Origin of the sequence: Sorangium sp. So ce117, assembly GCF_051524395.1 — a bacterium.
GTDB classification, from domain to species: domain Bacteria; phylum Myxococcota_A; class Polyangia; order Polyangiales; family Polyangiaceae; genus Sorangium; species Sorangium cellulosum_B.
The window spans coordinates 1,557,132-1,613,865 of the sequence record NZ_CP150309.1; the positions used below are offsets into that span (position 1 = coordinate 1,557,132).

Annotated in this window: 48 protein-coding genes (2 of these 48 only partly in view); 32 read left to right on the forward strand and 16 right to left on the reverse strand. The window is 71.9% G+C overall.

What is annotated here, in order from left to right:
- Both WMF46_RS05760 and WMF46_RS05765 read right to left on the reverse strand, forming a co-directional pair.
- Window positions 1-264, reverse strand: the beginning of a protein-coding gene (locus WMF46_RS05760) for an MFS transporter (protein ID WP_437987862.1). The gene continues 1,023 nt to the left of window position 1, outside the view; only the first 264 of its 1,287 coding nucleotides appear in the window; it begins with the start codon at window positions 262-264; its stop codon lies off the left edge, out of view.
- A gap of 316 nt (window positions 265-580) precedes the next feature.
- Window positions 581-1,072, reverse strand: coding sequence for an N-acetyltransferase family protein (locus tag WMF46_RS05765; RefSeq protein WP_437984671.1), 492 nt, complete (start codon window positions 1,070-1,072; stop codon window positions 581-583).
- A gap of 45 nt (window positions 1,073-1,117) precedes the next feature.
- On the opposite strand from WMF46_RS05765, the gene WMF46_RS05770 reads away from it, so the two are divergent.
- A complete protein-coding gene (locus WMF46_RS05770; RefSeq protein ID WP_437984672.1) occupies window positions 1,118-1,804 on the forward strand; it encodes a YqiA/YcfP family alpha/beta fold hydrolase in 687 nt (228 codons plus the stop codon).
- 227 nt (window positions 1,805-2,031) lie between these two features.
- Complete coding sequence (locus WMF46_RS05775; RefSeq protein ID WP_437984673.1) at window positions 2,032-2,826, forward strand: alpha/beta fold hydrolase; 795 nt, start codon at window positions 2,032-2,034, stop codon at window positions 2,824-2,826.
- A 25-nt stretch (window positions 2,827-2,851) separates the two neighbouring features.
- Here WMF46_RS05775 and WMF46_RS05780 read toward each other — a convergent pair whose 3' ends face one another.
- The gene (locus tag WMF46_RS05780; RefSeq protein ID WP_437984674.1) at window positions 2,852-4,651 is read right to left on the reverse strand and encodes a serine/threonine protein kinase; all 1,800 of its coding nucleotides are present in this window, start codon (window positions 4,649-4,651) and stop codon (window positions 2,852-2,854) included.
- A 242-nt stretch (window positions 4,652-4,893) separates the two neighbouring features.
- Here WMF46_RS05780 and WMF46_RS05785 point away from each other — a divergent pair, with 242 nt between their 5' ends.
- Window positions 4,894-5,652, forward strand: a complete 759-nt coding sequence (locus tag WMF46_RS05785) for a type IV pili methyl-accepting chemotaxis transducer N-terminal domain-containing protein (RefSeq protein ID WP_437984675.1) — start codon at window positions 4,894-4,896, stop codon at window positions 5,650-5,652.
- A gap of 75 nt (window positions 5,653-5,727) precedes the next feature.
- Here the strand turns inward: WMF46_RS05785 and WMF46_RS05790 are convergent, their stop codons facing one another.
- Window positions 5,728-7,299: a hypothetical protein gene (locus WMF46_RS05790; protein WP_437984676.1), complete on the reverse strand. Its 1,572-nt coding sequence runs from the start codon at window positions 7,297-7,299 to the stop codon at window positions 5,728-5,730.
- A gap of 11 nt (window positions 7,300-7,310) precedes the next feature.
- A complete protein-coding gene (locus WMF46_RS05795; protein ID WP_437984677.1) occupies window positions 7,311-9,077 on the reverse strand; it encodes a hypothetical protein in 1,767 nt (588 codons plus the stop codon).
- 238 nt (window positions 9,078-9,315) lie between these two features.
- On the opposite strand from WMF46_RS05795, the gene WMF46_RS05800 reads away from it, so the two are divergent.
- On the forward strand, window positions 9,316-9,849 hold the full coding sequence (locus tag WMF46_RS05800) for a hypothetical protein (protein WP_437984678.1): 534 nt from the start codon (window positions 9,316-9,318) through the stop codon (window positions 9,847-9,849).
- A 77-nt stretch (window positions 9,850-9,926) separates the two neighbouring features.
- Here the strand turns inward: WMF46_RS05800 and WMF46_RS05805 are convergent, their stop codons facing one another.
- Window positions 9,927-10,541 (reverse strand): hypothetical protein, encoded by a 615-nt coding sequence (locus WMF46_RS05805; protein ID WP_437984679.1) that lies wholly within the window; start codon window positions 10,539-10,541, stop codon window positions 9,927-9,929.
- 175 nt (window positions 10,542-10,716) lie between these two features.
- Between WMF46_RS05805 and WMF46_RS05810 the strand changes: the two genes are divergently transcribed.
- Window positions 10,717-12,159, forward strand: a complete 1,443-nt coding sequence (locus WMF46_RS05810; RefSeq protein WP_437984680.1) for a protein kinase domain-containing protein — start codon at window positions 10,717-10,719, stop codon at window positions 12,157-12,159.
- Between the two features lie 65 nt (window positions 12,160-12,224).
- On the forward strand, window positions 12,225-13,304 hold the full coding sequence (locus WMF46_RS05815) for a PEGA domain-containing protein (RefSeq protein ID WP_437984681.1): 1,080 nt from the start codon (window positions 12,225-12,227) through the stop codon (window positions 13,302-13,304).
- 78 nt (window positions 13,305-13,382) lie between these two features.
- On the opposite strand, the gene WMF46_RS05820 is transcribed toward WMF46_RS05815, so the two are convergent.
- Together WMF46_RS05820 and WMF46_RS05825 are read right to left on the reverse strand one after the other, a co-directional pair.
- Window positions 13,383-14,765, reverse strand: a complete 1,383-nt coding sequence (locus WMF46_RS05820) for a DUF1552 domain-containing protein (RefSeq protein WP_437984682.1) — start codon at window positions 14,763-14,765, stop codon at window positions 13,383-13,385.
- Window positions 14,765-16,498 carry a DUF1592 domain-containing protein gene (locus tag WMF46_RS05825; RefSeq protein WP_437984683.1) on the reverse strand — a complete coding sequence of 578 codons (1,734 nt, stop codon included), beginning with the start codon at window positions 16,496-16,498 and terminating at the stop codon, window positions 14,765-14,767. The genes WMF46_RS05820 and WMF46_RS05825 overlap by 1 nt, the downstream gene beginning before the upstream one ends.
- A 278-nt stretch (window positions 16,499-16,776) precedes the next feature.
- On the opposite strand from WMF46_RS05825, the gene WMF46_RS05830 reads away from it, so the two are divergent.
- From WMF46_RS05830 to WMF46_RS05840, 3 genes are all read left to right on the forward strand, one after another.
- Entirely contained in the window at window positions 16,777-17,709 is a 933-nt protein-coding gene (locus WMF46_RS05830) for a hypothetical protein (protein ID WP_437984684.1), read from the forward strand.
- A 28-nt stretch (window positions 17,710-17,737) separates the two neighbouring features.
- Window positions 17,738-19,732: an SBBP repeat-containing protein gene (locus tag WMF46_RS05835; protein ID WP_437984685.1), complete on the forward strand. Its 1,995-nt coding sequence runs from the start codon at window positions 17,738-17,740 to the stop codon at window positions 19,730-19,732.
- A 285-nt stretch (window positions 19,733-20,017) separates the two neighbouring features.
- Entirely contained in the window at window positions 20,018-21,340 is a 1,323-nt protein-coding gene (locus tag WMF46_RS05840) for a glycosyltransferase family 4 protein (RefSeq protein ID WP_437984686.1), read from the forward strand.
- A 25-nt stretch (window positions 21,341-21,365) separates the two neighbouring features.
- Here the strand turns inward: WMF46_RS05840 and WMF46_RS05845 are convergent, their stop codons facing one another.
- Window positions 21,366-22,874, reverse strand: a complete 1,509-nt coding sequence (locus WMF46_RS05845) for a serine/threonine-protein kinase (RefSeq protein WP_437984687.1) — start codon at window positions 22,872-22,874, stop codon at window positions 21,366-21,368.
- A 390-nt stretch (window positions 22,875-23,264) separates the two neighbouring features.
- Between WMF46_RS05845 and WMF46_RS05850 the strand changes: the two genes are divergently transcribed.
- The 8 genes from WMF46_RS05850 (at window position 23,265) to WMF46_RS05885 (ending at window position 33,882) form a co-directional block, all read left to right on the forward strand.
- Complete coding sequence (locus tag WMF46_RS05850) at window positions 23,265-23,414, forward strand: hypothetical protein (protein ID WP_437984688.1); 150 nt, start codon at window positions 23,265-23,267, stop codon at window positions 23,412-23,414.
- Between the two features lie 6 nt (window positions 23,415-23,420).
- The gene (locus tag WMF46_RS05855; RefSeq protein ID WP_437984689.1) at window positions 23,421-24,416 is read left to right on the forward strand and encodes a glycosyltransferase family protein; all 996 of its coding nucleotides are present in this window, start codon (window positions 23,421-23,423) and stop codon (window positions 24,414-24,416) included.
- Between the two features lie 265 nt (window positions 24,417-24,681).
- Window positions 24,682-26,265 carry a glycosyltransferase family 4 protein gene (locus tag WMF46_RS05860; protein WP_437984690.1) on the forward strand — a complete coding sequence of 528 codons (1,584 nt, stop codon included), beginning with the start codon at window positions 24,682-24,684 and terminating at the stop codon, window positions 26,263-26,265.
- A gap of 90 nt (window positions 26,266-26,355) precedes the next feature.
- Window positions 26,356-28,989: an MMPL family transporter gene (locus tag WMF46_RS05865; protein WP_437984691.1), complete on the forward strand. Its 2,634-nt coding sequence runs from the start codon at window positions 26,356-26,358 to the stop codon at window positions 28,987-28,989.
- Window positions 28,986-30,164: a glycosyltransferase family 4 protein gene (locus tag WMF46_RS05870; RefSeq protein ID WP_437984692.1), complete on the forward strand. Its 1,179-nt coding sequence runs from the start codon at window positions 28,986-28,988 to the stop codon at window positions 30,162-30,164. The genes WMF46_RS05865 and WMF46_RS05870 overlap by 4 nt, the downstream gene beginning before the upstream one ends.
- A gap of 4 nt (window positions 30,165-30,168) precedes the next feature.
- Window positions 30,169-31,518: a glycosyltransferase gene (locus WMF46_RS05875; protein ID WP_437984693.1), complete on the forward strand. Its 1,350-nt coding sequence runs from the start codon at window positions 30,169-30,171 to the stop codon at window positions 31,516-31,518.
- A gap of 126 nt (window positions 31,519-31,644) precedes the next feature.
- Window positions 31,645-33,093 carry a GuaB1 family IMP dehydrogenase-related protein gene (locus WMF46_RS05880; protein ID WP_437984694.1) on the forward strand — a complete coding sequence of 483 codons (1,449 nt, stop codon included), beginning with the start codon at window positions 31,645-31,647 and terminating at the stop codon, window positions 33,091-33,093.
- Between the two features lie 150 nt (window positions 33,094-33,243).
- Window positions 33,244-33,882 carry a lysophospholipid acyltransferase family protein gene (locus WMF46_RS05885; RefSeq protein WP_437984695.1) on the forward strand — a complete coding sequence of 213 codons (639 nt, stop codon included), beginning with the start codon at window positions 33,244-33,246 and terminating at the stop codon, window positions 33,880-33,882.
- Window positions 33,883-33,933: 51 nt separating this feature from the next.
- Here WMF46_RS05885 and WMF46_RS05890 read toward each other — a convergent pair whose 3' ends face one another.
- On the reverse strand, window positions 33,934-34,308 hold the full coding sequence (locus WMF46_RS05890) for a hypothetical protein (RefSeq protein WP_437550045.1): 375 nt from the start codon (window positions 34,306-34,308) through the stop codon (window positions 33,934-33,936).
- A gap of 400 nt (window positions 34,309-34,708) precedes the next feature.
- Here WMF46_RS05890 and WMF46_RS05895 point away from each other — a divergent pair, with 400 nt between their 5' ends.
- From WMF46_RS05895 to WMF46_RS05930, 8 genes are all read left to right on the forward strand, one after another.
- Window positions 34,709-35,143, forward strand: coding sequence for a hypothetical protein (locus tag WMF46_RS05895; protein ID WP_437984696.1), 435 nt, complete (start codon window positions 34,709-34,711; stop codon window positions 35,141-35,143).
- 260 nt (window positions 35,144-35,403) lie between these two features.
- On the forward strand, window positions 35,404-36,633 hold the full coding sequence (locus tag WMF46_RS05900) for a glycosyltransferase family 4 protein (protein WP_437984697.1): 1,230 nt from the start codon (window positions 35,404-35,406) through the stop codon (window positions 36,631-36,633).
- A gap of 133 nt (window positions 36,634-36,766) precedes the next feature.
- Window positions 36,767-37,762, forward strand: a complete 996-nt coding sequence (locus WMF46_RS05905) for an NAD-dependent epimerase/dehydratase family protein (protein ID WP_437984698.1) — start codon at window positions 36,767-36,769, stop codon at window positions 37,760-37,762.
- A gap of 4 nt (window positions 37,763-37,766) precedes the next feature.
- On the forward strand, window positions 37,767-38,927 hold the full coding sequence (locus WMF46_RS05910; RefSeq protein WP_437984699.1) for a glycosyltransferase family 4 protein: 1,161 nt from the start codon (window positions 37,767-37,769) through the stop codon (window positions 38,925-38,927).
- Between the two features lie 313 nt (window positions 38,928-39,240).
- Window positions 39,241-41,343, forward strand: a complete 2,103-nt coding sequence (locus WMF46_RS05915) for a DUF4215 domain-containing protein (protein WP_437984700.1) — start codon at window positions 39,241-39,243, stop codon at window positions 41,341-41,343.
- A gap of 169 nt (window positions 41,344-41,512) precedes the next feature.
- Entirely contained in the window at window positions 41,513-42,265 is a 753-nt protein-coding gene (locus tag WMF46_RS05920; protein WP_437984701.1) for a ribonuclease HI, read from the forward strand.
- Window positions 42,266-42,339: 74 nt separating this feature from the next.
- Complete coding sequence (locus tag WMF46_RS05925) at window positions 42,340-43,356, forward strand: peptidylprolyl isomerase (protein WP_437984702.1); 1,017 nt, start codon at window positions 42,340-42,342, stop codon at window positions 43,354-43,356.
- Complete coding sequence (locus tag WMF46_RS05930; RefSeq protein WP_437984703.1) at window positions 43,308-43,823, forward strand: YkgJ family cysteine cluster protein; 516 nt, start codon at window positions 43,308-43,310, stop codon at window positions 43,821-43,823. Before WMF46_RS05925 ends, WMF46_RS05930 begins: the two co-directional genes overlap by 49 nt.
- A gap of 18 nt (window positions 43,824-43,841) precedes the next feature.
- Here the strand turns inward: WMF46_RS05930 and WMF46_RS05935 are convergent, their stop codons facing one another.
- Together WMF46_RS05935 and gpmI are read right to left on the reverse strand one after the other, a co-directional pair.
- Window positions 43,842-45,323, reverse strand: coding sequence for a serine/threonine protein kinase (locus WMF46_RS05935; RefSeq protein ID WP_437984704.1), 1,482 nt, complete (start codon window positions 45,321-45,323; stop codon window positions 43,842-43,844).
- Complete coding sequence (gene gpmI, locus WMF46_RS05940; protein WP_437984705.1) at window positions 45,324-46,955, reverse strand: 2,3-bisphosphoglycerate-independent phosphoglycerate mutase; 1,632 nt, start codon at window positions 46,953-46,955, stop codon at window positions 45,324-45,326.
- A gap of 102 nt (window positions 46,956-47,057) precedes the next feature.
- Here gpmI and WMF46_RS05945 point away from each other — a divergent pair, with 102 nt between their 5' ends.
- From WMF46_RS05945 to WMF46_RS05960, 4 genes are all read left to right on the forward strand, one after another.
- Entirely contained in the window at window positions 47,058-47,624 is a 567-nt protein-coding gene (locus WMF46_RS05945; RefSeq protein ID WP_437550064.1) for a Uma2 family endonuclease, read from the forward strand.
- A 738-nt stretch (window positions 47,625-48,362) separates the two neighbouring features.
- On the forward strand, window positions 48,363-48,911 hold the full coding sequence (locus tag WMF46_RS05950; RefSeq protein ID WP_437984706.1) for a hypothetical protein: 549 nt from the start codon (window positions 48,363-48,365) through the stop codon (window positions 48,909-48,911).
- Entirely contained in the window at window positions 48,908-49,870 is a 963-nt protein-coding gene (locus tag WMF46_RS05955; protein ID WP_437984707.1) for an HTTM domain-containing protein, read from the forward strand. Before WMF46_RS05950 ends, WMF46_RS05955 begins: the two co-directional genes overlap by 4 nt.
- A gap of 59 nt (window positions 49,871-49,929) precedes the next feature.
- Window positions 49,930-50,400, forward strand: a complete 471-nt coding sequence (locus tag WMF46_RS05960) for an NUDIX domain-containing protein (protein WP_437984708.1) — start codon at window positions 49,930-49,932, stop codon at window positions 50,398-50,400.
- Between the two features lie 52 nt (window positions 50,401-50,452).
- Here the strand turns inward: WMF46_RS05960 and WMF46_RS05965 are convergent, their stop codons facing one another.
- Complete coding sequence (locus WMF46_RS05965; RefSeq protein ID WP_437550071.1) at window positions 50,453-50,926, reverse strand: N-acetyltransferase family protein; 474 nt, start codon at window positions 50,924-50,926, stop codon at window positions 50,453-50,455.
- 289 nt (window positions 50,927-51,215) lie between these two features.
- Between WMF46_RS05965 and WMF46_RS05970 the strand changes: the two genes are divergently transcribed.
- On the forward strand, window positions 51,216-52,391 hold the full coding sequence (locus WMF46_RS05970) for a hypothetical protein (RefSeq protein ID WP_437984709.1): 1,176 nt from the start codon (window positions 51,216-51,218) through the stop codon (window positions 52,389-52,391).
- A gap of 114 nt (window positions 52,392-52,505) precedes the next feature.
- Here the strand turns inward: WMF46_RS05970 and mdh are convergent, their stop codons facing one another.
- Window positions 52,506-53,447, reverse strand: coding sequence for a malate dehydrogenase (mdh, locus tag WMF46_RS05975; protein ID WP_437984710.1), 942 nt, complete (start codon window positions 53,445-53,447; stop codon window positions 52,506-52,508).
- 128 nt (window positions 53,448-53,575) lie between these two features.
- On the opposite strand from mdh, the gene WMF46_RS05980 reads away from it, so the two are divergent.
- Window positions 53,576-54,538, forward strand: a complete 963-nt coding sequence (locus WMF46_RS05980; protein ID WP_437984711.1) for a phosphoribosylaminoimidazolesuccinocarboxamide synthase — start codon at window positions 53,576-53,578, stop codon at window positions 54,536-54,538.
- A gap of 87 nt (window positions 54,539-54,625) precedes the next feature.
- Window positions 54,626-54,874, forward strand: coding sequence for a phosphoribosylformylglycinamidine synthase subunit PurS (gene purS, locus WMF46_RS05985; RefSeq protein ID WP_437532982.1), 249 nt, complete (start codon window positions 54,626-54,628; stop codon window positions 54,872-54,874).
- Window positions 54,875-54,904: 30 nt separating this feature from the next.
- Here purS and WMF46_RS05990 read toward each other — a convergent pair whose 3' ends face one another.
- Both WMF46_RS05990 and WMF46_RS05995 read right to left on the reverse strand, forming a co-directional pair.
- Window positions 54,905-55,837 (reverse strand): hypothetical protein, encoded by a 933-nt coding sequence (locus WMF46_RS05990; RefSeq protein WP_437984712.1) that lies wholly within the window; start codon window positions 55,835-55,837, stop codon window positions 54,905-54,907.
- A 140-nt stretch (window positions 55,838-55,977) separates the two neighbouring features.
- A protein-coding gene (locus WMF46_RS05995; RefSeq protein ID WP_437984713.1) for a hypothetical protein crosses the window boundary here: on the reverse strand, window positions 55,978-56,734 show its 3' portion. 158 nt of this gene lie beyond the right edge of the window; the window shows 757 of its 915 coding nt (coding positions 159-915); the start codon falls outside the window, past its right edge; the stop codon is at window positions 55,978-55,980.

Sequence of the window (56,734 nt, forward strand, 5' to 3'; positions counted from 1 at the left end):
GGCGAGGCCGACCGTGATGATGCGGCGCCGGTCGAACCGATCCGCCGCCTGGCCGGCGAAGAGGATCAGCGCGAAGAAGGGCGCGAACTGAGCGAGGCCGATGAGGCCCAGATCGAAGACATCGCCGGTCAGCGCGTAGACCTGCCAGCCGATCGCGACGCTCTGCATCTGCACCGCGACCGCGGAGAGCAGCCTGGCCGCGAGGTAGAACGCGAAGCTCCGGTGGCGCAGCACGCCGAGCCCGGTGAGGTTGTTGGAAGACATCTCGGCGCCTGCGGCGACCCCGGTGGGGCGTTGTGGACTCTCGCTCATGCACGATGAGCACTAGGGCATGTCGCGACCGAGTCCAGGAGTCGCGCCGCCGGTATCAGCACACGCGGCGTGTGGGATGGGCGATCCGCAATTCGCCATGAACCGCAACATCCGTACCACGATCCCCGCGCTCGCGGTGGTCGTCTGGACGGCGCGCCTCGGGCGCGATCAGGCCGGGAGCGCGCCGAGGGGGCGCGGACGCTGCTGCTCCAGCAGCAGCCGGTGGTGCTCGGCTGCGCCGCCACGAGCAATGCCCGTGGCGAGCGCGTCAGCCCTGCGCGAGCCGGGTGAGCGCCTCGCCGGTGAGGCGGTGGACGGTCCACTCGTCCATCGGCTTGGCGCCGAGCTTCCGGTAAAAGCCGAGCGCCGGCTCGTTCCAGTCGAGCACGGACCACTCGAAGCGCCCGCAGCCGCGCTCCACCGCGAGCTTCGCGAGGTGCACGAGCAGGGCCTTGCCGTGGCCTCCTCCGCGGTGCTCCGGGAGCACGAAGAGGTCTTCGAGGTAGATCCCGGGCTTGCCGAGGAAGGTGGAGAAGCTCTGGAAGAAGAGGGCGAATCCCACCGGGATCCCCTCCGCTTCGGCCAGGACGACCTCGGCTGCCGGCCTCGGGCCGAAGAGGTGCGCTTCGAGCTCTCTCTCGTCGAAGGTGACCTCGTGCGCGAGCCGCTCGTACTCGGCGAGCATCCGGATGAGGCGGGCGATGGTGGGGATGTCGGCGGCGGTGGCGGGGCGGATCATGGCGTCTCTCCGGCGCGTCATACCGCATCGTCGCGCCGCGGTGGAGGGCGTAGGCTCCCCGCCTGTATGACCATGACGACGCCGCCCTCCGCCGCCGGTCCGCGCTGGCTGTACCTGCACGGCTTCGCCTCGGGCCCGAGCTCGACCAAGGGCGTGCGGATCGGCGCGCACTTCGAGCAGCGCGGGGTGGCCCTCGCGCGGCTCGACCTGCGGGTGCCCTCGTTCGAGCGCTTGCGCCTGAGCGCGATGATCGGCGCCGTGAAGCAGGCGATCGGCGGAGAGCGCGAGCGGGCGGTGGTGATGGGATCGAGCCTCGGTGGCCTCACCGCGTGCCGCGTCGCCGAGGAGGACGCGCGGGTGTGCGCGCTGGTGCTGCTCGCGCCCGCGTTCCGGATCATGGAGCGATGGCGGCTGCGGCTGGGCGAGGAGGGCTTCCGGGCGTGGGAGGAGCGCGGGTGGCTCGAGGTCGACGACTACGCGGAGAAGAAGCGAGCCCGGGTGGACTTCGGCTTCGCCGTCGACGCGGCCGAGGTGGATGAGCGCTCGGGGGGCTGGCCGGACGTGCGCGTACCCACGCTGATCGTCCACGGCCGGAGCGACGAGGTTGTGGACATCGAGCTCTCGCGGACGTTCGCCGCAGGGAAGCGGCATGTCCGGCTCATCGAGGTGGACGACGGCCACGAGCTCGTCGCCTCGATCCCGCGCATCCTCCGCGAGGCGGACGAGTTCCTGCGTCACTTCCTCGCCGGCTGACGAACACGCGTTGTCGCCAGGACCGCGAACGCTGAGCGTCTGTTCAGCGTATCCAGCGCGATCCGCGAGCTACGTGAGCCCTGCGTGAACCGCCGGCTGGCCGTCCCCTCACCAGCCGATTGGCATTCTATGCGAAAAGAGCACAGCTATCAAGAGCGAAGCGCGCCGCTTACAGATCGTGGGCGACCGGCCGCGGATCGGCCGCGGTCGAGCGATCGGAGGAGCGAATGGCGACAGCGACGGCCACCGGGCGCACCGCGCCCGTCAACGACATCGAGATGTACTACGAGCTCCGCGGCGAAGGGCCGCCGCTCGTGCTGCTCCACGGCTTCACCGGAGCGGGCGGGGACTGGGCTCACGTATTCGACCTCGCGGAGCTCGGGTGTGGACACACGGTCATCACCCCCGACCTGCGCGGCCACGGCCGCTCGACCAACCCGGCGGGCTCGCTGACGATCCGTCAGTGCGCCTCCGACGTGTTCGCCCTGCTCGACCACCTGGAGGTGAAGGCGTTCCGGGCCATCGGCCTCAGCTTCGGCGCCAAGTGCCTCCTGCACCTGGCCACGCAGCAGCCGGACCGCGTCGAGTCGATGGTCCTCGTGTCCGCGACACCGTACTTCCCCGAGCAGGCCAGGGCGATCATGCGCCTCGTCTCCGACGAGGGCCGCTCCGAGGAGGAGTGGCGGGACATGAGGAGCCGCCACGAGCTCGGCGACGCGCAGATCCGAGCGCTGTGGAATCAGCCGCGCCGCTTCGCGGCCAGCCACGACGACATGAGCTTCACGCCCCCCCACCTGTCGACCATCACGGCGCGCACGATGATCGTGAGCGGCGACCGCGATCCGCTCTACCCGGCCGAGATCGCCCTGGAGATGTACCGCGCCATCCCGCGCTCCTGCCTGTGGATCCTGCCGAACGGCGGACACGGCCCCATCTTCGGCGAGTGGAGGGAGCCGTTCGCCCGCGCGGCGCTCGCGTTCCTGCGCGATGATCCGGGCGAGCTGCAAATGATCCGGCCATAACGAGGGAGACGCACGGCGCGCGGCGTCACTGCGCGCCCTCGGCGCGCTCCTCCACCGGCGCTTGCGCGCCGAGCTTCGGAAGCCGGACGCTCAGCGTCTTCATCTCTCCCGGCTCCACGTTGACCATCAGCGTCTTGGAGGCATGCCCAGAGGCGGACAGCACGAGGCGGTGTCCCTCGCCCACCGTGAGCCCCTCGATCCTGGTGCGATTGCCCTTCCAGAGCTTCCCGTCGACGACGACGTTGGCCGGCGGATCGACCCAGAGCACCACCGTCGCCGTGAGCCTGTCCAGCTCGGCCACGATCTCCTTGAAGCGCGCCTCGTCGCTCAGCTTCACGGCCGTGCGGTACGGCTTGTATCCGTCTCTCGTGAGCTTGATGTGGAGCTCACGCCCGAGCGGGAGCCCGTGAAGCTTGGCCGGCGTGGCGACGGGGTGACGCTCGCCGTTCACCCATAACGTGCAGCCCTCGGGCTTGCTCGTGATCTCCAGCGATCCCTTCGCCTCGACCGGCGCGGGCGGCTCCTGACGGCTCGCCTGGGCGTCGTGGACCATCGTCATGAACTCGGCGTGCCGCTCCGAGAGCTGCCCCTGCATGTAGAGGAACCCAGGCACGAGCGCGAGCGCGCTGGCGGCCGGGATGAACGCCGCAACACCTCCCTTGCCCGCGAGCGGCGGCGGGCTGCTCAGGGTCGCCGGGCTCGTGCTCGTCGGGACGCCGCTCTGGGAGACTGTCGCGCCGCCGCTCATCTCCAGCGACCAGCGCTGCTGCTGCGCCGCGATCACGTCGATGAGCTGCCTGACGCCGAGGAGCGCCTCCTTGTGGCGAGCGAGCTTGTCCCGGAAGAGCGACTCCATCCATGCCGTGAGGCCCATCGGCGAGGCGGGGATGCGCTCGTCACGGATGAGCTCCTCGATCGCGGCGTGCATCTCGCGGGCAGACTGGTAACGATCCTCGCGCCGCTTCTCGAGCGCGCGCAGGACGATCTTCTCCAGCCCCTTCGGGTAGCCGGGCTTGATCGCGCTCGGGAGGGGGTACTCCGAGCCGTGGATCTGGAGGAGCGTCCGCATCTGGGTACCGCCCTTGAACAGGCGTCTGCCCGTCGTCATCTCGAACAGGACCACGCCGGCGGCGAAGATGTCCGCGCGATGGTCGATGCGATCCCCCGCCACGTGCTCCGGGGCCATGTAGGCGAACTTGCCCATCAGCACGTTCTCTCTCTGCTCTTCGACGTCGCCTAGCTCGCTCCGCGCGATGCCGAAGTCGACGATCTTCACGTCGCCCGTGTAACTCACGACCACATTGCGCGGCGAGATGTCCCTGTGGACGATGCCGAGCGGCGTACCGTCGAGGCCGCGCTTGTCGTGGATGTACGCGAGCCCCGCGCAGACGCCGAGGATGATGCTGAGCGCGTGCTCGAGCGGGATCCCCGCCGGATCGCGCTCCGCCGCCTCGCGCACGATCGAGCCGACGTCCTCGCCGTGGATGTGCTCCATCGCGATGAAATACGTCCTGTCCACCTGCCCGGCGTCGAACGTCTGGACGATGTTGGGATGCGAGAGCGTCGCCGCGATGCGCGCTTCGTGGAGCAGCATGTCGATGAGCGACGGATCCTGGTTCATCGAGGGCAGGATGCGCTTGATCACCACGAGCTTCTCGAAGCCGAAGGACGAGCGATGCAGCGCGAGGAAGATCTCCGCCATGCCCCCCGCCGAGAGCTTCGACAGGAGCGTGTATTTGCCGAACTGTTTCGGCAAGAGCTCAGGTGCGTTTCCGGCCGCGCTCGGCGGCGCGCCGCCCGCGGCCAACGCGGTACGCTCTTGCATGAGACATTCTCCTGGTTCCAGTGGACGCTGCTGCAAGGCCAGCGCAAAGGGGCCTCACGAGGAGCGCTCTCATGCGAGTCTTATCATGGAGCGGTCATGAAATGTCAGCTTATTTGAGCGCGTCTGCCTGAAACGGCGGAGCGCGGGGCAGCGCGCGCAAAGCACTCTTCGGAAACATGAGCGATACACGTTCGTTCCGATGCTCGGGTAGTGTCTCCCTCCTCGCCCATGGAGAGAGAACAATGGCGCAGGTTTCCTCTGAGCTCCTGGCACCGACCCGCCGGTTGACGCGCCTGTACGTCAGCGCGCTCGGCGCCGTGGCGCTCCTGTCGGTCGTGGCGCAGCTCCTCGTGCAGCACGCGTTGAACCAGCAGACGAGCGACGCGCACGTCGTCAACGTGGCCGGGCGCCAGCGAATGCTCAGCCAGCGGCTCAGCAAGGCCGCGCTCACGTTCCAGGTGACGACCGACCCCGCCGAGCGCAAGGGCCGCGCCGACGAGCTGGCGCAGGTGATGGCGCTCTGGGAGCGGTCGCATCGCGCGCTCCAGCACGGCGATCCGGCGATGGGCTTGCCGGGGAAGAACACGCCGGAGGTGACCCGCATGTTCCAGGCGATCGAGCCGCTGCACCAGAGCATGCTCCGGGACGGGAAGGATCTGCTCGCCGCGGTCGGCGCCGGCGGGGAAAAGCCGGTGGAGGCGGCCGCCATCCAGCCGATCGTCGGCGCGATCCTCGCCGCGGAGCCGGGCTTCCTGAGCGGGATGGACCGGGTCGTCTCGCAGTATGCTCAGGAGGCGACCGCGCGGATCGAGCGGCTCCGCCTCGTCGAGCTGATCCTGCTGTGTGTGACCCTGGGGGTCCTCTTCCTCGAAGGGCTCTATATCTTCCGCCCGGCGGTGCGCGAGATCCGGAAGACGATCAGCCACCTCGTCCAGGCCAGGGGGCACCTCGACAACACGGTCCAGGCGCTCCGGGCGATCGCTGGTATCGGACAGCCGTGACGCACATCGGCTCTCCGTGACCGCCTGTCCGACCCCCACCGCCGCCGAGCGGCGATCAGAGGGCGAAGGGGGCGGTCACAGCCAGCCGCAGCCGCCGTCGAAGTCGAGGGGGGGCGTGGGCTCCGTGGACGACTGCGATGCACGACAGGCGTCCTCGATGTTCTGTCGCAACATCAGCATCAGGTTGTTGTCGTCCTGGATGTCGGTGTCCGAGTACTTCCCGAGCCACGCCCCGATCGGCGGCTTCATCATCTCGATGACCCCGAGCGAGCGCCGGCAGTCGCCCGCCTGGTAGAAGTCGAGCGCGCCGCGCAGCGCCAGGTACATGTTGAGCATCATGTACGGCTTGCCCGAGCCGCCGTCGGAGATGTTCCACCACCTCGAGTCGGGGTTCTGCCCGGGAGGCAGCGCGTTGAGCAGCGTGGTGTCGACGTCCTGCGCGGCTCCGTCCTTCGCCGAGGTCCAGCCTGCCGTCACCTGGAAGGCGGCCTTGTCCGGCCCGATGTCGTCGGCGAGGGACGCGTCGGCGAGGAGCTCCACGAACAGACCACCACCGCCGCCGCGGCGGCTGCCGCCCACGTCGGTCGCGCCGTCGCGCTGGCCGATGAACAGCGCCGGCATCTCCAGGGCCGCCCCCGCGGCGCTGGCGGTCGCCCGCTTCGTCCCGTAGATGCGCCCCACCTTGTAGCCGGCGGACGGGGTCACCTCCAGGCTGAAGTCCGTTGCCAGCGGGAAGAGCGTGGTCTTCCCCTCCTCCGAGAGCAAACCGCCGAGGTCGCCCGGGCTCAGCGCGTAGGCGTACGTGCCCGCGCCCATCGAGCCCAGCGCCGACGGGATCTTCACAAGGAAGCTCTCGCCCACGCCGATCACGCCGAACGCCGTGCCGTTCTCCACCAGCGCCTCGCCCAGACCGAGGATGCGGTCGGGGTCGGTGATACCGCTGGTCGCGTGCCCGCTCGTCAGCAGGAGCACGCGGTGCGCGCCCTCGAAGCCGGCCGCGTCGCCCTCCTCGAACGCGTTCTCGGCGGCGGCGATCCCCTCGTAGAGGCCGACGAGCTCGCCGGCGCCGTCGCCGAGGCGCTCGTCGGCGACGAGGCGCGTGAGCTCCGCGGACCCCGGCGCTGCGAGGAAGGCGCGGCGCTCGACCCTCTCGCCATAGCGGATGACGCTGACGCGGTCCTCGGGACGGAGGCTTTCGAGCAGCCCTCCCATCCCCGCGTCCAGCGCGCTCTCATCGATCTCGGCGAAGCGGCTGTTCTCGACGGCGATCGCCAGGTGAACCGGCGGCCTGTCCAGCGTCGAAGGGGCGACCCCGGTGTTCATCGCGACGAAGGCCATTGTCCAGTTCCCCCCGTTGAAGCGCGGCGCCACAGCGAGGAACGGGTGAACGCAGACGTCCTTGCCGCAGTCGGCGTCGGGCAGGTCGATCGCGTGCTCGGCGAAGAACCCGACCGGATCCAGCGTGTCGAGCGTGGGCACCTTCCCCGCCTTCACGATCGCGCGGAACTGGGAGATGTCCTGCGCCCCGCCCTGGGCCACGTTGACCGAGCCTGCGGGGACGCCGCTGCCCTCGCCGACGTTGTCGGTGCCGCAACCGACGGCGGCGGCGCAGAGACCGAGTGAGACCAGCTTCATCTTCGACGACATATGGCTTCTCCTCATTCGTAAGCAATCAACAGGTCCGCGGACGCCGTGGGCGTCTGGTAGCCCGCGTCGCACTCGTCACGCCCGGCGAGCACGCGCTCGGCGCGGCCGACCCGCACGCGGAAGTTGGGCCCTTCGAGGGCGTCTCCGGGGCTCAGCAGGGTCTTCTCGCCGCCGCTCTGCACCGCCACGACCGCGTCGGTGACGTAGGCTCCGCAGCTCAGCCGGTCGCCCTCGCACGCGGTCGCCTCGATCGAGGCAGCGAGGCCATCGAGCTGGAGCTCGACGACGTTGGGATAGACCTCGAGCCGCTTCGCCGAGTCGATGGCCGAGACCTCGAGGTGGTCGCCCTCGTCGGACCATTGCACCGTTTCTCCCGCCGAGAACGGGAAGTCTTCGATCGGAATGCACAGGTAGTGAGTCAGAGAGGTGAAGCTCGGGTCCGGCTCGCCGCCGGTGCCCATTCCACCTTCGCCGCCGGTGCCCATTCCACCCTCGCCGCCAGCGCCACCGACGTCGGCTCCGCCAGCACCCGCGCCGCCAGCGCCACTGCCGCCGGCGCCGCCGGCACCCGCGCCGCCAGCACCCGCGCCGCCGGCACCACCGACGTCGGCTCCGCCAGCACCCGCGCCGCCAGCACCCGCGCCGCCTGCGCCGCCCGCGTCATCGCCGGGACCGAGGCGCCGGTAGTTCATGGTCAATTCGATGCAGCCGTCCGACAGTGCATCGATGTGCGCGATCTCGCCGACCACCTGCTTCGACCAGGGGCCGGCCCACTGGAAGGACGATTGAGGCACGCCAGCGCACGCCGAGGGGGCGACGCTCGTCTGCAGCGCGCCCGTCTTCACCTGTCCGGGCGCCACCATCGTGTCCGGCTTCAGCGCGACGCGCCCCGCCACCGTCTCCGCGTCCTTCCAGAAATCGCTGTCGTCGTTCACCTTCTGCGGAATCATGACGGTTTGCAGATCGGACCACCATGCCATCACAGGCCGCAGTCCATCCGTCTCGAGAAGCACCACCTCGCAACGCCCTTCCGAGGTCGGCGCCGTCTCCTCGAAGTTGCCTGCGGCGCGGTGGGCCTCGGTCCGGTTGAGCGGGAGCGTGTCCTGCGGGTCCAGCCGGTACGTGATCCCGAGGTTGAACGCGCTCGGCCCGAACATGCGTGTCGGATCGCCGGAGGTGACGGCGGAGCAATCGAGCGACGCGTCCACCCAGCGCACGCGAACGTCCACGGTCCCGGGGGTGGCATTGATGAGATAGGCGTCCGTGAAATAACCCTCGGGTGCGGGGGTGCCGGTCGCGACGCAGGCGACGGCGGACGCCCCCAGGATCGCGCGCTCGAGCACCCAGGCGGTGCGTGAGCCTTCCTCGGCGCTCCGGGCCGAGAGCTCCCGGCTGGAAGGCGCGCGCGCCGAGAGGCGCCATGCCGGGACGAGGACCACGAGCGCGGCCAGGTCCGTCGGATCTTGCCAGATTCGCCACGTGATCCCCGCGAGCCCCACGAGCCCCACGAGGAACTGCGCGGCAGCGGCCGAGAGCTTGATCGCCGCGAACGGCGCGACCACGGCCGCGAACGCCAGCGCTCGCCCGCGCGAGGTGCGCGCGTCCACGAGCGCCGCTGCGAGGACGGGGGCGACCACGAGGCCGGCGAGGTCGCTGAGCTTGCCGGTGAGGGCGCCTGGCAAGAGCCCGGCGCCTTTCAGGAGGTGGTCGTTGACCACCAGGAGCGCCAGGGCGCCAAGGAAGAGGGGGTGGCGGAGGACCGCGAATCGAGACGACACAGATTGTCGTGACCGCGACACCAACGTCAGAGCCTCTGCGGGGCGGCCGGCGTTTCGCCGTGATGAGTTCAGCATCGCCGCGAGCCGATAGCAGCGCGCGTGCCAGTCGGACGCGCTTTGCTCGCCGAGGTTGCTCCGGACCCGGCGTGCTACAGCTCGCCCTCGCCCTCGCGCCTCTGCGAGCCGGCGTCTCTCCTGTCCGGCTCGTCCCGGCTTTTTTCGGAGCTCTGCGCGCGCGATGCGATCCTATCTTTTACCGTCCACCTTCTCTTTTCTCGCGTCCCTCTCCGGGTGTGGCCCTGTCGACAGTGAGCCGTCGATCCCCGGAGAAGCCAGCGATTGTCCCACGCTGTTCGGCGAGGACTTCACCGAGACCCGCGCCGTCGACATCGGCGACGCGTCGTCCGGGACGTTCGTGCCCTACGCCGACGGCGCCAGCGTGCGACTGATCCTCGGCAATCAAGGCTCGATGATGATCACGCCCTGGGTCCAGGTGGAGGCTCTGCCCGGCGACGCGGAGGAGACGTGCCATGTGGTGCGCCTCGCGAACGAGTTCGAGGGCCCGCTCGCCAGCGATCCCGAGGGGATCGCCGCCGCGCAGTTCAACATCCAGTTCATCAAGACCGGCTCTTTCCTGGTCTCGGACGGCGCGCTCTACCACCCTTTCGCGTGGGACCGCGAGACCCTCGAAGGTGAGAAGCTCGGGCTCACGGTGACCGTGCGCGGCGATGGATACGAGGGCACGAAGAGCGTGAGCATCGCGCTGGAGTGAAGAACCCTGCCCATCCAGCCGCTGCTCACATCGAGCATGCGATGGCAGGTCCGGTCCAGCGCGACAGGTGAGCGGCGCTACCGCGCGGCGCACCGGGGCGCGACGTAGCGGCCGTTCGGGTCCTCGTCGACGAACACGGGACCCACGTCGGAGAGCTCGAAGCTGACCGATCTCGGGTCGATCGCCGTGATGGTGAGCCTGCCGAAGCCCGTGTTGCCGCCGCCGCTGACGGCCCCCGTGCTGCTGCAGTCCGCGCGAGAGGACGTCCCGAAGATCGTGAGATCCCCGCTCGCCGTGTCCACCTCGCCCACGGCGAGCATCGACTCGGGCATGGTGAGCTCGAGGTCCCACCAGTCGCTGCAGGGATCGTACGTGGGGTTCGCGTCGGGATCGCTGCAGGACAGGGCCAGGGTGGCGATACGGAAGGTCACGGTCGAGTCGCCGAAGACGATCGCGCTCACCGCGCGCCCACCGCCGCCTGGGGTCGTCGGCGACGGCGCGACCGAGCTCGTCGTCGAGATCGGGCCATCCGGGCCATCCGGGCTGCCCTGGCCGCTCGTGTTGCCCTGGCCGCTCGTGCTGCCCTGGCCGCTCGTGCTGCCCGCGCCGCCGGCCCCGTCTCCTCCGCCGTCCATGATCACCGCGCCGCCGCACGCGCTTTGGACGAGCAGCGCGAGCGAGCCTACCGCCATTGAGATACATCGAGGTGAGCGCTTCATCGTCGCATCGTATCGCCCTCCGGCCGCGATCGCAGACGAGGGCACGCCTCCGTCGATGGACCGGCCGGGGGGCACCTGTGCTACCGTCGACCACAGCAGGCTCGGATGGCGGCGCGCCCCGTGGCCGGGCGTGAAGCACGGAGCTCCCATGAAGCCACCTGTCGTCGAAGGAGACGTCATCGCCGGCAAGTACCGGGTCGATCGCGTCGTGGGCCGAGGCGGCATGGGCATCGTGGTCGCGGCGAGCCACCTGTTCCTCCCGCAGCGTGTCGCGATCAAGCTCCTTCTCAGCACGGAGAGCCCGGCGCTCGTGCAGCGGTTTCTCCGCGAGGCGCGCGCGGTGGTCCGCCTCAAGGGCGAGCACGTCGTGCGGGTGTTCGACGTCGGCGAGCTCGGCTCGGGCATCCCGTACATCGTGATGGAGTACCTGGAGGGCGAAGATCTCTCCGATGTGCTCCGCGCCCGCGGCACGCTCAGCGTCGTGGACGCGGCCGACTACGTCCTGCAGGCCTGCCTGGCGATGGCCGAGGCGCACGCCGCGGGCATCGTGCACCGCGATCTCAAGCCGGCGAACCTCTTCCTCTCGACGACGCCCGGCGGGGCGACGCTGATCAAGGTCCTCGACTTCGGGATCTCGAAGGAGGTGCCGGGCAGCACCGAGGGCGTCGGCGTGTCGTTGACGCAGACGCGGGAGATGCTCGGCTCGCCCAATTACATGTCCCCGGAGCAGATGCGGTCGTCGCGCTCGGTCGACGCCCGCTCCGACGTGTGGGCGCTCGGCGCGCTGCTCTACCGCCTCCTGGTAGGGCAGCCGCCGTTCGATGCCCCGGCGCTCGCCGAGCTCGTGCTGCAGGTCGCGAGCGCCGAGCCGATCCCGCCCACCGCGCTCAGGAGCGACATCCCACCGGGGCTCGAGGCCGCGATCCTCCATTGCCTCCAGAAGGATCCGGCCCGGCGGCCGCAGACCGTGGCCGACCTGGCGCGCGCGCTGGTGCCCTTCGCGACGGCGGGCGGGCAGGAGCGGGCGGAGCGCGCCGCGCGGATCCTCGGGGCGGCGGCGCCGCCGACCGGTTCGGTGCCGCCGCCGCGGCTCGTGACGGCCAGCGGTCCTCCGAGTGCCCCGTCCGGCGCGATGGCGAGCCTCCTTCCCACGACGCAGGGGTTCACGCGAACGTCCGCGCGGCCCGGGTCGCGCAGGATCCTCGGGGCGGCGCTCGGGGCGGTCGTGATCGCCGTGCTCGCGCTCGCCCTCTGGGGCGCGGTCGCGTTGCCCGGCAGAGCGCCGGAGGCGGCGGCGCTGCAGGCCGCGGCGGCCTCGCGGGACGACACGGCGCCGCGGCGCGCGCGGCAGGACACCGCGGCGCGCGGCGCGGACCCGCTGATCGCGCCCGAGCCGCCGCCCGCGGTCCGTGACGCCTTGCCGCCGCAGCAGCCGCCGGTCTCCCCGGTCGTCGCGCCGGCCAACGACGCGGCGCCCTCCGGGGCGGCCCTCGAGGGCCGGCGCGCGCCCCCGGCCACGAGCGCGTCGGCGACGCCGAAGGCGCCGTCTGCGCCCGGAGGGACGAATCCCTTGGAACCACCGCTCAGATGAGACAGGAATCACCGGCCTCCGACCCGCTGCGCCCCGCATTCCATCCGGATGCAGGCGAGGCGCCGATGCGTTCGCGCCGCCCGGCGACGGGGCTCGCGCCAGCGGTCGCCATCGTGGTGTTGACCACGGCCGGCGGCGCGGCCGCGCAGCGACCCCAGCCCGCCCCTGCGGCGGCTCCTACGCCGGTCCCTTCCGTGCCGGCGGCTCCTGCCCCCGCCGCTCCCGTGCGGGCCGCCCCCGCGCCGGGCGAGGCTGCTTCTGCGCCCGCCCGCGAGCGGCTGAGCGGTGAGGCCAGGGCCGATTACGAGTCCGGCAAGGCGCTCTTTCGGAACGGCGACTTCGCCAGCGCCTTCCTCAAGTTCCAGAGCGCCTACGAGAGCTCGAAGGACGCGCGCCTCCTCTGGAACATGATCGCCTGCACCTCCAAGATGCACCGGTACAGCCAGCTCCTTGCGCTGGTGGAGAGGTTGAAGCAGGAGGACCGCGGCGTCCTGCTCCCGGAGGACTGGGCGACGATCGCCGAGGTCGAGCGGAACGCCAGCGCCCTCGTCGGTCACCTGGACATCGCCGTGAGCGAGCGGGACGCGGAGGTGACGATCGACGGCGAGCCGATCGGGAAGACGCCGCTCCCGGGCAAGGTGATCGTCGACGCCGGCACGAGGCGAATCCGTGTCTTCAAGCCGGGGTTCAAGGAGCACCTCCGCGTGGAGAGCGTGTCCCCTGGCGCGCAGCTGGCGCTCGACGTCCGGCTGGCGCGGCCGATGAACGGCGGCAGGCTCTCCATCGTTGCCTCTCCGGGCGATCGCCTCGCGCTCGACGGCGAGTTCCTGGGCGAAGGGCAGTGGGAGGGCATCGTGCCGAGCGGCCGTCACGTGGTGAGGGTGACGGCGCCGGGAAAGGTGCCCTACCAGGCCCAGATACGGATTCAGGACGAGGCGCTGAGCAGCGTCCGCGTCGGCCTGGTGCCGGCCGAGAAGAGCGGCGGGACGCCGTCGTGGGTATGGATCGCCGGCGCCGGGGCGGTCGTCGCGGCGGCCTTGTCGGCCGGCCTCCTCCTCTTGCACGACCCCTATCCCGCGCAGGTGGGGGCGGGCCAGGGAGCCGGCAGCGAGGGCCGCCCGACCGGATTCGGTGGCCGGTTCTGAGGGGGCCGCCGCGGTCCACGGCGGCGCTCGCTCACGAACCTGGGTTTCGCGCCGGCGAGCGCGGCCGGCAGGCCGCCGTCAGATCATCCCTGCCAGCGGTCCTGTGCAGAAGTCCGGGTCGCCGAACGTGTCGGCCTCGATGCCCATCGCGTGGAGCAGCGACAGGAGCAGGTTGTTGTGCGCGACCTCCTTCTGCTGGACGATGTATCGGCCCGTCTTGAAATGACCTCCTGCGCTCCCCGCGACGACATAAGGGATGTTCTTGCGCAGGTGATTGCCATCCGCGTGCTCGTTGGTCCAGAAGATCACCGTGTTGTCGAAGACCGTGCCGTCGCCCTCTGGCATGCTCTTCAGCCTGGCGATCAGGTACGCGAGCTGCTCGGCGTAGAAGCGGCTGATCCTGGTGAGCCGCTCGCGGTTCACCTGATCGGCGTAGCCGTTGTGCGCCATCGGGTGGTGGCCCTCGGTGATGTCCGGCCCGAGGAAGCTCAGCACCTTGGTCGTCGCGGAGTTCGTGAAGTGCAGGCTCGCGACCCGCGTCAGATCGCAGGCGAGGGACATCGCGATGAGATCCAGCTGGAGCCGGCAGAGCTCCGGCATGCTGGCGACCTTGTCGACGTCGAGATCCGGCGTCAGCGCCGGCGCGGCGCACGCCGGCGAGGTCGGCGCCGAGCTGCGATCGAGGCGCGACGCGATGTCCTCCACCGACGCGAGGTGCCCGTCGAGCTTCAGCCGATCCGCGGCGCCCAGCCGCTTGCGCAGCCGGTCGTAGTCCGAGGCCACCTTGCCGAGCACCGCCCTGCGCTGCTCGGTCTTCCGCGTCGCGTCGGCGGGCGCGACCGACAGGTCGGAGAAGAGCCGGTCGAACGCGGCGTACGGGCTGTTCTCCGGCGGCAGCGGCTGCGCCGGCCCGCGGTACGCGAGGCGCGCGCCCACGGTCGCCCCGTAGACGAGCACGCCGAGCTCGAGCGAGAGGAACTTGGTCTTCGTGCCGATGTGGTTCGCGATCTCCTGGTCGAGCGAGATGCCGTCGGCCCAGCCGCACGACAGCCCGGCGTCGCCGGGGAAGTCGCCCTCCTGCATCGCGCGCGCGGTCAGGCACTGCCCCGTGCCCTTCTGGTGCGCGTCGCCCGGCCCCGTCAGCGCCGACAGCGCGCTCACGTTGCCGAGGACCAGCAGATCCCTGTTGTGGTCCTTGAGCGGCGCCAGGATGGGCGACAGCTCCTCGCCGTCCTGGAACGTCGAGGACGACGGCCAGAAGTCCGGCGGGACGGTCCCGTTCGGCGTGTAGAGCACGATGAACCGCTTCGGGAACTCGAGCCCGAACGCGGCCCGCCCCGTCTGCTCCGACGCCGGCGCGAGCCGCTTCGAGCAGCCCATCGCCTCGAGGAACGGCAGCGCGAGCGCCGCGCCGCCGAGGCCCCTGAGCACGGCGCGGCGGCTGAGTCGGTACGGCTTCATCACGGCTCTCCTCCCGGGGCGCTCTCCGAGGCGCCCCCTGCGTCATCTCCCATGTGGCTCACGTCGATCTCGCGCCGGTAGCGGAACGCGTCGGTCTGGGTGAGCGCCACGAGCAGCGCCCTGACGTTGTACCGGGACGCCTCGAACGCCTCCGTCGCCTGCGAGAGGCTGCAGGCGTCCTCGCGCTGCTCGGCGCGGCCGTAGCCGAAGCGGAACCACTGCTTCACGACGCACGCGCGCACCTGCTCGCTCTCCGCGAGCCGGTGCGCGAGCTCGACCGCCCCGTCGAACGGCCCGTCGATGTCGGTCTGCGTGAGCTCGCCGCTGGCGTCGACCGGGATGCCGTTCTCGGCGTCCCGCCAGCGGCCGAGCGCGTCGTAGTGCTCGAAGCCGAACCCGATCGGGTCGAGCAGCGTGTGGCAGCTCCTGCAGCCCGGGTCGGACACGTGCTGCGAGAACTGCTCGCGCGTCGTCTTCGTCCGGTCGACCATCGGCGGCTCCGGGACCACGTCCGGCGGCGGCGGCGGGATCTGGCAGAGCAGGCTCTGGCGCACGAACCGGCCGCGGTGCACCGGCGAGGACCGGTTCGGCTTCGCGTAGAGCGAGAGCAGCCCGGCGTGCGTCAGGAAGCCGGCGCGCTGCGACGGATCGAGCTCCACCCGCTCGAACGCCTCGCCCTTCGGGCCTCCCTTGACGCCGTAGAGCTCGGCGAGCTCCCGGTTCATCATCGAATAGGACGCCGTGAACAGCGCGCTCACGCTCGCGTCCTGCTCGAAGATCGCGTGATCCAGGAACGCCTCGGTCTCGGCCTGGAACAGCGGCAGGAGCTCGTCCCGGTACTCGGGGTAGAGCTCCGGATCCCTCCCGCCCGCGGCGATCTCGTCGATCTTCGAGAGCCCGAGCCACTGGCGGTGGAAGTTCTTCGCGGCCTCGCGCGCCCGCGGATTGTCCAGCATGCGCCGCGCCTGCGCCGCGATCTCCGCGGCGGTGCCGAGCGCCCCCTTCTCGGCGGCCGCGAAGAGCGCGTCGTCGGGCATCGTGCCCCAGAGGAGGTACGAGAGCCGCGAGGCGATCTCGTACGAGGTGAGCGGCACGACGTCGCCCTCCACCGGATCCGGCATGCCGAGCTCGACGCGGTAGAGGAAGTGCGGCGACTGGAGCATCGCCTGGACGACGAGCGAGAGGCCGGTCGACGCGTCGTCGGGCGTCTCCCCGAGGCCGAGCCCGCGGTCGAAGAGCGCCGCGAGCTCGGCGACCTCGTCCTCGGCGAGGGGCCGGCGGAACGCCCGCTTGCCGAGCGACGCGATGAGCGCCGCGATCTCGCCGCGGCACGCGGCGCCCGCCGCGGCCCCGCGGCACGAGGGCGCCTCGCCGAGCAGCTTGCCCGCCGCGCGCGCCGCGATGCCCTCGGCGGCGGTCATGTACTGCTCCGCGAGCAGCGGGCTCACGACGAGCGCCGCCGCCTGGTTGTTGAAGCCGAGCGACTCCTCCTCGGGCACGAAGCCCCTCGCAGGGTGGCTGTCGTCGCCGAGGAGATCGAGTATCGTATTGTCGTACTCCACCCGTGTCATGCGGCGGAGCGGCGACTCGCCTGGCTCGATGGAGTCGCAGAGCGGCGCCGTCGCCTCGCCGTCGTCGTTGTCGTCGCTCGCGGGGAGATCGCCGAACTGCCCTGAGCAGGAGGCGAGGAGGAGCAGGCCGATGGGCCAGCGGAGAGCTCTTGGTTCAGCCATGGTGCCTCGTCGGCGAGCGCGAGCAGGGCACGGCGCGTTCCCCTCCGTGCAGCGTGCGCGGCGCGGCCGTGTGCGTGGCGCGCCATCTCGCCATCTTCAAGGAGCGTATGGCAAACCGTCGCTCCCGGATAGGAGCCGCGCTCGGAGCCGCCGAATCAAGTGGGAGCACGGGGCCGATGTGATCATCCCGTGCGCGCGTGTCTTACGGCGTTGCCGCGGACTCCGGCCTTCGAAGGCGGCTCGACCTGCGGTGTACGGAGCGACTATGCTCGCGCCCAATGCAAAGGCGAACGCTCGCCTGTCCTGTCGCTCCTCTCTCTCCTCGGGCGCCGCGGCGCCGCGCGCGCCGCTCTTCTGCGGCCGCGCTGCTCGGCGCGGCGCTCTCGGCGCTGTCGATGCTCCTGGCGCTCCTTTCGCCAGGCTCGGCGCTCGCCGATCCCAGCGCCGATCGCGCCGAGCGCGGCGAGCGCTCACAGCGCGCCCGCCCTCCCGCCGTGGGGACGGCGCTCTTCAGCGCGGGTGTCGATCTCGAGATCGCGGGTCGTACGCTGTCCTATAGCGATCTGCTCTCCGACAACCTCCGCACCTACGAGGTGCTGGGCGTGCCCATGCCGTCCCTCCGGGGCGAGCTGTACCCGTTCGCGCGAAGCGCCGTCCCGGTGCTCCGCGACCTCGGCGTCGAGCTCTCGTACGCTCGCGCGCTCGGCCTCGACTCGGAGGGCGCCGGCGGAGCGAGCGTATCGACCTCGTGGAGCCGGCTCCACGCGGGCCTCCGGGGCCGTTACCGCCTCGCCGGGCAGGAAGGGCCGGTCCTGTTCGCGAGCGGCGGACTCCGCTGGACCGACTTCGATATCGAGTCGACGGGCGACCCGTCGCGCGACGCCGCGTCGGTGTCTTACGTCGCCTTGCGCGTTGGGGTGGACGCGCGATTGCCGGTCGGCCCGGTCGCGCTGGAGGCCGGGGGAGGGGTTCAGGCGCCCCTCTCGATGGGAGCCCTCGCCTCTCATTTCCGCGCGCCGAGCGCCGGCGGCGTCGATCTCCGCGTCGCGGTCGCCGCCCCGTTCGCGCCGGGGCTCGAGGCGCGCGCCGGCGCGTCGTACGCGCGGTTCTTCTACGACTTCGACTCCGAGCCAGAGGACACGTACATCGCTGGCGGGGCGCTCGACCAGCTCTTCAGCGTTCACCTGGGGGTGGCTTATCATGGGGAGTGAGGTGCGCTCAGCGCGCGCGGCGCGCGCCGTGTCTGGCCGTCGCGGCGGGCGCTTCACGGCGGCGACGGCGCTGACGGCGGCGGCGCTCGTCGCGCCGGCCTTGCCGCTGCTCGCGGGGTGTCCGGGGACGATCGACGATCAGGAGCGGTTCGACCGGGGGCACGGCGGCGGTCCGCAGGCCGCGTGCGCCGACGTGCCCGCGGTGTTCGCCGAGCGGTGCGGCGGCGTGAGCTGCCACGGGCCGGGCGAGCCCGCGGCCGGCCTCGACCTCGTCACGCTCGGCGTCGGCGATCGCGTCGCCGGCCGCCCGGCCACGAGCTGCGCCGGCGTGCTCGCCGACCCCGATCGGCCGGAGGAGAGCGCGCTCTACGTGCGGCTCACCGACGCGCCCTCGTGCGGCGCGCGCATGCCGCTCGGCGGGGCCCCCTACTCGTCCGAGGAGATCGCGTGTGTCGCCGCCTGGATCGCGGAGCTCACGCCGGCCGCGTGCAGCGGCCTCGACTGCGGCTGTCCCGGCTGCGTGTGTACGCCCGGCGCGCAGGAGGCGTGTTACACGGGCCCGGGGGGGACGGACGGCGTCGGGCGCTGCGTGGCCGGCACGCGCGTCTGCAACGCGGAGGGCACGTCGTGGGGCCCGTGCATGGGCGAGGTCCTGCCCGCGTTCGACGCGTGCGACACGCCCGACGACGAGGACTGCGACGGCGCGACGCCCGCCTGCGAGGACGTGTGGAGCCGCGGCTTCGGCGACGCGAACGGCCAGTACGCCCGCTCCGTCGCGTTCGACGCGGACGGCAACGTGATCGTGGTCGGCCAGGTGGAGGGGACCGTCGATCTCGGCGGCGGCCCGCTCACGGCCACCGGCACGGACGCCTTCGTGGCGAAGTTCGACAGGTTCGGCGCGCACGTCTGGAGCAAGCTGTTCCCGGGCGACGGCAACCAGTTCGCGATGGCGCTCGCGGTCGACGCGGCGGGCAGCGTCCTCGTGGCGGGCCGCGCCTTCGGCCGCGTCGATCTCGGCGGCGGCGAGCTCGCGTCGCACGGGAGCGACGACGTCTTCGTCGTCAAGCTGGGCGGTGGCGGCGAGCACATCTGGAGCAGGATCTTCGGCGGATCCGGCGCGGATCGCTGCGACCGCATCGCCGTCGACGCGGCGGGCAACGTCCTCGTGGCGGGCGGCTACCACGGCGCCGTCGACTTCGGCGCCGGCGAGCTCACGAGCGCGGGCATGCGCGACGCCTTCGTGCTGCGCCTCGCCTCGGACGACGGCCGGACGCTCCTCGCCCTGCGCGCCGGCGGCGAGGGCGACGACTACGCCCACGGGATCGCGGCCGACGCCGACGGCAACCTGCTCGTCGCGGGGTATTTCGAGGGATCCATCGATCTCGGCGGCGCGCCGCTCGAGAGCGCCGGCCTCTCCGACATCTTCCTCGCCAAGCTCCGTCCTTCCGGCGACCACGTCTGGAGCGCCCGGTTCGGCGGCGCCGAGGCGGACGAGGCCCACGACGTCGCGGTCCACCCGGCGACGGGCGACGTGGCGCTCACGGGCACGTTCGCGTCGACCATCGACCTCGGCGGCGATCCGCTGGTGAGCGCCGGCGGGCGGGATCTGTTCGTCGCCAGGCTCTCCGGCGCCGGCGCGCACCTCATGAGCCGGCGCTTCGGCGACGACGAGGACCAGCTGCTCACCGATTTCGAGACCGGGGCGCGCGCGAGCGTCGCGGTGGACTCCGCCGGCAATCTCCTGCTCGCGGGGCCGCTGTTCGGCTCGGCGGACTTCGGCGGAGGGGCGCTGACGAGCCGAGGCAAGACCGATGTCTACCTGGTCAAGCTCGGCGCCTCGGGCGATCACGTGTTCAGCAAGCTGTTCGGCGACGTCCAGACGCAGGTCGGCCTCGACGTGGCGGCGGGCTCAGGCGCGAGCGTGCTGATCGCCGGCCGCTTCTACGGCGCCATCAACTTCGGTCAAGGGGCGCTCGCGAGCGCAGGCCAGGGCGACGCGTTCGTCGCGAAGCTCTCTTTGTAAATACCGTTCTCATTGCAACTGTCGCGCTCGCTCGCTAGCGTTGCGCGCTGTTTGCCCACCTCTTCTGCCGAGGCCATCTACGGCGCGTGGCAATTTGCCTCGCTGGGGCGGCATGGCTGTTCGTTCATCGCTCGTCCGGGCACGTCGCTCCCATTCCTTGCCTCGTTTCCAGCTTTCTCGGAGTGGCATGTTCTCTGCTCGACACCGCTCGACCGCGCGACGAGATGCTCCGCTGATCGGAGGATTTCCGTCGAGCCGAGCGGGCGAGTCCGAAGGAGCAGAGGTATGCGCATCCTGCTTATCACCAAGATCTTCCCGAACGCGACGAACCCGGGACAGGCGCCGTTCAACCGGCGGCAGTTCGCCGCGCTCTCGAGGTATTGCGACATCGACGTCTTCGCGACGATCCCCTGGTTTCCGGGGGCATCCAGGTTCTCCCGGTGGTCCATGTCGAGCGACGCGCCTCGCGAGGACGTGATCGAGGGATTGCCGGTGCGCCACCCGCGATTCCTCTATGTGCCCAAGGTGGCGCCCTATCTCAATGGCCCGCTCTATGCGGCGTCCATGCTCTTCGAGCTGGCGCGCCGCCGTCCGGCGCCGGACGTCATCGTCGGCTCGTTCGCCTATCCGGACGGCTTTGCCGCTGTGTGCCTCGCGGAGCTGCTCGGCGTCCCGGCGGTCGTCAAGGTGCACGGCTCGGACGTCGACGTGCTCTCGCAGCAACCGGCGGTCAGGCCCTCGCTCGAGTGGGGTCTCCAGCGCGCGACCCGCGTCGTCGCCGTAAGCAAGCAGCTGGCCGAGGGGGTGCACGCGCTCGGCGTCCCGCGCGACCGCATCGATGTCGTCATGAACGGCGTCGATCGCGGCATGTTCTACCCGCGCGACCGGCGCGAGGCCCGCGCCGCCCTGGGCCGCCCCGCGGAGCGCCGGCTGCTGCTCTACGTCGGCCACCTGCTCCGCGACAAGGGTGCGCTCGACGCGATCGCCGCGTTCGAGCGCATCGCCGCCGCGCACCCCGATGTCGACCTCGCGCTGGTCGGGAGCGGCGCGGACGAGCAGGCCTGCAGGTCGGCGGCGGAGCGGCTCGGCGGGCGCGTCCTGATGACCGGTCGCCTGCCGCACCACGAGGTGGCGCGCTGGGTCGCCGCCTGCGATGCGCTGGTCCTGCCGAGCCACCACGAGGGCACGCCCAACGTCGTGATCGAGTCGCTCGCGTCGGGCCGACGGGTGGTCGCGACGCGGGTCGGGGGCATCCCCGACGTGATCAGCCGCCCCGAGCTCGGCGAGCTCGTCGCGCCCGGCGATCTCCCCGCCCTGGCCGGCGCCATGGCGCGCGCGGCGCCCGCGCCCTACGATCCCGAGCGGATCTCGGCGCTCGCAGGGTGCAAGGGGTGGGACGAGAGCGCTCGCGCGCTCCACGACACGCTCGTCCTGGCGCGGAGCGAGCGGCGCTCGCCTGCGCCCGCGCCCGCGCCGCTGCGTATGCCCGTGATCGACAAGGGCCCCGCGCTCCAGGCGGACGCGCAACCTCCTGCGTCCGTGCGACGAGCGCCGCCCCCCTCGAGGCGGTTCCCCGACGGCGCGCAGCTCGGGGCGGGCCAGGCCTGAAGGCCCCCCGCTCGCCCTGGCCGCCTCAGGCCACGGGCACGGCTTTTTCGGGCCGCAGGCGCACCGTGGGGCCGGGATCCGGGGGCGGCGGCTCGGCGCGCGGCATCGCGGCGCGCGTCGTCCAGAAGCTCCTTGCGTCGTCCGGCGTCCACGCCGGCGCCGGCTCGCATGCGTCGAGCGCGGCGAGCAGCTCGCGCGCGCTCTGGTAACGGTCGCCCGGCCGCTTGGCGAGGCACCGCATCACCACATCTTCCAGCTCCGACGACAGCGGCCAGGGCGCGCGCAGCGACGGCGGGATCGGCGGCATCGTCAGGTGCGAGTAGACGAGCTTGCCGAAGCTCCGGCCGTCGAAGGGGGCCACGCCCGTCAGCAGGTAATAGAGCGTGACCCCGAGCGAGTAGATGTCGCTCCGGGCGTCCACGGCGCCGGCCGAGATCATCTCCGGGGACATGTACGTCGGCGTTCCCTTGATCACGCCGACGTCCGTCATGCTCGCGTCTCCCTCCAGGCTCACCTGCTTCGCGATCCCGAAGTCGAGCACCTTGAGCACGTCCTGCTCGTCCCCCACGCGCGTGATGTAGAGGTTGTGGGGCTTGATGTCGCGGTGGATGACGCCCGCGTCGTGCGCCTCCGCCAGCGAGAGGCAGGCCTGCCGCGCGAAGTGGACGACCCGGGAGGGCGGCATCGGGCCGTGATCGCGCACAAGGGTGGCCAGGTCGGCGCCGGCCAGGTGCTCCATCGCGATGTAGAAGATGCCGTCGCTGCTCGCGCCGAAATCGAAGATCCGGATCGTGTGCGGCGACGTGAGCCGGCTCGTCGCGCGCGCCTCGCGCTCGAAGCTGCGCACGTCGCCCTCGGACTTGCTCTCGCTGCGGAGCAGCTTCAGCGCCACGTCGCGGCGCAGCGACTCGTCCCAGGCGAGCCACACCTCGTTCTGCCCGCCCCGACCGACCGGCGCCACGAGCCGGTAGCGGCCGAGCTTGCGGGCCTCGTAGACCTGCTGGCGCGCCGACCAGAGGCCGTGGCTCGCCGCCGACACCAGGATCGCGGTGGCGAGCACGAAGATGTAGTTGCAGGCGAAGATCACGAGCGACCGCGGCGACGTCCACTGCGCCGCGAGCGCCGGGTCGAGGGACGCCCCCGCGCCCATGATGATGGGGAAGCTGAGCGCCACCGGGATCGTCATCCGGAGCGATCGCGAGAAGTGCGTTGGCAGGATCGTCGCGTCGACGAGCATCACGATCGACAGCCCGTGCATGTAGTTCCAGGTCAGATCCCCGAACTCCAGCGCCATCACGGAGATGAGCCCCCCCGTGCTCCAGACCGCGAAGACGTGCGCCGCGTCGAGGAGCTCGGCCGAGGTCTGCTCGCGTCGGGCGAGGAGGTACAGCCAGAGCAGGATGACCTCGCCGAGCAGCCGGTAGAGCAGCAGCCGGGTGACCGAGGCGCTCGGAAACACCGCGAGCACCACGAACACGTCGAGCGCCGCGAACGTGGGCCAGGTCACGAGCGCCGTGGGGAGGCCCCGCGCCATCGCGCGGCGCTCGTCCGCCGAGCTGATGCTTCGAGGTCCCTGGGATCCCGTCGAATGAAGGCTGCTCGAGGCGGTCATGGTGCGGCGCGGGCCGTGTCGCGGGCGTCATTGGAGCCCTGCGCTGGCGCGGAGTCAAAGCGCACGTCGCCCGTCTGGAGGAGCGAGAAATGACGCATCGCACGTGTCGCACGCAACGTACGTGTGGCGCGCATCGCACGCGTCACACACGTCGCCCACGTCGTACGCGCCACGCGAGCGCCGCCCGGGCGCGGCGCGGCGAGCGCGCCTCCGGGGTTCCGTCGGCGGGGCGTCCGTTGTAGAGGCGCTCCGCGCTCGCGCCGAGACCCCCGCCATGGCGGCGATCTCGGCGGCGATCCGCGGGGAAATGGGATGAAGCAGAGACGTGCGCTCGTGATCATCGCGGTCCGCAATGGCGTGCTCGCCGGCGCGGCCCCCGCGCGGGCGGCCATCGGCCCGCGCGTGATCCTGGGACGGGCCCTCTCTCGCGCGCGCGGCTGCTGCGGCGCGCCGGCGCGCTGACGGCCCGTGGCGAAGATCGGCTACTACGTCCACGGGCGCGGGCGCGGGCACGCGAGCCGCGCGCTCCCGATCCTGGGAGCCCTCCGCGAGCGCGGCCACGAGCTCCGGATCTACGGCGGCGGCCAGGCGGCGGACCTGCTCGGCGCGCTCCCGGAGCACCGCCTCGTGCGGCCGATCCGCCGCGGGCTCGCGGGCGTGATCGAGCTCCCGCGCCGCCTGGCGAAGGAGATCGTCGAGCAAGCGGGCTTCCGGCCCGACGCCATCGTGAGCGACGGCGACGTCCCGTCGCTGCTCGCCGCGCGCGCGCTCGGGATCCCAGCCGTCGCGCTCGGCCACGATCTCGTCTTCTCGCGCTGCCGCCTGCCCGAGGGGCTGCCGAGGCTGCGGGTGCTCGCGTGCCGGCGCACGACCTGGGCCTCCAGCCGGGCGCGCCGCGCGGTCGCCGTCCACTTCCTGCCGATCGACCCGGAGACGCCGGGCACCCTCGTCGCGCGGCCCGAGCGCCGGCTCGCCCCCGCGCGCGCCGGCGAGCCCGGGGCCGTCGTCTGTTACTTCAGCGAGTGCGACGCGCGCCGCGTGCTCGAGCTCGTCGCGCGCGACGGCCGGCGCGTCATCTCGTTCGGCGACCCGGGCCTCGACGTGCCCGGCGTCGAGGCGCGCCCCTTCGATCCGGGCGCGTTCCTCGGTCACCTCGAGGGCGCGTCGGCGGTCGTGACCACCGCCGGCAGCAACGTCCTCGCCGAGTGCGTGCTCGCCGGCAAGCCCGTGCTCGCGCTCTACGACGACCGCCACAACGAGCAGACGCTCAACGCGCTCCTCGCCGAGCGGGCCGGCGTCGCGGTCGCGAGCTCGCTCGCGGCGCTCTCGCCGGCCGTCGTGGCGCGCTTCTTCGATCGCTGCCGCGCCGCCGACTTTGCTCGCATCGACCTGGAGCGCGCGCTGCCGAGCGCGCCTTCCGCCGTGCTCACCCTGCTGGAGGAGGCGTGCGCGGGCCCCTCGTGACGAGGTGCATCGCGACGTTCGCACCTCGCACCGTGGTTGAAGTCGACACAAGCGGCATGAGCTTTGCTAATTACGCCCACTGCCGACAGGCCGATCGGCCGACGAGGAATGGCTGCTGTGCCGAGCAGCAGGCAGCGCTCGCGGCCGCAGCGCGACACGGCTGTCGCGGGCGCGACACCGACGCCCTACCGCCCGTCACGCTGCGCGCCTCGGTCGGTCATCGACCACGGTTCGCGCCGCTTCTCCAGGAGCAACGAAGATGACGATGGATGCAATTCTGCCGCTCAGCGACCACCGGAGCGATCGCGCGCCGCACGAGGCGATCGCGCCGGCGCGCAACACGCCGTCGACGGGACCCGCGCGGGGAGGGCTCTCCTCCGTCAGGGCGCAAGCGGCCATTCCAGAGAATCCCTTCGCTGCCCTCTCCGGCGCCAACGGGCGGCCCCTCAAGGTCGCCATCCTCAGCGATTTCACGCGCATTCCTTACGCGAATGGCGCCGTCTTCCAGACGCGGGCCCTGTATCGCGCGCTCAACACCTGTGGTCACCAGGCAACACTGATCGGACCTCGGGATCCGGATGCCTCGGCCGACGAGATCCCTCCCGGCACCGTCGCCTTGCCCAGCCTGCCGCTGCGCACCTACCCGGGCGTGCACCTGCCGATCCCCGTGGGATCCTCGGTGCTCGATCCGATGCGGTGGGATTTTGACATCTGCTTTGCGCAGACCACGACCCTGCTCGTCGAGTTCGGCATCTGGCTGCGCAAGATGCGCGGCGTCCCGCTGCTCTGCGTGAACACGACGCACCTCGCGGCCGCGTACGACGTGCTCCTGCCGGAGCGGGTCTCCCGGATCGGCGCGGTCCACACGGTGCTCCACAAGACGCTCCGCGCGCCGATGGAGCGGCTCTTCGTGGACCTGTACAACCAGGGAGACGGCCTCGTCGTGCTGAGCGAGGGCCTGCGCGATTACTGGCGCGAACGGGGCGTGACGGTGCCCATCCACGTCATCCCGCGGATGGTCCCCGAGGACGTGTTCGAGCGCCCGCTCGGCCCCGATCCCTACGTGCAGCTGCTCGAGGAGCGCGGGCTCGACCCGCGCGGCCCCCGCCTCGTCTGCGCGGGCCGCCACACCCGGGAGAAGTCGCAGCACCGGCTGATCCGCATCTTCGCCGAGCACATCGCCCCGCACGAGCCGCAGGCGACGCTCACGCTCGTCGGCGACGGGCCGGACAGCGCGGCGTACGCGGCGCTCGCGCGCGAGCTGGGCGTCGCGCGCCGGGTCATCTTCACGGGCGAGGTGCCGTACAGCCAGATCTCGGACTACTACCGGCACGCGAACCTCTTCCTGCACGCCTCGCTGAGCGAGACGTTCGGAAACGTGCTCAGCGAGGCGCTCTGGTGCGGCTCCCCGACGGTCGCGTTCGCCGACGGCATGGGCGTGAGCTCGCAGATCCAGAGCGGCCACAACGGCCTGCTCATCGACCCGGGCCGCGGGTCGATCGCCGAGGAGAGCGCGAACGCCGCGTTCGGCAAGGCCGTGCTCGCGCTCACGCGCGACCCGCTCGCCGCCGCGCGGCTCGGGAGCGCGGCCGCGCAGCGGGCGCGCGAGCGGTCCTCGCCCCTCGTCGTGCAGCGCATGCTCGCGAACGCGTTCGCGCACGCGCGCGAGCACGCGAGGCAATCCAACCTGCGCCCGCTCGTCGACGGGCCGAAGGCGCTCCAGTGGCTGGAGACTTTCCGTCACTTCCGCACCTGGATGGGCTTCACCGGCGGACTCTTCGCGTTCGGCCACCTGCGCCCCGCGGCGGCGCCGCGGCCCAAGGGTATCCAGCCGTCGTTCTGCGCCTAGCGCGCGTGGTAAGACCGGCCCGAAGCCGGCCCGCACGCGGCCGCTTCGAGGTGTTCCCGGTTTCGAGGTGTCCTTCGAATGCTCCTCAGGATGATCGGTGCGCTCGTCGATATCAGCGGGCGCCGTCCCTGGCTCGTCATCACGCTCGCCCTCCTCTCCATGGCAGGGCTATGGGGGTACGCGTCGCGGCTCGAGCTGCGCACGGAGCTCCGCGAGCTCTTGCCGCGCGACAGTCCCGCGTTCCAGGCCTACGAGCGGCAGGCCCAGCGCGTGGACGGTGGAGCGCAGCTCATCGTCATCGCCGAGTCGCCGGATCGCGGCGCGAACGAGCGGTTCATCGACGCGCTCGCGGAGCAGCTGAACGAGCCGCTCCGGAAGCGCGCGGCCTGCGCCGCCGCGTGCGCCGACGACGCCTGCCGGGCGGCGTGCGGGCCGCCGGCGCTCATCCGCTACCTGGAGTCCGGCACGAAGGAGGTCCGCAGCTTCTTCGACGCGAACAAGTGGCTCTACGCGAGCGTCCGCGAGCTCGAGGCGGCGGACGAGGCGATCGAGCTGGAGCTCGCGCTGCGGAGCGGCCTTATCGAGGATCTGGAGGCTCCCGGGGCACCCGGAGGTGATGCCGGCGACGTGGGCGCGGCGGGCGCGGCGGCGGCGCCGGCGCCGGCCAAAAAGGGGCTGTCGCTCGACGAGACCTGGCAGGAGCTCCAGCGGCGCCTGAAGAAGATCGACGAGTTCCCGAGCGGCTACTTCGCCACGCCCGACGGGCGCATGGTCGCGCTCCGCATCGTCTCGCGCAGCGCCGGGATGGGCGATCGCCGCGCGGCGGAGCTCTTCGACCAGGTGACCGCGCTCGTCTCGCGCCTCGATCCTGCGGCGTTCCACCCGGCCATGCAGGTCGGGTACGCGGGCGACATCCCGAACGCCATCGCGGAGCAGAAGTCGCTCGTGAGCGAGGCGGTGTGGGCCACCGTCATCGCGCTCGTGCTGATCGTCGGCGGCGTGATGATCTACTACCGCTCGCCCTGGTCGCTGCTGGTGATCCTGCTCCCCACGGCCCTCGGCGCCAGCGCGGGGTACGCGTTCGCGACCCTGACCTACGGCTACGTCAACACGGTCGGCGCCTTCCTCGGGGCGATCATCGTCGGCAACGGGGTCAACTACCCGATCGTGCTCCTGTCGAGGTACCGCGACTTCCGCGCGCGCGGCATGCCCGCGGACGAGGCGCGGCGCGAGGCGGTCATCAACGCGTTCCGCGCCGAGCTCGTCGGGGCGAGCGTGGCGGCGATCGCCTACGGATCGCTCACGATCACGCACTTCCGCGGGTTCAGCCAGTTCGGCACGATCGGCTTCGTCGGGATGATCATGGTGTGGGCGTCCATCGTGCCGCTCGTGCCCGCGACGCTCGTCGCGATCGAGCGCATCCAGGCGAGGCTCCCGCCCTGGATGCGCGATCCGGCGCCGCGCGTCTCGGACGAGGGCACCGCGGGGCCCGGCGCGCGGGCGCTCGCGCGCGTGACGTCGCGGTGGCCGCTCGCGTTCCTCGCTGTCGCGCCGGTCATCGTCGCGCTCGCCGCGTGGAAGCTCCCCGCGTACATCCGGGACCCCTGGGAGTACAACTTCGCGCGCCTCGGCTCGAAGAGCTCGCGGGAGAAGGGCGCGGGGAGCTGGTCGCTCAAGGCGTCCGAGGTCTTCGGCGGGAAGATGAACGTCGCCGGCGCGATGATGCTCGCGGACACCCCCGAGCAGGTGCCGGCCATCAAGGCGCAGATCCTGGCGAACGACGCGAAGGATCCGCAGGGCCAGCTCGTGGCCGACGTCGCGACGATCGCCGACGCCCTCCCCGGCACGGCCGAGGAGCAGCAGCGGAAGATCGAGGTCCTGGAGCGCATCCGGGACCGGCTGACCCCGCGGGTGCTGAAGGCCCTGCGCCCCGAGGAGCGGGAGCGCGTCCTCAGCATGAAGCCGCCGGAGTCGCTGCGCGTCATCGGCCCGAAGGACCTGCCCGACCTCATCCGCCGCAGGTTCGAGGAGAACAACGGCGTCGTGGGGACGGTGTTCTACGTGAAGTACAAGAACAACGTCTCGTTCTCGAACGGCAGGAACCTCCTGCGGATGGCCGACACGACAGGCAACGTGGTCCTCCCTGACGGGACCCACGTCGTCACGGCGAGCAGGCCGACGGTCTTCGCCGAGATGATCCGGTCGATGGAGCGCGACGGCCCGCTGGCGACGGCGGCCTCGCTCCTCGCGGTCACGGCCGTCGTGGTGCTCGCGACGGGCAGCATGGCGGGCGCGCTCGCGGTCCTCCTGTCCCTCGTGCTCGGCGTGCTCGCGACGGCCACTGCCATGGCGGCGCTCGACGTCAAGATCAACTTCCTGAACTTCATCGCGCTCCCGATCACGTTCGGCATCGGCTGCGAGTACCCCTTCAACGTCTTCGATCGCGCGCGGCTGCTCGGCGGCGACGTGTCGCTCGCGCTCAAGCGCTCGGCCGGCCCCGTGGCCCTCTGCAGCTACACGACCGTGCTGGGCTACGGGTCGCTCGTCTTCGCCGACAACCAGGCGCTGAACTCGTTCGGCTGGGTCGCGGTCAGCGGCGAGCTGGCGTGCGTCGCGTGCGCGCTCCTGTTCCTCCCGGCGCTGCTCCACGTCATGAACCGCTCGGCGCGGATGCGGCGCTCGTGGAAGGGCGGCCTCCTCCTGCGCGGGAGCAACCACTCGTGAAGATCCTCGACGTCGCGGAGTTCTTCTCGTCCCGCGGGGGCGGCGTGCGGTCCTACCTGGAGGAGCTGGTGCGCCAGGGGAGCCGGCGCGGCCACGAGATCGTCGTCGTGGCGCCCGGGCCGCGCGACGAGGTCGTCCCGCTCGAGCGGGGCCGCATCGTGCGGGTGGCCGGCCCACCGATGCCGTACGACCCGACCTACCACGCGCTCCTCCGGCTCGGCGCGGCGCGGGCGATCATCCGCCGCGAGGCGCCGGACGTGGTGCAGGCGAGCGCGCCGTACACGGCCGCGCTCGTCGCGGCGAGCGCCCGCGAGGTCCCGCTCCGCACGTTCGTGTACCACTCGGATCAGATCAGCACCTACGCGGCGCCGCTGCTCGACCGGGTGCGCCCGCGCGCGGTCGCCCGGGCGCTCGAGGGCGCGCTGTTCGCCTGGCCGCGCGCGCTGTCGCGGCGGTTCGACGCGACGATCGCCCCCGGGACGTTCATCGCGGAGCAGCTCCGCAGCCACGGCTGCGAGCGCGTCCACCGCGTCACCTTCGGCGTGAAGCGCGGCGACTTCGACCCCGCCCGCGCGGACGCGGCGCTGCGCCGCAGCCTGCTCGGCCGGTTCGCGGACGAGCCGTCGGCCGCGCTGCTCCTCGTCGCGTGCCGGCTCGCCGTCGAGAAGCGGGTGGCGCTCGTGATCGACGCGGTGAGAGAGCTCGCGGCGCGGCGCCCGGTCGCCCTCGCGGTGCTGGGCGACGGGCCCGAGCGGGCGCGGCTCGAGCGCCGCGCGGCCGCCCTTCCGCAGGTGACCTTCCTCGGCTTCGCCAAGGACCGCGCCACCTACGCCGCGCTGCACGCCAGCGCCGACGTCTTCGTCCACGGGGGCGCCGCCGAGACGTTCGGCTTCGTGCTGGGCGAGGCGCTGTGCTCGGGCCTGCCGCTCGTCGTCCCGGCCGCCGGCGCCGCGATGGATTTCGTGCAGCCCGGCGCCGCCGAGGTGTACGCGCCGCGCGCCTCGCCCGGCGAGGTGGCCGCCGCGATCGAGCGGGTGCTCGCGCGCCCGCGGGAGGAGCGCGTCGCGGCGGCGCGGGCCGCGGGGGAGCGGCTGCCCACGAGCGACGAGCACTTCGAAGCGCTGTTCGCGCTCTACGCGGACCTGCTCGAGCGCGGGGTGCGCGGCGAGGGTTGACGTCGTGGACGCCAGCTTGCCCGCGAGAGAACCGAACGTGCGCCCCTTCCTGCTGATCTCCCCCGCCTTCGCGCCCCAGACCAGCGTCGGCGCCTTCCGCTGGGTGAAGCTCGCGCGGCACCTGCCGCGCCACGGCTTCCGCGTCGCCGTCCTGTCGGGGACCTTCCCCGAGGATCCGCGCGACGACGGGCTGCTCGCCGCGCTGCCGCCCGAGGTCGAGGTCTTCGACGAGTACCTCGATCCGGCCGTCCTCGCCGCGGGCGCCGCGCTGCGCGCCCTCCGCGCGCGGGCGCCGCTCCCCGCGGGGCGCGCGGGGCCGCTCGTCGGGCTCCGCCCGTTCCAGGCGCTCACCGATCGCTGGATCGCGCACGCGCCGCGCGGGGCGCGCGCGGCGGTGGCCCTGGCCCGCCGCACCGGCGCGCAGGCCGTCGTGGTGAGCGCCGGGCCGTACTCTGCCTGCCCGGTCGGCCTCCACGTGAAGCGGGCGCTCGGCGTGCCGCTCGTCCTCGACATGCGCGACCCGTACTCGCTGCACGAGACGGGGAGCGGGCCGCCGTCCGGCCTGGCCGAGCGGGCCCGGCGCGCCATCGTCCCGCGCCTGGAGCGCCGCTGGATCGAGGGCGCCGACCACGTGATCTTCAACACCCGGGCCGCGCTCGAGGCCTACCGCGCGCGCTTCCCCGAGCTCTCGTCGAAGTCGTCGTTCGTACGCAACCACTTCGATCTCGCGCTGTACTCACAGGCGCCCGAGCCGGAGCCGCCCCGCCGCTTCGTCGTGCTCCACCTGGGCACGATCCGCGAGGAGGTCTCCGCCGACCAGATAGGCGCCGCGCTGCGGCGGTTCATCGACCGCGAGCGGCTCGCGCCCGGCGACGTCGTGTTCCGGCAGATCGGCCGGATGTCCGAGCACGACCGCGGCTGCTTCGAGCGCATGGGGCTCACGCCGTACGTCGAGGCGCTCCCCCTGGTCCCGCACCGCGGCGTGCTCGGCGAGCTCAGGCGAGCGCACGTGCTGCTCGCGATGTTCAGCCCCCATGTCGTGCTGCGCATCTCGGCCAAGACCTACGACTACATCGCGTCGGGGATGCCCGTCGTCAGCGTGACGGCGAACCGGGAGGTCGACGAGCTCCTCTCGTACCGGGGCGACAATGCGCGCGTCGCGCCGGACGACATCGACGGCATCGCCGCCGCGCTCGCGCGCCACCTCGCGCGCTTCCGGGAGACGGGCGCGCTGCCGGTCCCGGTGCCTCCGCCCGCGGAGCTGTCGTCCGAGGCGGCCGCGGCCAGCGTGGCCGAGATCCTGGACCGCGTCATCACCGACGCGGCCGCCCGGCGCGCCCGCCAGCCTCCCTGAACCCGGTGGCCCGGCGGGGAGGGGGCCGTCGCGCAACCAGCGCCGACCCCCGCCCTGCCGTCAGGCACTAGACTGGCGCGCGCCGCGCCGCCTTCGCGGCGCCATCCCCCTTCCTCGGAGCTGTGCATGCGCTTTCTCCACCCCGAGCATGACGAGAGCCTGGAGCTCGCCCTCGAAGACGTGTTCCTGACCCCCGGGTACTTCGCCGGCGGCTCCCGCCTCGAGACCGACCTGCGCCCGGCGGACTTCCCTGGCGGCTCGCACCCGATCGTCTCGGCGAACATGAACGCGGTCACCGGCAAGCGGATGGCGGAGACGATGGCCCGCTTCGGCGGCCTCGGCGTGCTCCCGCAGGACATGGATCTCGACACGGTCGAGCGCATCGTCGGCCACATCAAGCGCGCCGACCCGCGCTACGACACGCCCCTCTCGGTCTCCCCGCGGGCGACGCTCCGCGACGTGCACGGCATCATCCGCAAGCGATCGCACGACATGGTGGTCGTGGTCGACGACGAGCGGCGGCCGATGGGCATCGTCACCCACGCCGACCTGCGCGACCGGGACCAGTACACGCCCGCGTCCGCGCTCATGTCGTCGCGCCTCATCACCATCCCGGCTGGCACGCCGAACCGGACGGCCTTCCTGCTGATGGAGGACGCCCGCGTGAAGGCCGTCCCCGTGCTCGACGGCGACGGGCGGCTCCACGGCGTGCTGACGCGCGACGACGCCGTGCGGCTCGAGCTGCTCAAGCCGACGCTCGACGGCGGCGGCGAGCTCATGGTCGCGGCGGCGATCGGGATCTCCGCGCAGGCGGCCCAGAGCGCCGCGCGCCTGCTCGAGATCGGCGTCTCTGCGATCGTGCTCGACACCGCGCACGGCCACCAGCGCCGGATGATCGAGGCGATCCGCGCCGTGCGTGGCGCCGTCGGCGACGCCGTCCCGCTCGTGGCTGGCAACGTCTGCACGGCGGAGGGCACGCGGGCGCTCATCGAGGCGGGCGCCGGCATCGTGAAGGTGAACGTCGGCCCCGGCGCGATGTGCACGACGCGCATGCAGACCGGCGCCGGCCGCCCGACGTTCTCCTCGGTGCTCGCGTGCGCCCGCGAGGCGCGCCGCCACGGCAAGCGCGTCTGGGCCGACGGCGGCGTCCGTCACCCGCGCGACGTCGCGCTCTACCTCGCCGCCGGCGCCTCGCGCGTCATGGTCGGGACGACGCTCGCCGGCACGTACGAGAGCCCGGGCGACGTCATGGAGGACCGCGACGGGCTGCTCTACAAGGAGAACTACGGCATGGCGAGCGCCCGCGCGGTCAGCGAGCGCACCGCCGACCTCGACGCGTTCGAGCGCGCCAAGAAGGCCTTCTTCCGCGAGGGCATCTCGACGTCCCGCATCTACATCCACGAGGGGCGCGAGAGCGTCGGCGCCATCTTGATCGAGATGATCACCGGCGTGCAGTCGGCGTGCACCTACGCCGGCGCGGCGAACCTCGACGAGCTCCACGACAAGGCCGTCATCGGGGTGCAGACGCTGGCGGGCTACGGCGAGGGCAAGCCGCACGGAATCGAACGGCGTTGATCGAGCGGCGTTGATCGAGCGGCGTTACTTGATCGAGCGGCGTTGGTTGATCGAGCGGCGTTGGTTGATCGAGCGCGGGATGACGGAAAGGTGACGTGACTTCCACCCGGGCAGCGACGAACCTCCGGCTGCTTACCGTCGAGGTCCTCCATGTCGAACGCACCTGCTCCACGTTTCTCCGCCGCGCGCCGCGCCGTTCGCCGGTTCGTCGGCCGCACCTGGTTGTCCGTGTTCGGCTGGCGCGTGGAGGGCATGACGGAGCTCCCGTCGAAGGCGGTGATCATCGCGGCGCCCCACACCTCGAACTGGGATTTCCCGTTCACGCTCGCGGTCAGCTACGTGCTCGACCTCGAGTTCTCCTGGCTCGGCAAGCACACGCTCTTCGAGCCGCCGTTCGGCTTCTTCTTCAAGTGGCTCGGCGGCGTTCCCGTCGACCGCCGCGACCGGAACAACCTCGTCGCGGCCGTGGTCGACGTGCTGAAGGAGCGCGACGAGCTCATCCTGGTCATCGCGCCCGAGGGCACGCGCTCGCGCACGAAGCGCTGGAAGACGGGCTTCTACTACGTCGCGCTCGGCGCCGGCGTCCCGATCCTCCTCGGATACCTCGATTTCCCCCGCAAGCGGGGCGGGATCCTCCACGTGTTCCACCCGACGGGCGACATCGAGGCCGACATGGCGGCGATCCGCCATCACTACGAGGGCATCGAAGGGAAGCACCCGGAGCGGATGAGCGAGATCACGCTCGGCGCCAGGGGTGCTCCGGCGAACGGGGCCGTGCAGCACCCCTGAGCTCGGGTCGAGGGCGCGCGAGCCGCCTACCCGCGCGGTCGGGGGCGCTCGTCAGCGCAGGGACGGCGCGCGAACCGACGAGGCGGGCCCCGACGTGATCCTCGACGTCAGCACGCCCGCGAGCGCCCACTCGAACGCGGAGCGGTCGGTGTACACGTTGAAGCGGCCGCCCGTGGCGAGGTTGGCGACCGTGACGCCCATGGCGACGAGCCCGGGCCGCACGAGGATATGGACCTCCTTCAGCTTGCCGGGGTTCCGCAGGTGCCACGCCGTGAGCCTGGCCCGGACGTCGCTGTCATAGCCGGTGCCGAGCTCGAAATCGTCGAACAAGACCGGGTGCACGCCCGCCTCGACGAGGGTCTCCAGGTGCCTGATCGCCGGCTCGATGAGATCGAGCGACGCGTACCCCTCGAGGCGCCTCGTCACGACGTCGGACGCCGGTGTTCGAACATCGAGGACTCCCCGCCCGGTCGACCAGCGATCCCCCCGAGCTCCGAGCCGTGTGTGTGCCAAATCCATCTCGATTTCGAGACTTTAGTCGATGGGCGGCGCTCCGCCACGCGATCCGTCCGATCCGCGCCGTTCCCCGACGCCGGGGGCGTGCACTGCGCTCGCGGACGGCGCCTCGCCGGCCGGGCGCGCGAGGCGGCGGGGTTTCCGGCGCGTCGAGCACGTCCGGCGGGCCAGGCCGCCTCCTGCTGCGTCGAGCGCCGTCGGCGTGGCCGAAAGCGGCTATGATGCCGCAGCTGTTTCGGCCGCCAGCCGGTGCTGGCGGCTCGCGAGGCGTCTTCGCCCGCAGCAGAGAGACGAAGGAGGAGCTACCGAGATGAGAGGACATGTTTCCAGGGTGCTGCGGCTCGCTGTCGTGGCGTTTGCGTGCGCGCTGATGGCGGGCTGCGGCGGCCCGCTGCGCTACACGCCGCAGGGCATGGGGAAGGCGCCGGGCGCGGACGCCGTGATCATCGCCGACGTCAACTTCGACGCGGCCATGACCCGCCTCGACATCAACGCGAAGGACCTCCCGCCGCCCGATCGCCTCGACTCGAGCGGCGCCGCCTACGTCGTCTGGGCGCGCCCGGACAGCGACTCGCCCTGGCAGCGGATCGGCGCGCTCACCTTCGACCCCGATGCCCGCACCGGCAAGCTCAAGGACGTGAGCGTGCCGCTCACCCGGTTCGAGCTCGTCATCAGCCTCGAGAAGACGGCCAATCCCGGGTCGCCGTCCTCGGAGCTCATCTTCAAGCAGGACGTCGAGTACTGACGCGGCGGCTCCGCCGGGGGTGCATCTTCGCAGCGCTGCTCGAGCCGCTCCCGGCGGGAGAGTCGCAGCCGTCTGGCGCGACCCGCGACGCCAGCGACATCACCGTGACGCCCCCCGCCCCTCGTAATGGTGCCGAGGCGTGATCGTCGCCCGTCCCATCGAGGCGGGCGCCGGCCGTCGGACCCGGCGGCGATATACCGGCGCCGCCCACCGTGCATCGCGTGAATGCCCGCGAGCGCCGGTGCATCGAAGTGCGGTGAGTGAAGATTCTCCTCCTGTCGCAATGGTATCACCCCGAGCCGGTCGCGCGCCCCCATCTGCTCGCAGAGGCGCTGGCCGAGCGCGGGCACCAGGTGACGGTGGTGACCGCGTTCCCGAACTACCCGCATGGCCGCACTTATCCAGGGTACCGACAGCGCCTCTGGGACGTGGAGCACGCGAGCGGCAGCAGGGTGATACGCCTCCCGAGCTACCCTGATCACAGCCGATCGCGCGTGCGGCGGACGCTCAACTACGCGAGCTTCGCCGCCTCGACCGCGCTGCTCGGGACTGCCCTCTCCGGGCCGGCGGACGTCGCCTGGGTCCATAACCCCCCACCGGGCCACGCCATCGCCGCCTCGTGGCTCGCCGCGCTCCGCCGGATACCGTGGGTCTATGAGGTCCAGGACCTCTGGCCCGAGACCGCGGCGGCCTCGGGCATGCTCGACAACAGGCTCGTGTTCGCCGGCATCGATCGCGTGAACCGCGCCCTCTTCCGGCGCGCCGCGGCGATCACCGTCATCAGCCCGGGGCTAGAGCGCGAGCTCTCCCGCAAAGGCGTCTCGACAGACAAGGTGCACCTGATCCCGAACTGGGCCGACGATCGGATCTACAGGCCGGTGGAGCCCGACCCGCAGCTCGCGGCGGAGCACGGGCTGTCAGGGCGGTTCGTCGTCCTCTTCGCCGGCAACATGGGCCCTGCTCAGGCCCTCTCCAGCGTGCTCGACGCGGCCGAGCGGTTGCGCGACCTCACCGACGTGCGGTTCGTGATGGTCGGGGACGGGAACGACGCGCTCAGGCTCCGGCGCGAAGCTGCGGCGCGGGCCCTCTCGAACGTCGTCTTCATCGGCCAGCAACCCCATGAGCGCATGCCGCATTTCTTCGCGCTGGCCGATGTGGCGCTCTCGCACCTCCGGCGCGATCCGCGCTTCGAGATCACGATCCCCTCGAAGATCCCGGCCTACATGGCCGCGGCCAGGCCGGTGCTCGTCGCGGCGGGCGGGGATCCAGCCGATCTGGTGCGGAGCAGCGGGGCGGGGCTCGCCTGCGAGCCCGAGGACCCGGCGGCGCTCGCGGACGCCGTGCGGCGGTTTCACGGCATGACGCCGCAAGCGCGGCGCGCGATGGGGGAGGCCGGCCGGCTCTATTTCCTTCGCTGGTTCACGCGCGAGCCGCTCGTGCGTCGTTATGAGGAGATCTTCGCGCGCGCAGCGGGTGAAGCACCGTCGTGAAGAAGCTGGCGCGCCCTTTTTCGTGAGCTGGCGCGCCGGCGCGGGGCTGAGGGGTACCGAAGGACGCAATGCACCGGGGCATTGCGGTGGGCATCGTTCCATTTGCGAGACGACAGGCACAGCGGTGGGGACCATGCAGAATTACAAGGACCGGCGGATCATCGTGACCGGTGGGGCGGGCGCGATCGGCGGCTCGCTCACGGCGGCCCTGGCCGACGCGGGCGCGGAGGTGATCGTGGTGGACGACCTCTCCTCCTCTTCCCGCTGGGGCGTCCCGGCGCGGCGCAACGTGCGCTTCGTGGAGGGGAGCGTCGTTGATGACGGCTTGCTCGCGGCGGTGTTCCGGGAGCAGCCGTCGCATGTCTTCCACCTCGCCGCGCTGTTCGCGAACCAGAACTCGGTGGACAACCCGGAGCGCGATCTCGAGGTCAACGGCCTTGGCACATTGCGGGTGCTGCAGCACGCGCGGCGCAGCGGGGCGCAGCGCGTCGTCTTCGCCTCGTCCGGGTGCGCGCCCTACGGCAGCGACCCGCCGCGGCCCGTCCACGAGGAGCACCTCGCGCTCGATGTCCACACGCCTTACCAGGCCACCAAGCTGCTCGGCGAGCTCTATTGCAATTATTTCTGCTGTCATCCGGCCGGCCACGACGGGCTGAGCACCGTGCGGATCCGCCCCTTCAACTCGTATGGTCCGGGCGAGGTCCCTGGCCGATACCGCAATGTGATCCCCAACTTCGTCTACTGGGCCCTGCGCGGCGAGGCGCTGCCGATCACCGGGACGGGAGAGGAGACCCGCTCGTTCACCTACGTGGGTGACATCGTCGATGGATTTCTCCGCGCGGGCACCGCGGCGTCCGCCTCGGGCGAGGCGTTCAACCTGGCGTCGGGCGAGGAGATCGCCATCCTCGACGTCGCGAGAGCCATCAACGAGTTGACGGGCAACCGCGCCGGCGTCCGGTTCGTCGAGCGCCGGGCGTGGGATACGCAGCGCCGTCGGGTCGCGTCCACCGACAAGGCCCGTCGACTCCTTGGCTTCGAGGCGCAGACGGGCCTGCGCGAGGGGCTCGCGCGCACCGTGGCGTGGTTCCGCGAGCGCTGGGCCCAGATCGAGGCCGACGCGCGCTTCTAGGGACATGCGCGTCGCGCTCTGGGGCCCCCTGCCGCCGCCCGCCGGCGGAATCACGCGGTGGATGCGGAACTACCTCGACGCGGCGGCAGAGGCGGGCATCGAGGCGGACGTCATCGACACCTCGCCCCGAGGCGCCTCGACCGATCCGACGAGCAGGCTCCGTCCCGCGCGCGTGGTCCGCGCGGGCGAGGCGCTGGCTGCGCTCCACCGGCTGCTCGCGCGACGCCGGCCGGATGTCGTTCATCTGTGCACCACCCTGTTCTGGGCGACCGCGCGCGACGGCCTCGCGGTGGAGCTGTGCCGTCGCGCGGGGGTGCCGGCCGTGCTCCACCTGCGCCTGTCGCCGCAGATCATCGCCTGGCATCGGGCCCTGCCGTGGCCGGCTCGGCAGGCCGTGCGCGCCGTGCTGGGCCGCGCCGCAGCCGTCATCACGCTCTCGGAGGAGCTGCGGTGTTACGTGCAGGCCCTGGTTCCAGGCGGCCGCGTCCTCCGGATCGCCAACCCGGTCGACACCGGCGGCTTCCACCCCGCTGCCGCGCCGCGCTCGCCCGGCCAGCCGCTGCGGGTGCTCTTCGCGGGGCTCGTCACGCCGCAGAAGGGGGTCCTGGAGCTCGCGCGGGCCGTGCTGGCGGTCGAGGGCCTGACCCTCGCGCTGGCGGGGCCTCGCGACGCAAGCGGCGCTGCCGGCCCGTCCCGCCGCCTCGACGAGGCGCTCGCGGAGCTCGATCGGCAAGGCCGCCTGAGCCTGCTCGGTGAGGTGCCCGAAGACGCGATGCCCGCTGTCTACCGCGACGCGGACGTCTTCTGCCTACCGAGCCATGGCGAGGGGCTGCCCAACGCGTTGCTGGAGGCCATGGCCAGCGGCCTGCCCTGTGTCGTCACGCCGGTCGGCGCGGTGCCGGAGGTGATCCAGGGCGAGGGCCGTCGGGTGGCCCTCCTGGTGGCGCCGAGAGACGAGGACGCGCTGCGGGGCGCGCTCCGATCCCTGCGCGACGACCTTTCCCTGCGGGCGCAGCTCGGCGAGGCCGCGCGCCGGCGCGCCGTGCGCCGCTATGCGAGCAGGACGATCATGGCGGAGTACGCCGCGCTGTATGCGCAGCTCGCAACGGCCAACTCTTCGCGTCCCGAGCCCCGGGACGAACATCACGGCTGCGCGGGGCCGTAGACCGCGCGCCGTACGGCGTCGGGAAACTCGCCCACCGCCTACGCCTGCATGGATCGAGTCCGGTGGGAGCTCATGCGGCGGCCGGTAGGCGTACGCGGCGGCGAGCTGCCCGCCGCCATGGCGCGGTCGAGGGCCCGGCGCGCTGCGAGCGCCGCGCGTGGCGATAGGGGCTCTCCCGATCCGTTTGGCTGCTGGCGTCCTCTCGATTCCATATCAGTCTAGTGCGCCGATGATCGACCGCCTGCGCGTCCGTCAGGCTCGGATCGAGCCTTGAAGGGACGTCGCCGTTCCCGCCAGAAGCGGAGGAATCGAGGTGTCAGTGCGAGCGGACCTCTTCAGAAGCGCTCCGTTCACGAAGGTTCTGTCGCCGCTCGTCATCGCTGCTGCTTTGACCGCGGTCGACTGCGATCGTCCCCGGCAGGCGCCGGGGCCGGAGGCCGCCGGCGGCGGGAACGGCGGGAGCGGCGGGAACGGCGGAGGCGGCGAGCACGGCGGGGGCGGAGGGGACGGAGCGCCTTGCGTCACGGCCGCGGACTGCCCCGGGGTCGACGGCGCGTGTCAGCTGCGCACCTGCGAAGGCGGCCGATGCGCCCTCGACGACGCGCCGCGGGGAAAGCCCGTGGGCGATCAGGTGCTGGGCGACTGCAAGGCGCGCGTTTGCGATGGGCATGGCGCCGTGATCGAGCTCGACGACGACCAAGACGCCTTCTCCGACGGAGACCCGTGCTCGGCCGACGTGTGCGTCGCCGGGGCGCCGAAGAACCTTCCGGCGCCGGCGACCACGGAGTGCGGCGGACCCGACGCGATCGGAGCGCGCTATTGCGATGGGAACGGCGCTTGTGTCGAGTGTCTCGTCGCTGGCGATTGCCTGAGCAACATCTGCGTCGAGAACAGCTGTGTCGCGCCCGATTGCGGCGATGGCGCGATGAACGGCGCCGAGACCGGCGTCGACTGCGGCGGCTCGGAGTGCGTGCCGTGCGCGGATCTCGAGGCCTGCCTCGCCGGCGCGGACTGCCGGAGCGGGATCTGCGCGGACGGCAGGTGCCGAGCGTCGTCGTGCGCCGACGGCGCGACGAACGGGCCGGAGACCGACGTCGACTGCGGCGGACCGGCGTGCTCGCCTTGCGCCACCGGCAAGGCGTGCGCCGCGGACGGCGACTGCCTGGGCGGCCGCTGTTCAGGGACGACGTGCCTCCCGTCGTGCACCGACATCGCCCGGAACGGGGCGGAGACCGATATCGACTGCGGCGGCCCCGCGTGCGTCGGGTGCGCCGCCGGAATGCGCTGCGCCGTCGGGCGCGATTGCCTGAGCCACGTGTGCAGCGCCGCAGGCACCTGCGCCGCGCCGGTCTGCGGCGACGGCGTGGTCAACGCCGCCGCGGAGGCGTGTGATGACGGCAATACGAGCAGCACGGACGCGTGCCTCACCACGTGCGTCGCCGCCTCGTGCGGGGACGGGTTCGTCCGCGCCGGCGTCGAGGCGTGCGACGACGGAAACGCGAGCAACACCGACGCCTGCCCGACGGGCTGCGCGCGCGCCGTGTGTGGGGACGGGTTCGTCCGCGCCGGCGTCGAGGCGTGTGACGACGGGAACCGGAGCGCGGGCGACGGGTGCAGCCCAGGGTGCCTGCTCGACGGCTGCGGCGACGGCGCGATCCAGGCCGGCGAGGAGTGCGACGACGGCGACGCCGACAGCGCCGACGGCTGTCCTATCACCTGCCGCGCCGCGAGGTGCGGCGACGGCTTCGTGCGGGACGGCGTCGAGGGCTGCGACGACGCCAACACGTCGAGCGGCGACGGCTGCAGCGCGGGCTGCGTCGTGGAAGCGCGGTACACCTGCCGGGGCACGCCGAGCGTGTGCACGTACTCCAAGGAGCGCAACTGCGGCGACGCGGCGGACGATGACCTCGACGGCGAGACGGACTGCGCCGACCCGGACTGCGCGCTCGGCTGCGACGATGCCGTCAGCGCGTGCTCGCCCGGGCAGGTGCTGTGGGTGCAGTCGTCCACGGACATCCCCAAGACCGTCACGGATCGCGCCGTCGCTGCCAGCGTCCTCCCTGTCGTCTCGAGGGGCGCGATCCGGCGCGTGACGCTCGAGCTCGATATCGCGCATTCGTTCGACGGAGATCTCGATATCTCGCTCACCTCTCCGGCTGGCGCGACGGTCGATGTGTCGAGCGACAACGGCGGCTCCGGCGACAACTACCGGAGGACCGTCTTCGACATGGGCTGCGCGAGCGCGGTCACGGGGGCGATGGCGCCGTTTCGCGGCTGCTTCCGCCCGGAGTCGTCGTTCGCGGCCTTCCTCTCGGGGCCGGCGAACGGCACGTGGACGCTCCGGGTCGGGGACGACGCCGGGTCCGACTCCGGTACGCTGACCGCGTGGTCCCTCGCGCTCTGCATCGACCCGTGATCGCAGGGCGGCGCGGCCGCGCGCGCGCCGCCAGCCACGCTGTCCGCCCTGCGCGCCGCGAGGGCTGCGACGAGGGCAGGCGCGGCCGCGCCCGGCCGGCCCGATCGGCCGTGCTCGCCTGGCGTGGTCTCCCGTACCGGCGGCCTTCGATCCATGCCAGGGTGCGCTCGTGCCCTGGGTCCGCGCATCGCTTCGAGGTCAAACCGTCTATGCTCGCGCCGACGCCGCCGGCGCCCTGGTCGCGGAGGAGGGCGGCGGCGTCGAGATCCGCTACAAGCCGCACGACGGCCGCAGGTACAAGGCGCGCGCCGACAACCTGACCGTGCTCGACCCGAAGGTGTTGCCCGACGACACCTGTGGGCCTGCGGAGGCGGTCGTGAAGGCGCGCGCCGGCGAGCAGCCCGAGGGGGGCGCGGCCGCCCCAGCGCCGGCCGGGCGCGCGCAGCGCAAGGCGCCGGCGCGGGGGGAGGCCGGCGCGGCGCCCGTCCCGGAAGGGGCTGTCATCGTCTACGCGGACGGCGCGTGCTCGGGGAACCCGGGGCCCGCGGGGCTCGGCGTGGTGGTCATCGACGGCGGCCGGCGGATCGAGCGCAGCGAGTTCCTCGGCACCGCGACCAACAACATCGCCGAGCTGACGGCCATCCTCCGCTCGCTCGAGGAGGTGGACGAGCCGGGGCGGCCCATCGTCATCCACACGGACAGCCAGTACTCGATCGGCGTGCTCCAGAAGGGGTGGAAGGCGAAGGCGAACGCCGAGCTCATCGCCTCGCTGCGCGGCGCGCTCGCCGAGCGGCCGCGCGCGCGCCTCGTGTATGTGCCGGGGCACGCCGGCGTGCTGCTCAACGAGCGCGCCGACGCGCTCGCGCGCGAGGCCGTCCGCGAGCGCGCCTCCCGTCGGACGGTGTACCCCGGCTCCGGCTGAGTCCGGGGCAACCCCCGCCCGCGCGGGGCCGGAAACGCGTGGAACCGCCTGGGGCCCGGTGGTAGAGCCGCGCGATGCGTGTTCCGCTCCGCCTCGCCCTCGCCGGGCTCGTCGCCGCCGCCGCCTTCGCCTCGCCGCTCGCCCACGCGGTCGTGAGCGAGCGGATCGTCGCCGTCGTCGGCGATCGCGCCATCCTGCTCTCGGATCTGCGGCAGCGGGCTCGCCCCTTCCTGCTGCAGATCCAGGCCAGGGTCCCGCCGGGCGCGCAGCAGGCGGCGGCCGAGTCGCAGGTCTTCCGCGATCTCCTCCAGAAGATGGTGGACGAGGAGCTCGAGGGCCAGGCCGCCGAGAAGGCCAATGTCCGCGTGACCTCCGAGGAGATCGAGAACGCCTTCCGGAACATCGCGGCCGCGGAGCAGATGACGGTCGAGGAGCTGTTCCGGACGGCGCGGGCGAGCTCGGGGCTCACCGAGCAGGAGTACCGCGACGAGATCCGCCGGCAGATCCTCGAGGGCAAGATGCTGCAGCTCCGGGTGAAGGGCCGCGTGCGCATCACCGAGCAGGACGTGCGGTCGGCCTTCGATCGGCTGGTGCGCGAGGAGCGCCGGCGGCGCGACTACCACCCGGCGTGGATCGTCCTGCGCGTCCTGCCCGGATCGAGCGCCGAGGCGGTCGAGGAGCGCCGCGCGCTCGCCGCGGCGCTCGCGGAGCGCGCGCGCGGCGGCGAGGATTTCGCGGCGCTCGCGGGGCAGTTCTCGGACGACTCCGCGACCCGCGACGAGGGCGGCGACCTCGGGGTCCGCGCGCCGCAGGGGACGCAGGCCGCGGTGACCGGCCAGCGCGAGGTGATGGCCCCGGAGCTCGAGGCCGCGCTGATGGCGATCGAGCCGGGCGGCGTGACCGGGCCGATGCGCGCGGGCGACGCGTTCGTGGTCATGAAGCTCCTGAGCCGCCAGCCGTCCCGCTTCACGACGCTCGAGGCGGCTCGCCCGGAGGTCCTCCAGCGGCTGCAGGCGGAGATCATGACGAAGGCCAAGCAGAAGTGGCTCGACGACCTGAAGCGCGGGACGCACGTGGAGGTCCGGCTCTGACGCGCAAGGGCGAGCGGGGCGCGACGGGCGCGGCGCGCGCGGGCGGCGCGCGCGGCGGGGGAGATGCGGTCGTCCCCGAGTGCACCGCGTGCGGCACCTGCTGCTTCTCGGCCCTGCCGGAGTACGTCCGGGTCTTCGGCTGCGACCACGATCGCATGGACGATCGCGCGCGGGGGTTCACGCGCTTCATCGGCAACCGCTGCTACATGCGCATCGAGGACGGCCGCTGCGCCGCGCTCACGCTGGACGCGGAGCACGGCCGCTTCCTGTGCTCGATCTACGAGGTGCGGCCCGACTGCTGCCGCGCGCTCGAGCGCGGCAGCGGCCAGTGCCTCGGCGAGCTTCACGAGAAGCGGGAGCGGCCGCTCCTCGCGCTCGAGGCGCTCCGCCGCCGCGCGGGCGGCGCGAGCGGCGAGGGAGACGCGGGGGGCTCAAACGGCGCGGGGGAGGCGGGCGGCGCCGTGTAGGTGCGGCCGGCGTCGCCGTCAGGGCGACGCGTCCCTGTCCGGAACCGGCGGCGCGCCCGCGTCGATCGCGCCGCGATCGATCCGCATGCTCACGTCGAGCGTGACGGTCTGCCCCTCGGAGACGGTGATCGTGCGCTTCTCCTCGGGCGCGTTCGGGTGCCGGAACGTGACGTAGTGCCGCCCGGCCTGGAGCGGGATCGCCCGCGCCATCGGCGTCACGTCGATGAGCTCCCCATCGATGACGACCTCCGCCCACGGCCTGGCGAGGACCTTCAGGTAGCCGCGCTCCTCCGAGCGCCCGCCGGGCTGCCTGACCTCGGCGCTGGGCGGCTCCGCGGCGTCGTGCTGGCGGAGGCTGAGCTCGATGAGCGCGCCGCCCGCGACGACCAGGGCCAAGATGCCGACGAGCCGGCCCACGTCGGGCGCGAGCGACGGCGCGCTGCGCTGCTCGGCGGCGGGGCGCGCGGAGGGCGCCTGCGCGGGCGGCAGCTCGTCGCCGCCGAGCTTGGCCGCCGCGAGGGCCCTCGTGATGAGGGCGCGCGGCTGCGGATGGCCGCGCTCCGCGAGCTCCTCGGCCAGGGCGTCCGCGACGGCGCGGCCGCTGTCGTAGCGCTGCTCCGGCTCTTTCTCGAGGCACCGGAGCACCACGCGCTCCAGGCCGCGCGACACGTCGGGCACGAGCCCCCGCAGCGGCTGCGGCGGCGCGTTGCGGATCCGGTGGGCGACGGCCCTGCCCTCGGCCCACCGGTCCTCGTCGCGCTCACGCGGCGCGCCGGGCGCGCCCGACGCGCGGTTCGACGCGTGGTTGGACGCGCGGTTCGACGTACGATTGGCATCCTCCAGCCCCGCCTTCGGCTCGTCGAACGGGCGCACGCCGGTGAGCATCTCGAACAGCACAACGCCGAGCGCGAACACGTCCGCCTGAGGCCCGGGCTCCGCCCCGAGGATCTGCTCCGGCGCCATGTAGTCGGGCCGCGCGAACGTGTCGCTGCCCTCGAACGGCTCCGGCAGCGAGGGTTGCCGGCCGTCGGACGCCGCAGCGAACTCCAGGATCTTCACCCCGCCCGCGGGCGTGACGATGACGCGCTCGGGGCGCAGCTCGCGGTGCACGACGCCCCGCTCGTGCGCGTGCCCGAGGCCGCGCGCGATCTCCAGCGCGATGGCCGCCGCGGCGCCCTCGTCGAGGCGGCCAGCGCGCGCGCACAGGGCCGCGAGCGTCGGCCCCGAGAGCGGCTCCAGCACGAGCCATATCCGGTCCTCGTCGCGCTGGAAGTCGTGGATGTCGATGATGTTGGGGTGCCGGATGCGCGCGAGGATCTTCGCCTCGCGCTCGAGGCCGGCCGCGAACGCGCTCGCGGCCGACACCGTGGGCTTGAGCGTCTTGATCAGCGCCGCCCGGCCGAGCCCCGCGTGCTCGGCCCGGTACGTCACGGTGAGCGCCCGCGACGAGACGGCCTCGCGCAGGATGTACGGGCCGAGCTGCCTCTGGTCGGCGCCCACTTACCGCTGTCGGATGCGGAGCGTGCGCCCCGTCATCGCCGCGGGCTGCGGGAGGCCGAGGATCTCGAGCATCGTCGGCGCCACGTCGCAGATGCGGCCGCCGGACCGGAGCACGATGCCGGGGTCGTTCTTGTTCAGGTAGTAGAGCGGCACCGGGTTGAGCGTGTGGGCGGTGTGCGGGTTGCCGTGCTCGTCCTTCATCAGCTCGCAGTTGCCGTGGTCCGCGGTGATGATCAGCGCGCCGCCGGCCTCGCGCACGGCGTCCCCGATGGCGCCGAGCCCCTTGTCGACCGCCTCGTTGGCGTGGATGGCGGCCTCGAGGATGCCGGTGTGCCCGACCATGTCCGGGTTCGCGAAGTTCACCAGGATGAAGTCGTACTTGCCGCTCTTGATCGCGGCCACGACCTCGCTCGCGACGCCCGCCGCGCTCATCTCCGGCTTCTTGTCGTAGGTGGCGACGTCGCGCGGCGAGGGCACGAGCTTCCTGTCCTCGCCCGGGAACGTCTCCTCGCGGCCGCCGTTGAAGAAGTACGTGACGTGCGCGTACTTCTCGGTCTCCGCGCACCGGAGCTGCGTGAGCCCGGCGCCGGCGATCACCTCGGGGAACGACTCGGTCACCTCGTCCTTCGGGAACGCGACCGGCAGCTTCAGCGCCGCGTCGTACTCGGTCATGCCGCTGTAACAGTGCTCCTGGAAGGCGAAGACCGGCTTGCCCCGGTCCGAGAGGAGCTCCAGCACCTCGTCCGGCAGGTTCCGTCGCGTGAGCATCGCCGAGATCTCACGCATCCGGTCGGGCCTGAAGTTGACGGAGAGGCCGACCTCTTCGCCCTGCCACTCCCAGCGGGGCTCCTGCGAGGCGAAGTCGGCCACGAAGTCGCCCTTGATGCCGTTATAGTCGCCGATGCGGACGGGCTCGACGAACTCGTCCGTCTTCCCGGCCGCGTACGACTGCTGGATCGCGTCGAACGCCGTGTCGGCCCGCGGCGCGTCGCCGCGCACGATCGCGGTGTAGGCCTTCATGACGCGGTCCCAGCGCTTGTCCCGGTCCATGGCGTAGTACCGGCCCGAGATGGTGCCGATGACGCCGACGCCCTGGAGCGCCTCCTCGATCTTCTCGACGTAGCCCCACGCGCTCTTCGGCGGCGTGTCGCGGCCGTCGAGGAACGCGTGCAGGACGAGGGGCACCTCGTGGAACTTCGCGAGCTTGATCAGCGCGAGGAAGTGGTCGAGCGACGAGTGGACGCCGCCGTCGGAGACGAGCCCGAAGAGGTGCACCCGGCACTTGCGGTCCTGCGCGATCCGGAACGTCCGGTCGATGATCTCGTTCGAGCCGAGCTTGTTCTCGGCGATCGCGACGTCGATGCGCGAGATGTCCATCAGCGCGATCCTCCCCGCGCCGAAGTTCAGGTGGCCGACCTCGCTGTTGCCCATCTGCCCCACCGGGAGCCCGACGTCCGGGCCGCTCGTCCCGATCAGCGTCTTCTCGGAGTCGCGCTTGATCGCGTCGAGGTTCGGCATCGCGGCGAGGGCGATCGCGTTCTGGTCCTTTTCTTCGCGCTCGCCGAATCCATCGAGGATGCAGAGGACGAGCGGACGGGGGCGTTGCGTGGGGGAGGGGGCTGCTTCGCTCATGGCGGCGGAATCTACAACGAACCCGCGGCGATCGGAGGGGGGCTGCTCACGGATTTTCGCCGGGCGAGCCGCCGCGCGCGGCGTGCATGCTAACATCCGACCATGTCTGACTGCGCCCGTCGCGCCACGTACCAGGATGTGCTTGACACGCCGCCGAATCAGGTGGCGGAGGTCCTGAACGGCGTCCTCCACGCGACGCCGCGGCCCTCCGTGTCCTCCCGCAACGTGACGTCGGTGCTCGCGGGCGAGCTGTACCTGCCATTTCGTCGGGGCATCAAGGGGCCTGGCCGGTGGGCGCTGCTGGTCGAGCCCGAGCTGCACCTCGGCACCGATCCAGACATCGTGATCCCTGACATCGCCGCGTGGCGCCGCGACCGGATGCCGCAGATCCCGATGCGGAACGCGGCGATCTTCCTCGCGCCCGACTGGGTGTGCGAGGTGATCTCGCCGTCCACCGAGGCGCTCGACCGCCGCGACAAGATGGAGATCTACGCGCGCGAGCTCGTTGCGCACTACTGGCTGATCGACCCGCGGCTCCGGCTCCTGGAGGTCTACCGCATCGACGGTGGGCGGTTCGCGCGCGTGGGCGCGTGGGAGGGTGACGTCACCCTGCGCGCGGCGCCGTTCGACGCCGTGGAGATCGAGCTCGGCGTTCTCTGGCAGGAATAGCGCAGCAACAGCGCACGAATAGCGCAGGATCTGCCGTCGCCGGTCGCGTCGAGCCGCGCGCCGGGCGAGGTGCGTGAGCTCCGCTTTATCGTGATTGTCACCCCGAGATCGGGGAAGCGACGACCGTCCGCCGGATGCAGCCGGGGCGTGCGGCTTGCATGGGTGTTGAGGACACTCGGCCGTTCGCGCTCGTCATGAGCAGCCGTCACACGGGGGGATGGACATGAAGCGCATCAACATCATCGGCCTGCTGGCCGCGCCGCTCGCATGCCTCGGGGCAGCGCAGCTCGCCTCGGCCTCACCCACGACGCCCGTCGAGGAGCTCGTCCTCATCGCGGAAACACGAGCTCCCGTCGCCGCGGATGCAGCCGACGCTCGTCCTGCACGCCAGCGGCCCTGGTACGGTCCCTGGTACGCGTCCTGGTATGGTCATTGGTACAGGCCCTGGCATGGGTACTGGCACGGGCACGGTCATTGGCACGGTCATGGTCATTGGCATGGTCACTGGCACGGTCATTGGCATGGTCTCTGGTACGGGCACTGGCGGTGACATGACCGGCGGCGGTCCGATGGAGGGCTTCGCACCCTCGGCCCGCGGACGCCCGAGAGGGGACAGGACGGACCGCTGAGGGCGCCGGCGCCGCGGCAGGAGAGCGGGACGGGCGGCCCTCTCCCCGTCTCGCCCTCGTCGGTCAGGTTCGCGGTCGCTCGCAGGCGGGCACACCCGGAGGGAGCTGCATGGAGGGAAAGCGGAACAGCCGGAGTCACGCCGCAGCCCTGATCGCCGTCGTGGGCCATCTAGGCCTCGTCGTCATGGGGGCTCTCCAGATCCATCCCGAGGGAGACGGTCGGCTTGCGCGGGCGCTCGCGGTTTACGGCGCGCTCTCCGGGGCCGAGAGCGGCTATGCCTTCTTCGCGGACAGCATCACCCCGCTGCCCAGGGCCAGCTTTCACGTCTCGGGTGCCGGCGGCGCGACCCTCACCGACGCCCTCGAGTCGGGCGCCAGCCGCGAGACGGAGATCCGGATACTGAACCTCATCACGCCTTTCTTGAGCGTGGAGGATCCGACGATCCAGCGCTCGATCGCCGCCTCGTGGGCGGGCAAGGTGCTGGCGAGACACCCCGCGGCCGAGAGCATCCTCGTCCGACTGGAGACGTGCGATCTGCCGTCGATGCGGGAGTACCGGGAGGGGAAGCGGTCCAGCTGGAACCTGCAGTACGAGGCGAAGTTCATGATCCGCTCGAAGCTCCGGACCTCTCGAGAGGCGAGCGGGGGTGCGCGGTGAAGGACCCTTCGATCGGCCTCCGCGGGGCGGCCGCGGGCGGCGAGCCCGCGCGCGTCCTCGGCGCGATCGAGCGCTTCGCGCTCGCGCCGGCCTCCGCGGCGCCGCTCGCGGCCCTCCGCATCGGGCTCGCGGCCGTGCTCTTGCTTCAAGCGGCGCTCGTCGCGCCCGCGCTCTTCGAGCTCTACGGCCGGTCCGGGATCCTCCAGGGGCCTCTGCGCGACGTGTTCGCGAGGACCGATCTTCCACGCATCGGCTGGGCGGTGGAGCTCCTTGCCCCGCTCGGGATCGGGGAGGATCCGGTCATCCTGGGCACGGGGGTGATCTACGTGGTTGCCCTCGCCGCGCTCCTGGTCGGTTGGTGCACGAGGGCCGCGGCCTTCCTGGCGTGGCTCACCCACCTGATGCTGGTGACGACCGCGAGCTCCACCGTCTATGGCGTGGACAGCTTCGCCAGCATCTTTCTCTTCTATCTCCTCTGGATGCCCTCGGAGGCCGCCTTCTCCATGGATCGCCGGCTCGGGCGCGCGCGGGGAGGGCCCACGCCGGCAGCCCGGCTCGGGTTGCGCGTTGTGCAGCTGCACCTCTCGTTCGCCTACCTCGTCAGCGGGCTGGGAAAGGCATCGGGCGAGCCGTGGTGGGACGGCGAGGCGATCTGGCGTTCGGTCATGTTGCCCGAATACCGGCAGTTCGACCTGTCGTGGCTCGCCGGCGCCCCCTGGCTCGCGGCGGTCGCCGGGTGGACGGTGCTGCTCGTGGAGATCGGCTATGGCTTCCTGATCTGGCCGCGCCGCACGCGGCTGCCCTGGGTCGTCGCCACCGTGGCGCTGCACGCCGGGATCGCCTTGTTCATGGGGCTCCTCGTGTTCGGCGCCCTCATGGCGGTGCTCACCATCGCCGCGTTCGCGGTGCCGAGCGAGCCCCCCGGGGCTGCGGCTCCGGCTGGCGCGGCGCCGGGGTGATCCTCGCGTCCCCCCTTCTGGCGAACGGCGCCCCGGGATAAGCTGTCGCAGGTTCGATCATGTCGCGCACGGCCATCCCGACCTGGTGCATCGCTGTGGTGCTGGTGAGGCACCGGAACCGGTTCCTCCTCGTGCACGAGCGCAAGCACGACCAGCTCTGGTATCTGCCGGCGGGCCGCGTCGAGCCCGGGGAGACGTTCGCGGAGGGGGCGCGGCGCGAGGCGCTGGAGGAGACGGGCGTCCCGGTGGAGCTGGAGGGCATCCTGCGCATCGAGCACAGCCCGGGCCCCTTGCAGGCGCGCTTCCGGGTGATCTTCCTCGCGCGCCCTCGGGACGCCACGCCCCCGAAGAGCCAGCCGGACGAGCACTCGCTCGAGGCGCGCTGGGTCACGCTGGACGAGCTCGCGGCCTTGCCGCTGCGCGGCCCCGACGTGGAGCGCTATTGCGGCGACGTGCTGGCCGGAGCGCAGGTCTTCCCGCTGTCGCTGCTCGGGGCCGAGGGGGGGCCGCTCCTCGTGAGCGGCCGCTGAGGCGGCGCCCCCCGCGCCGTGGCGATCCCGCTGGCCGCGCGGCTGCTCGTGTCTACAGCTTCAGCTTCATCCCCTCGTGGCTCGCCACGAAGCCGAGCCGCTCGTAGAAGCGGTGCGCGCGCAGCCGCGCCTTGTTCGAGGTGAGCTGCACCCGGAAACACCCCCGCCGCCGCGCCTCGTCGATGGCCCATCGCATCATCGCCTCGCCGACCCCGCGGCCCCGCAGGCTCGGGTCCACGATGACGTTCTCGATCTGCGCCACCCGTGCTCCGCGGTTCGCCACGTACTGGATGATGGTCAGGTGGAACGCGCCGGCGACGCGCCCCTCGACCTCCGCGACGAGCAGCGCGTTGTTCGGATCTTCCGCGATGGCGGCGAGCGCCTCGCGGTAGCGCGGATCGAGCGGCGGGCCGGGGTGGTCCGTCTTCGCGTTGCCCTCGTCCGGGATCGAGAAGAGATGGACGATCGCCGGCAGGTCCGCCTCGGCGGCGCGACGGATGGCGGGTACGAGCTGCGGCTGGCTCATGCACGCATCCTGCCACAACACACGGCGGTCTCGCACGGAATCACGGAATCACGGAATCACGGCAGGAGCGGGGCAGGGGAGCAGAGGGGCAGATAAACAGACGAGCAGAAAAATAGAGATGCTGAGAATCGGCGGCGCAGGGAGCGGGAAGCGTGAATGAAAAGAACCGCGGGAATCCTTCCTTTTTAGGTCCGTACGATTCGCCTTCATGCCCGAGTGTGATCTAGACACAGGCGATCAAGCCGTGCAGAGTCGACGCACCATCATGTCGACCCGGAGGACCGTGTAGATGCGCGTAGTCAACACAGCCGACATCCTCGCGATCGAGTCTCTCAAGGCGGATGAGCGCACCCTGCTGGGGCTGTTCAAGGAACTCCGGAAACATTCGGAGCTCTCGGCTTACCTGCCCGAAGTCTGCCACCTGTCCTTGCGATGGGTACGCCTGCTCGAAGGTCAGCCGCTCAGGCCTCGTGCGCTCCTAGGCAAAGGCATGCTCGTCGTGACCGAAGGCTCGGGCGAGGTCATCGGGGACTCGCCCTGCAGCGTCCAGGCGGGAGACGTCGTGATGGTCCCTCCCGGCGGGCTGCAGGGGCTCGTGGGCGGCGCGCCGGGCGGGCTCTCCGCCATATCCATCCATCTCGAGGAGCTCGACGAAAGCGAGCCTCGCTGGGACACGCCGTGTCTGTGCGCGGCGCTCGGGCGGGAGGACAGCGCGGACGAGGCGTCCCCGGATCGCGCCGTGTCCCCCGTGGATCTCCTCGTCGAGGAGAACGAGGTCCACGCGCGGGAGTTCGCGGGCAGCCCCTTGATGCAGCTCATCCGGTCCGAGCGCGCCCTCCGGGACGACGTGAAGCGGCGGATGCTCGGGGCGCTCCAGATCTGGTCGAACGCGTTCCAGAAGGTCCTGTGCGCCAGGGTCGTCTTCGAGTCGCACCCCGGGGCCATCGCGATCGCCGAGCGCCACCTCGCCGACGAGGTCGGGCACAACCGGAGGCTCTCCAGGATGCACGACCCGCGGAGCTCGCCGTCCTGGGACCGCGGCATCGCCGCGGCGTCGTCGTGGTTCATCGAGCGGATGGGCTCGGCGTCCACCGAGGAGCGGACGGTCCTCGTCCACTTCGTCATCGAGCGCTGCGCCGACATCCTCCTCACGGCGGCGCAGCAGATCTTCCCCGACTCGGACTACTTCGCGACGCACGCCGAGGTGGACGCCGAGCACTTCAAGCTCGGGCACAGCCTTCTGAAGGGCTTCCCCGGCCTGGACCTCGGCCCGCTGCGGGGCGCGCTCACCGAGGGCTGGCAGATGATGAACCTGATCTGCCAGCGCATCAGCGACATCGCCGCAGGGGAAGGCGTCGCGGCCACCGAGATGCCGGCGGGCGGCGCGAGCGCAGGCGAGCTCGCCCGCGATTCCCGGCGCGAGCTGACGGCCGTGCTGGATGGCCTCTACGGCGGTGCGATGTGAACCGCTGAAGCGCCGAGGGAGAGGGAGAGCCCTTCGCTCTCTCCTCTCCCTCCCGCTCCTGGCGCGCGTTCTCTTCGCGCGCTTCGTGACGCGCGGCGCGCCGCGCGACCGGCGCTAGCTCGCGGCCTTCACCACGTCGGTGATGCCCTGCACGCTCTTCGCGCTCTTCGCGAGCATCTCCTTCTCTTCTGCGGTCAGCGGCAGCTCGACGATCTTCTCGATGCCCTTGCCGCCGAGGATGACCGGCACGCCCATGAAGATGTCCTTGTAGCCGTACTCGCCGTCCAGGTAGGCCGCGACGGGGAGCAGCCGCTTCTGGTCGAGCAGGTAGCTCTCGGCCATCGCGACGGCGCTCGATGCGGGCGCGTAGTAGGCGCTCGTCCCCATGAGCTGGACGATCTCGCCGCCGCCCTTGCGGGTCCTCGCGATGAGCGCGTCGAGCTTCTCCTTGCTGATGAGCTCGGTCGCGCGCACGCCGTTGATCGTGCACGCCGACGGGATGGGCACCATGTCATCGCCGTGGCCGCCGAGGACCATCGCGCGCACGTCCTTCACGGACACGTTCGCCTCGCGCGCCAGGAACAGCTGGAAGCGCGCGCTGTCGAGCACGCCCGCCATGCCGAGCACGCGCTCGCGCGGGAAGCCGGTGCGGCGCTTGAACTCGTAGACCATGGCGTCGATCGGGTTCGAGATGACGATCACCAGCGCGTTCGGGCAGTGCTCCTTCGCGCCGTCGGCCACGCTGCGAATGATCGGCAGGTTCGTCGCGACAAGGTCGTCACGGCTCTGGCCCGGCTTGCGCGGGATGCCGGCCGTGACGATGAGGACGTCGGCCCCTGCACAGTCCGCCCAGCTCGAGGTGCCCTTGATCGAGGCGTCGTAGCCCAGCACGGCGCCGTTCTGCTCGAGGTCGAGCGCCTTGCCTTTCGCGAAGTCCGTCTTCTGGGGGATGTCGAACAGCACGACGTCCCCGAGCTCCTTGCGCGCGATGAGGGCCGCGAGCTCCCCGCCGATGTTGCCGGCGCCGATTAGGGCGATCTTTCTTCGGTTTGCCATGGGCGGCCCTATTACCACCCCCCCGGCCGGAGACCAACGGGGCTCCAGGGCGGGCGCGGGGGAGGGAACTCGGCCGGCGCCTTCGAAACCTGTCGACTCGGCCCGCGAGCCCGGGTAAGCCGCGCCCCATGGTCACCGAGGACGATCTGCGCACCGCGCTCGGCAGGGTGCTCGAGCGCACCTCGCTCGCGGGCCCCTTCGCCCGCTACGAGGGCAAGGTGCGGGACTGCTACACGACGCCGGACGGCCGCCGCCTGCTCGTCGTCACCGACCGCATCAGCGCCTTCGATCGCGTGCTCGGCACGCTGCCGCTGAAGGGCCAGGTGCTGAACCGGCTCTCCGCCTTCTGGTTCGAGCGCACGCGGAGCGTCGCGCCGAACCACATGATCTCCCAGCCCGACCCGAACGTCCTCGAGGCGATCGAGTGTGTGCCCCTGCCGGTCGAGATGGTGGTGCGCGCCTACGTGACGGGCGTGACCTCGACAAGCATCTGGACGCACTACGCGCGCGGCGAGCGCGTCTTCTGCGGCCACCGGCTCCCCGAGGGACTCCGCAAGAACGAGCGCCTGCCGCGGCCCATCCTGACGCCGAGCACCAAGGCGCCGAAGGGCGGGCACGATCTCTCCGCCTCGCGCGAGGAGATCCTCGCCCTCGGCACGATCGCGCCGAGCGACTTCGACGCCGCCGCCGAGATGGCCCTCGCGCTCTTCGAGCACGGCGCCCGCGCGTGCGCGGAGCAGGGGCTCATCCTCGTCGACACCAAGTACGAGTTCGGCAAGGACCGGGACGGCAACATCGTCGTCATCGACGAGATCCACACCCCCGACTCGTCCCGCTTCTGGTTCGCCTCGTCCTACGGCGAGCGCTTCGCGGCCGGCGAGGACCCGGAGTCGTTCGACAAGGAGTACGTGCGCCGCTGGCTCGCCGCGCGCGGCTTCCAGGGCGACGGGCCGATCCCCGCGATCCCGGACGAGGTCCGGATCGAGGCGTCCCGCCGCTACATCGAGGCGTTCGAGCGGATCACCGGGGCGGCGTTCGTCCCCGACCTCGAGGACCCGGCGGTGCGCATCCCGCGCAACCTCGGGGTGTGAGGCGGGCGCGGCCGCGCCCATGAATCGTCGCGGGGCGCAGGTGCGCACCGCCATCGCGTCGCGCGAAGAGCGCGTGGAGCAAAGCCAGTGAAAGCCGTCGTCAACGTCCGACTGAAGAAAGAGGTCCTCGATCCGCAGGGCGACGCCGTGAAGCGCGCCCTCACCTCGCTCGGGTTCCCCGGCGTGAAGGGCGTGCGCGTGGGCAAGCTCATCGAGATAGAGCTCGACCCCTCGCTCGGCAGCGCGCCCGACCTCGAGCAGCGGCTGAAGAAGATGGCGGACGAGATGCTCGCCAACACCGTCATCGAGGACTACGAGGTCACGATCGCGCCGTAGCCCTCGCCCCGGCCCTCGCGGGCCGGCGGCTCAGGCCTCGGGCGCGACGAGCTTCTTCGCCCAGAGGATGGCGTCCTTGCGGGCGCGGCCGACGACGAGGTGCCGCGCCAGCACGGCCGAGCGGCGGAAGCCGTTCGCGAGGAGGGCGGCGCACAGCTCTTGGTCGTCCGCGGGGGCGAAGGTGAACGTGCTCACGGCCTTCTCCTCGACGAGGCGGTCGCAGAGCGCGCCGATGGCGGCCGTCGTGGCGAGCCGCTCCGCCTCGTGGCGCGGCGGGCACAGGAGCTCCAGGAACGAGTTGCCGAAGCACGACTGCATCTCCCACGCGGCGTGCAGCGCGAAGCCGCCCCGCGCGGACAGCACGTAGCCCGTCCGCACCGCGTCGCGCCCGAACGGCTCGAAGCCCGTCAGCGCCCGCCCCGCCCGCTGCGCGGCCGCGACCGCGCGCCGCAGCTCGACGCCGCTCGCGGGCGCGATCTTGATCGCGGGCAGCGGCCGCCCCGCGGCCTCCCGGAGCAGCCGCCTCGCGCGGGCGATCGTGCGCTCCGCGAGCAGGACCGCCGGAGAGGCCGCGACGTCGTCTCCCTCGTCTCCCTCGCCGCCCTCCTCGCCGTCGCCGCTCGTGCGCAGCCGCGACGTCATCTCGGACACGACCGCCCCGAGGATCCAGGCGTCGCTGCGCTTGTAAAAGCCGGGGATCGACCCCTCCCGCGTGAACCCGAGGCGGGTCCACGTCGACACCTCGTCGCGCTCGACAAGCGTGAAGATCTTCTCGACCCCCTCGCGCTTGGCGGTCGACAGGACGAAGCTCCGCTTGGACGGCGTGGGGCCCGCGCGGAAGTCGACGATGCGGAGCGTCCGGTGCCGTCGATTGACCAGGAGACAGAGCGAGACGGAGTCGTTCCGGAACAGGAGCTCGTCGACACCGCTGCTCGCCGTCGAAGATAAGTTTGTCGCTGCCATACCCCCTCGCGCTCGGCGCAGACGTGACGCCTCGGATCAGCTGTTCATTGCAGAATTGCAAATTGCAGATCTGCAATGCCCCCTAGCAGTCGAGGCCCACAGCGTCAACGATGTCGGCGGGATCGCGGTGAGGAGGGGGCTCAGGGGGTCGCGGCGAGCCGGCTCGCGTCGGTCGCCTTGACCCCGAGGGCCACGAGCGCCTCCTGGAGCCGGGAGCGCTGGAGGGAGATGCGGGTCGGCATCCCTCCGGAGATCTTGAACGTCTCGAGGAAGTTCACCCCGCTGTCGAACCGGGCGGCGAAGGTGATGCTGTCGTTGTCGACGACGACGGAGATGGGCGCGCGCTCCTGCCCGATGAGGAGGAGCAGTGTCTTGTCGTAGGCCCCGCCCCGCTGGGAGGCGTCGACGAGGACGAGGCCCGGCTCGACGCGCTCGTAGCGGAGCGCGATCCGGCGGGTCTCGGCTTCCATGGTGGCGAGCTCGGCGCCGGCCTGGTCGATGGGAGTCCAGAGCGACGGATCGGAGAGGCCTGACGCGAGGTGCCGGACGATGAGGCCGAAGAGGGCCTGATCGCGGGGGCGGGCGCGGAGAGCTCGGTCCATGCGGGTGGCGGCCGGGCCCGGGACGCCGATGCGGGTGTCGATGGCGCGGGCGTCGTCGTCGCAGCCGGGGTAGGGCTCGACGCCGCCGCGCATCCACTTCGCGCCGCTGGCGAGGCCGTCGAAGTCGACGTGGCAGACGAGGGTGTCGACGCGCCCGGCGCGGGCGACGAGCTCCGGCGTGATCATCTCGGGGCAGGCGCCGTGCTCGGCCTTGGTCGACAGGATGAAGCGGGGGTCGCCGGCGAAGCGCGCGTGGTGGGCGCTGTCGTGGTGGTCGACCCAGGCGGCGAGCCGC

What these genes read in the sequence shown, in the direction of transcription:
- WMF46_RS05765 (WP_437984671.1), bottom strand. Translation starts at nt 1,072, where the DNA reads ATGACGCGCCGGAGAGACGCCATGATCCGCCCCGCCACCGCCGCCGAC.
- WMF46_RS05770 (WP_437984672.1), top strand. Translation starts at nt 1,118, where the DNA reads ATGACCATGACGACGCCGCCCTCCGCCGCCGGTCCGCGCTGGCTGTAC.
- WMF46_RS05775 (WP_437984673.1), top strand. Translation starts at nt 2,032, where the DNA reads ATGGCGACAGCGACGGCCACCGGGCGCACCGCGCCCGTCAACGACATC.
- WMF46_RS05780 (WP_437984674.1), bottom strand. Translation starts at nt 4,651, where the DNA reads ATGCAAGAGCGTACCGCGTTGGCCGCGGGCGGCGCGCCGCCGAGCGCG.
- WMF46_RS05785 (WP_437984675.1), top strand. Translation starts at nt 4,894, where the DNA reads ATGGCGCAGGTTTCCTCTGAGCTCCTGGCACCGACCCGCCGGTTGACG.
- WMF46_RS05790 (WP_437984676.1), bottom strand. Translation starts at nt 7,299, where the DNA reads ATGTCGTCGAAGATGAAGCTGGTCTCACTCGGTCTCTGCGCCGCCGCC.
- WMF46_RS05800 (WP_437984678.1), top strand. Translation starts at nt 9,316, where the DNA reads ATGCGATCCTATCTTTTACCGTCCACCTTCTCTTTTCTCGCGTCCCTC.
- WMF46_RS05805 (WP_437984679.1), bottom strand. Translation starts at nt 10,541, where the DNA reads ATGGCGGTAGGCTCGCTCGCGCTGCTCGTCCAAAGCGCGTGCGGCGGC.
- WMF46_RS05810 (WP_437984680.1), top strand. Translation starts at nt 10,717, where the DNA reads ATGAAGCCACCTGTCGTCGAAGGAGACGTCATCGCCGGCAAGTACCGG.
- WMF46_RS05815 (WP_437984681.1), top strand. Translation starts at nt 12,225, where the DNA reads ATGCGTTCGCGCCGCCCGGCGACGGGGCTCGCGCCAGCGGTCGCCATC.
- WMF46_RS05820 (WP_437984682.1), bottom strand. Translation starts at nt 14,765, where the DNA reads ATGAAGCCGTACCGACTCAGCCGCCGCGCCGTGCTCAGGGGCCTCGGC.
- WMF46_RS05825 (WP_437984683.1), bottom strand. Translation starts at nt 16,498, where the DNA reads ATGGCTGAACCAAGAGCTCTCCGCTGGCCCATCGGCCTGCTCCTCCTC.
- WMF46_RS05830 (WP_437984684.1), top strand. Translation starts at nt 16,777, where the DNA reads ATGCAAAGGCGAACGCTCGCCTGTCCTGTCGCTCCTCTCTCTCCTCGG.
- WMF46_RS05840 (WP_437984686.1), top strand. Translation starts at nt 20,018, where the DNA reads ATGCGCATCCTGCTTATCACCAAGATCTTCCCGAACGCGACGAACCCG.
- WMF46_RS05845 (WP_437984687.1), bottom strand. Translation starts at nt 22,874, where the DNA reads ATGGCGCGGGGCCTCCCCACGGCGCTCGTGACCTGGCCCACGTTCGCG.
- WMF46_RS05850 (WP_437984688.1), top strand. Translation starts at nt 23,265, where the DNA reads ATGAAGCAGAGACGTGCGCTCGTGATCATCGCGGTCCGCAATGGCGTG.
- WMF46_RS05860 (WP_437984690.1), top strand. Translation starts at nt 24,682, where the DNA reads ATGGATGCAATTCTGCCGCTCAGCGACCACCGGAGCGATCGCGCGCCG.
- WMF46_RS05865 (WP_437984691.1), top strand. Translation starts at nt 26,356, where the DNA reads ATGATCGGTGCGCTCGTCGATATCAGCGGGCGCCGTCCCTGGCTCGTC.
- WMF46_RS05880 (WP_437984694.1), top strand. Translation starts at nt 31,645, where the DNA reads ATGCGCTTTCTCCACCCCGAGCATGACGAGAGCCTGGAGCTCGCCCTC.
- WMF46_RS05885 (WP_437984695.1), top strand. Translation starts at nt 33,244, where the DNA reads ATGTCGAACGCACCTGCTCCACGTTTCTCCGCCGCGCGCCGCGCCGTT.
- WMF46_RS05895 (WP_437984696.1), top strand. Translation starts at nt 34,709, where the DNA reads ATGAGAGGACATGTTTCCAGGGTGCTGCGGCTCGCTGTCGTGGCGTTT.
- WMF46_RS05905 (WP_437984698.1), top strand. Translation starts at nt 36,767, where the DNA reads ATGCAGAATTACAAGGACCGGCGGATCATCGTGACCGGTGGGGCGGGC.
- WMF46_RS05910 (WP_437984699.1), top strand. Translation starts at nt 37,767, where the DNA reads ATGCGCGTCGCGCTCTGGGGCCCCCTGCCGCCGCCCGCCGGCGGAATC.
- WMF46_RS05925 (WP_437984702.1), top strand. Translation starts at nt 42,340, where the DNA reads ATGCGTGTTCCGCTCCGCCTCGCCCTCGCCGGGCTCGTCGCCGCCGCC.
- gpmI (WP_437984705.1), bottom strand. Translation starts at nt 46,955, where the DNA reads ATGAGCGAAGCAGCCCCCTCCCCCACGCAACGCCCCCGTCCGCTCGTC.
- WMF46_RS05945 (WP_437550064.1), top strand. Translation starts at nt 47,058, where the DNA reads ATGTCTGACTGCGCCCGTCGCGCCACGTACCAGGATGTGCTTGACACG.
- WMF46_RS05950 (WP_437984706.1), top strand. Translation starts at nt 48,363, where the DNA reads ATGGAGGGAAAGCGGAACAGCCGGAGTCACGCCGCAGCCCTGATCGCC.
- WMF46_RS05960 (WP_437984708.1), top strand. Translation starts at nt 49,930, where the DNA reads ATGTCGCGCACGGCCATCCCGACCTGGTGCATCGCTGTGGTGCTGGTG.
- WMF46_RS05965 (WP_437550071.1), bottom strand. Translation starts at nt 50,926, where the DNA reads ATGAGCCAGCCGCAGCTCGTACCCGCCATCCGTCGCGCCGCCGAGGCG.
- WMF46_RS05970 (WP_437984709.1), top strand. Translation starts at nt 51,216, where the DNA reads ATGCGCGTAGTCAACACAGCCGACATCCTCGCGATCGAGTCTCTCAAG.
- mdh (WP_437984710.1), bottom strand. Translation starts at nt 53,447, where the DNA reads ATGGCAAACCGAAGAAAGATCGCCCTAATCGGCGCCGGCAACATCGGC.
- WMF46_RS05980 (WP_437984711.1), top strand. Translation starts at nt 53,576, where the DNA reads ATGGTCACCGAGGACGATCTGCGCACCGCGCTCGGCAGGGTGCTCGAG.
- WMF46_RS05990 (WP_437984712.1), bottom strand. Translation starts at nt 55,837, where the DNA reads ATGGCAGCGACAAACTTATCTTCGACGGCGAGCAGCGGTGTCGACGAG.